Raw genomic sequence first — 57,671 nt, forward strand, 5'->3', positions numbered from 1 at the left:
AGCTTCATGAAGACGCTGAAGCAGGAGCAGGTAAACGGCGCAGACTACCGCGATCTCGCGCATGCCAGGGCCGAGATCGGCGCCTTCATCGAGCAGGTCTACAACCGTCAGCGCCTGCACTCCGCCTTGGCCTATCTGTCACCGGACGAGTATGAAGAAATGTCGCCAGGGGTGCTGCGCAGCAGCCCCTCGCCATGACAGCAACGCGCTGTCCCTAATTATCGTGTCTCAACACTGGGGTGCACTCCACCGCCCCACTGACTTATCAATTGAGTGGACTGTCACCGGAACTCTGCGAATTCGTCACGAACAGCGGAAAAAAATCGCTGAAAATCGACGCGTTTTTCCGCTGTTACGGTGTAACAGGGAAAACGGACATCAAGCCGCTGAATTCACACGCCTATTCCCGCCCGAAACTCCAACATAACAGCGGAAAAATAAAAGTCGGAAAACCGCCCGGGATAGCGGGTGGCGCCGCGGCAAAGCCGCGTCGTCGGACGATCCGGTCGAGGACAAGCTCGACCGGTCGCCGGCCGGCCTGGCGCTGATCCTCGCCCGGCTCGGCGATTGCTGGCGCAATCCCCTCCCCGGTCTCGGGCGCTCAGGCGTCGTCGCCCATCCTCAGCGCCGCGATAAACGCCTCCTGCGGAATGCTCACCGAGCCATATTCCCGCATCCGCTTCTTGCCCTCTTTCTGCTTGTCGAGCAGCTTGCGCTTGCGGCTGGCATCGCCGCCGTAACATTTCGCCGTCACGTCCTTGCGCAGCGCGGCGATCGTCTCGCGCGCGATCACCTTGCCGCCGATCGCGGCCTGGATCGGGATCTTGAACAGATGCCGCGGGATCAGGTCCTTCAGCCGCTCGCACATGCCGCGCCCGCGCGCCTCGGCGGTGCCGCGGTGCACGATCATGCTCAGCGCATCGACCGGCTCGTTGTTCACCAGGATGCTCATCTTGACGAGGTCGCCCTCGCGATAGCCGATCTGGTGATAGTCGAAGCTGGCATAGCCGCGGCTGATGCTCTTCAGCCGGTCGTAGAAATCGAACACCACTTCGTTGAGCGGCAGCTCATAGGTCGCCTGCGCGCGGCCGCCGACATAGGTCAGGTTCTTCTGGATGCCGCGCCGGTCCTGGCACAGCTTCAGGATGCTGCCGAGATATTCGTCGGGCACATAGATCACTGCCTCGATCCACGGCTCCGCGATGCTCGCGATGCGGCTCGGGTCTGGCATGTCCGCCGGGTTGTGCAGCTCGACATGCCCCGCGCCGTGCGCCAGCTCGATCTGATACACCACCGACGGCGCGGTGGTGATCAGGTCCAGGTCATATTCGCGGGTCAGCCGCTCTTGGATGATCTCGAGGTGCAGCAGCCCGAGGAACCCGCAGCGGAAGCCGAAGCCGAGCGCCGCGCTGGTCTCCATCTCGAAGCTGAAGCTCGCATCGTTCAGCCGCAGCTTGGAAATGCTCTCGCGCAGTTTCTCGAAGTCGTTGGCGTCGACCGGGAACAGCCCGCAGAACACCACCGGCTGGACTTCCTTGAAGCCGGGCAGCGGCTCGTCGGCCGGACGCTTGGCGTCGGTGATGGTGTCGCCGACCCGGGTCTGCGCCACTTCCTTGATCTGCGCGGTGATGAAGCCGATCTCGCCCACCGCCAGCTCGCTCAGCTGCTCGATCTTCGGCCGGAAACAGCCGACCCGGTCGACCAGATGCAGGGTGCCGGTCTGCATGAACTTGATCTGCTGGCCCTTTTTCAGGACGCCGGCCATCACGCGGATCAGGATGACGACGCCGAGATAGGGGTCGTACCAGCTGTCGATCAGCATCGCCTTCAGCGGCGCGTCGATATCGCCCCTGGGCGGCGGGATGCGCGTGACCACGGCCTCCAGCACGTCGGCGATGCCGATGCCCGCCTTGGCCGAGGTCAGCACGGCGTTGGACGCGTCCAGCCCGATCACTTCCTCGATCTCGGCCTTCACCTTGTCCGGGTCGGCCGCGGGCAGATCGATCTTGTTGATCACGGGCACGATCTCATGGTCGTGCTCGATCGACTGATAGACATTGGCGAGCGTCTGCGCCTCGACGCCCTGCGCGGCGTCCACCACCAGCAGCGCGCCTTCGCACGCGGCGAGACTCCGGCTCACCTCATAGGCGAAGTCGACATGGCCGGGCGTGTCCATCAGGTTGAGCTCGTAATCGAGCCCGTCCTTCGCCTTGTAGCGCAGGCGCACGGTCTGCGCCTTGATGGTGATGCCGCGCTCGCGCTCGATGTCCATATTGTCGAGCACCTGCTCGGACATCTCACGGTCGCTCAGCCCGCCGGTCGCCTGAATCAGGCGATCGGCCAGCGTCGACTTGCCATGGTCGATATGGGCGATGATCGAAAAGTTGCGGATTCGGGAAAGGTCGGTCGACATGATCGGACGCGCGTTAGCAGGCGCGGCGGCGTCTGCGAAGGGGGTCGCGTGCGCCCGCCCTTCGTCGCCCCCATCGCGCGCCCGTCGACTCTCCGTCGCACCTGCCTTCACCGCGCATCCGCCGGGCGGCTAGAGCCGTATGTGACGACGCCGGGCAGAGGCGCTTCGACGGTGATGGTTAAGGGGACGGCGATCGTCTCCCGCGCCCTGATCGGGTCCGAAGTGCCTAGCGCGGCTATCGGGGCGGTGCTAATATCGGCACCGTCACGGGGTCGCACCATCGTTGAACGCTCGCACCGGCAAGAACAGGGCGCGCGAAGACTTAGGGGATCACCATGCGAACTTTCCTGACAGGCGCGGCACTCTGCGCGCTCGCCGCCGCCAGTGCCTTCACCGCCACGCCCGCCCTCGCCAAGGACAAGGGCTCGTCGGCCTATCAGATGCAGAAGAATGGAGAGCTGAACATTCCGGTCTGCCGCAAGCGGATCGGCACCATCGCGATCGTCGAGCCCGACAGCCAGTGGTGGCGCGAATATAATCTCGGCAGCCCGGAGGCGATCATCAAGGTGTTCGTCCAGAAATCCGGCTGCTTCGGCCTGGTCAATCGCGGCCGCTCGATGGCCAGCCGCAACATGGAACGCGCCATGGCGGATTCGGGCGAGCTGCAGGACGGCTCGAACCTCGGCAAGGGCCAGGTCAAGGCAGCGGATTATTTCCTCCAGCCCGATATCGTCACCGCCAACAACCGCTCGGGCGGCGGCGGCGCGGGCGCGGCGCTGGGTGGCTTTCTCGGCCGTAGCGGCGGCCTGCTCGGCGGCCTCGGCGCGGTCGCCGGCGGCATCAACGTCAACAAGAAGGAAGCGGCGGTGACCCTGTCGGTGGTCAACGCCCGCACCACCGAGGAAGAGGCGCTGACCGAGGGCCATGCCCGCAAGTCCGATGTCAGCTTCGGCGGCGGCGGCGCGGTGTTCGGCGGCGGCGCGTTCGGCGGTGCCGGCGGCGGCGGTTATCAGGATACCGCGATCGGCCAGGTCATCGTGCTCGCCTATCTCGATGCCTATATCAAGCTCGTCGACCAGCTCGGCGGCCTTCCCGAAAACGCCGCGGACGCAGCGCCGCTGGCCAAGTAAAGCCCGAACCCTCGGGCCTGGAGCGGGCCGTCGCGTCCCTAGCGCGGCGGCCCCTTTTCCCGATGGTGCCATATCGTCGGGCGGGCTAGGATGCCGGTGACTCTCCAAGGGAAGACTCACATGAAGCACGCCCCGCTGTTCACCGCTGCCCTGCTCGCTACCCTCGCTCTCGCCGTCCCCGCCACCGCCGCGCTCCCCGTCGGGGCCAAGGCGCCCGATTTCACCACCCAGGCGGCGCTCGGCGGCAAGCAGTTCAACTTCGCGCTCAAGTCCGCGCTGCGCAAAGGCCCGGTCGTCCTCTATTTCTTCCCCGCCGCCTTCACCAAGGGCTGCACGATCGAGGCGCATGAGTTCGCCCTCGCCACCGCCGAGTTCCAGAAGAACGGCGCGACCCTGATCGGCCTCTCCGCCGATCCGATCGACAAGCTCGCCGATTTCTCCAAGGTCGAATGCCGCGACGCCTTCCCGGTCGGCGTGGCCAAGCCCGAAACCGTCAGCGGCTATGACGTGCACATCGCCAAGGGCAAGACGATGACCAACCGCACCTCCTATGTCATCGCGCCCGACGGCAAGATCATCTTCGTCCATTCGGAGATGAGCCCCGCCGGCCACGTCACCGGCACCATGGCCGCGGTCAAGGCCTGGCGCGCCAAGCGCCGCGGCTGACGCCATCCTTCTTCCGCACCGGTCGATTCAACCGAGCCCGTTGCTGATGCAATGGGGCGGCCCGGGTCGAACCGGTTGCGGGACAAGACCTTTTCTCACCCTCCCCGCCCCGGCGCGGCCCGTGGCGGCTTGTTCTGCCGCTCATGTCCGCTAGCATCGGGCAAAAGACAGGAGAGCGGGCTTGCGTCACATCGCGATCATCGGTTCCGGACCGGCCGGCTATTACACCGCGGAAGCCTGCCAGAAGATTTTCGGCGATCAGGTCCGCGTCGACATCATCGATCGCCTGCCCGTCCCCTACGGCCTGATCCGCACCGGCGTCGCGCCCGACCATCAGTCGATCAAGGGCGTCTCGCGCCGCTACGAGGCGGTCGCGCTCACCGATAATGTCCGCTTCGTCGGTAACGTCAGCGTCGGCCGCGACGTCACCATCGCCGAGTTGGGTGACCTCTACGACGCGGTGGTGCTGGCGACCGGCGCCCCCGCCGACAAGCCGCTCGGCGTGCCCGGCGACGATCTCCCCGGCGTGGTCGGCTCGGCCGCATTCGTCGGCTGGTACAATGGCCATCCCGATTTCGCCGGGCTCAACCCCTCGCTCCACGGCCCCGGCGCGGTGGTGGTCGGCGCGGGCAATGTCGCGCTCGACGTCGCGCGGATCCTCGCCAAGGCGGAGAGCGAGTTCGCCGGATCGGACATTGTCGGCCATGCGCTCGACCATCTCGGCACCGCGACTCACGATCGCATCACCATCCTCGCCCGGCGCGGGCCACACCAGATCGCGATGACCCCCAAGGAGCTGGGCGAGCTCGGCCATCTCGCCCGCGCCGTGCCGCATGTCGATCCGGCCGATCTCCCCCCGATCGAGGAGGATGGCGCGCTCGACCCCGGTCAGCGCAAGGCGGTCGCGCACCTGCGCGACTTTGCGACCCGCACTGACCGCGGGCAGATCGAGGTGGATTTCGATTTCTACGCCATGCCCGTCCGCGTCGAAGGCAGCAGTGAGAATGGGGGCAGGGCCGAGCGCGTCATCGTCGAGCGTACCGCGATCGACGCCGAAGGCCGCGCGCTGGGCACCGGCGAGACCTATGCCATCCCCGCCGGCCTGGTGGTGAGCTGCATCGGCTACCGCACCCCGCCGATCCACGGCGTGCCCTATGACGACAAGCTCGGCCGCTTCGCCAATCAGGACGGGCGCATCGGCCCGGGCCTCTACGCGGTCGGCTGGGCACGGCGCGGCCCGACCGGCACGATCGGCACCAACCGCCCCGATGGCTTCCTGATCGCCGAACACATCGCCGCGGACCTTACGGACGGCGCCGATAAGATGGGGGGCAAGGCCGGCCGCGCGGGGCTCGATTCGCTGCTCGCCAGTCGCAAGGTCGACGTCGTCACCTTCCGCGACTGGCAGAAGATCGAAGCCGCCGAAATCGCCCGCGCCCGCGACGGCGCCCCGCGCGAGAAATTCACCAGTATCGAGGACATGCTCGGCGCGAGAGGCTGATCGGGGAATTCATCTTCCCGCGAAAAGACCGCCGGGAAAGAAAGCTGCAATGGTCGGGGCGATAGGATTCGAACCTACGACCCCTGGACCCCGAGACCAGTGCGCTACCAGACTGCGCCACGCCCCGACACATTGCAGGGGGGTGCGCCTAGCGGGCCAGCGACCGGCGATCAAGCCAAAAAGATCGGCGGCCTGCTGCGCGCGCGCAGTCTTCCCGGCCGCTGGTCAACGCCGGCCTTCGGCTGCCAGCGCGATCTCCCGCGAACTGATCACGTGCCGGCCCGCTTTGCCCTGCAGCGCTGCCTCGACCAGCAGCGCCGCGACGGTCGAGGCCGGGCTGGTCCGCGCGCTTGCCGGCAGGATCGGCGCGGCCATATCCAGCAATCGCCCGATGGTCTTCTCCATCGGCCGGTGCTCGCTGCGCGCCCCGCCGAGGAAGCCCGGCCGCAGGATCGTCAGCGACGGGAAGCCGAGACGATCGATCGCTTCCTCGAGCTCGCCCTTGGTGCGCGGATAACGAAACCAGGAGCGCGCATTTGCCCCCATCGACGAGGTCAGCGCAAAGGCGGTCGCGCCGCCTTCACGGACCCGCATCGCGATGGCGAGCGCATAGTCGTAATCGATCGCGCGATAGGCCGCGGCCGATCCGGCATTCGCCCGCGTCGTGCCCAGCGCGGAAATCGCGCCGTCGACCGCCCACCACGCCGCGTCGAGCGGCAGGTTCCCGCTCGTCACGATCGGGTTCAGCAGTTTCGCATGCGGCGCCAGCGCCCGCCGCGTCGGCGCGACCACCTGAGTCACCCGCGCATCGTCCAGCAACAGCGCCAGCGCCGCCGTGCCGACCAACCCGGTAGCGCCCGCCACAAGAAGCCTCGTCATCCCCGCCCATCCTATTTCGGTGACAGTTTACTAATTAACGGCCTTTGGTTTCGGTCCCCGTCGTCGCGGCGCGAGGCTGCGGCCGGTTTGCCGCTCGACCGCCTCGATCCACGCCGCTCCCCCCAGGGGCCGGCCCGTCGTCTCCGACTGCCGCAGGGCGGCATAGGCCGCGGCATCCTCCCCATCCCCCAGAAAGGCCCGGAAGTCCCCCGTACGCTCGAGCAGCGGACGCACCTTGACCACGCCGTCGTCCCTGCCCGCCAGATGTGCGGCGACGCTCGACCAGCGCCAGTCCTCCGGCCTCTCGACCAGGCGCGCCCGGACCGGGTTCATCGCCACATACCGCGCGGCGCTGGCCAGATACGCGTCATCCATCGCCACCGAAGCGAACCGCCCCTGCCACAAATGCCCGGTCCAGCCCTGTCGCGCGTTGATGATGCTGGTGTAACGGCGATGAAGGTCGGCAAAGGTCCGGCGCAGTCCATCCGCGTCCGACGGCGTCAGGATCACATGGACATGGTTCGGCATCAGGCAATAGGCCCACACCTCCGCGCCGGCCTTGCCCGCCGCCTCGCCGAGCAGCGTGCGATAGAGCGCATAGTCGGCGTCCTCGAAGAAGGTCGGACCACGCCGATTGCCCCGCTGCGTGACATGGTGCGGAACTCCGGGGATCACGACTCTGGCCAGGCGCGCCATATCCTTGTCCGTAGCCGGAACTGGCTAATTAGTAAACTGTCACCGAAACTATGATGACGCCCTATTTCGGTGACAGTTTACTAATTAATGTCGAGTCGAGAATTCCAAATCGTCACCCTGGCCATCCCATTTTCGTCGATGCCCGGTCGCACACGACTCGCGTTCGATGCAGATTCGGAACAAAGCGTAGTTCCGCTGCGTTATGAGACGAGATGTGCAGGAAGTGGGATTAACCACTCTGAATCGAGGATTGACTGAGCGAAGGTTACGGAGACTGACATGAACGGTACCATTTACTTCCGCGCCGATCACGAACTTGTCGGCAGAGTCCTCGCAGAGAAGCTGCGCCGCCGGATGGAACGCAGCGGCGTGGGCGACAGCATCCGCATCGCCCGCCCGGCACGGCGCCCGCTGAGCACCGCCGCCGCCTGAGCCTCGCCGCTTGAGCGATGGATCGAGGCCGCGCGTCCGAAGCGGGAACCACCCTGCATTCAAATATCTTATTGAAATATAACGATTTAATCGTGCTACACGCCTGGTAATGCGGCGCAGGAGATATGACACAAGCTGGTGTCCCATATCTCCCGCAAAACCCTTTCCGGCACGCCATCGCCGCTTGATTCAAACTCCATGATCGCGCGGCTAAACCGCGCTGCATGACCGAAACCCGCCCCACGACATACAAGGCTGCCTATGCCCGGCGCGCCCGCGAGCAATATGCTCACGGCTTCACCGATCGCGAGCTCGCTGCCGAATTCGGCGTCTCGCGCAGCACCATCTTCCGCTGGCGCGCTGCCTATCCCGACTTCGCCGAGGCCACCGCGCTCGGCAAGGCGAAGGCGAACGAGCGCGTCGAGCGCGCGCTCTACGAACGCGCCATCGGCTATGAGGAGGAGGCCGTGCGCGTCTTCCTGCCTGCCGGCGACACGGCCCCGGTCATCTTCCGCTATGCCCGCGAAGTCCGGGCCGATATCCGCGCCGGGCTGCAATGGCTGCGTGTCCGCGATCCAAAGGCATGGGGCAGCCTCGGAGCAGGCGATAGCGACGCCGATGGCCTGGTCGAACGCCTGCACAAGGCGATGGCCCGCGTCGCCGACAGACAGGTGCCCTATGTCCCGGATTAAGCCGCCGCGCGCGATCACGCCCGTTTCCGCCCTGGAGAAACGGCACGTCCCGGGGGCGGTCGAAGCTCATGTCGCCGCATTCAGGCACGATCCCCTCGCCCATGCCCGCTTCGCTTATCCCTGGGGCGAAGGCCCGCTCGCCGGCGTCTCGGGCCCGCGCGCGTGGCAGCGCGAGGTGATGGAGACGATCGGCGCGCATTTGTCCGATCCTGCCACGCGGCACATGCCGTGCCGCATCGCCCGCGCCTCCGGCCATGGCATCGGCAAATCGGCGCTGATCGCGATGCTGATCAAATGGGGGCTCGACACCGGCATCGACACGCGCATCGTCGCCACCGCCAATACCGAGGTGCAGCTGCTGACCAAGACCGCGCCGGAGATCGTCAAATGGCACAATCTGTCGATCACGAAGGACTGGTTCAGCGCGACCGCGACCTCGCTCGTCTCCACCGTGGCGGGCCACGACAAGAGCTGGCGGTCCGATCTCGTCACCTGGAGCGTCGCCAATACCGAGGCGTTCGCCGGGCTGCACAATCAGGGCAAGCGCATCATCCTGATCTTCGACGAGGCATCGGGCATCGCGCCCAAGGTGTGGGAGGTGGCGCTGGGCGCGCTGACCGACGAGGGGACCGAGATCCTGTTCCTCGCCTTCGGCAACCCGACGCACAATACCGGCCCGTTTCGCGACTGTTTCGGGCGGCACCGGCATTTGTGGAACGGGCGGCAGATCGACAGCCGCAGCGTGGAGGGGGTGAACCGCGCCTATCTCGACGAGCTGGTCGCGACGTACGGCGAGGACAGCGACGTGGTGCGCGTGCGGGTGCGCGGGCAATTCCCCTCCAATTCCTCGATGCAGTTCATCGGGCATGACCTGGTCGCGGCGGCGCGGGCGCGCGAATTGTTCGGCGGCGTCACCTGGGATCCGGTGATCTTCGGGCTGGATTGCGCGCGCTTCGGCGACGATCATTCGACGCTCGCCATCCGTTGCGGGCGGGATGCGCGGACGCGGCCGTGGAAACGCTGGCAGGGAGTGGACGCGATGACCATGGCGGGCGACGTCGCGCTGCAGGTGCAGGGCTTCCACCCCGATGCGATCTTCGTCGATGCCGGCAATATCGGCGGCGCGGTGGTCGACCGGCTGCGCCAGCTCGGCGTGCCGAACGTGCATGAGGTGTGGTTCGGCGGCAAGGGGCGCGAGGCGATCTGGGCCGGCGAGATGCGGGTGCAATGCGCCAACAAGCGATCCGAGATGTGGACCAACATGCGCGGCTGGCTGTCCGGCGGGGCGATCCCCGACGAGGAGGCGCTGGCGGCGGACCTGACCGGGGTCGAATATGGCTATGCCGCGGACCAGGTGTCGATCCTGCTCGAGAAGAAGGAGCATATGAAGGCGCGCGGGCTGGGCTCCCCCGACGATGCCGACGCGCTGGCGCTGACCTTCGCCGAACCGGTGCTGCACCGCGATCCGAGCTGGCTCGACCCGTCGCGCTACGGCGTGACGGAGCAGCGGCGGAGCCGGGACGAGGAGGAGGATCTCTACCGCGACCTGGACGACGGCTACGATCTCTACCGCGAGCTGCGAGAGGCGGAGTGAGTCTGGCGGGACGTTTGACGATCCTCCCTTCTTTCCCTCTCCCCCTGTGGGAGAGGGTGGCCGAGCGAAGCGAGGTCGGGTGAGGGGGAGTGAGGTTCGGGGCCGCAACAACGAATGCCCCCCTCACCCTTCCCACTGCCTTCGGCAGCGGGCCCAGCGTCGGGTCGGTCATGCCCCCGGCATGACCTGAACAGCGCGGGGCGCTGTTCACCCGACGCTCCTCTCCCACAAGGGGAGAGGGAGAACGCGCCCCTCCCCGTGCCGGGGAGGATTGACACCCCCCCAAACGGTGGGGGCTGAACCCCTCTAGCGCCGCGACCTTCGGTTAGCGAAGCCCGCCGGATGATGCCGTCCTCGACTCATGACGTGCCACGCCGGCCTTGATGTGCATTGTTGCCGGCGCGCCACACTTCCGGGCGAATATGCGCCCTGCCGGCTTACATGGCCGTAACGGTCATATCCTCACTTGACCTTCGAAAACATGGGAATAGCTTTTGTTCATCTAAATGAAAGGTTTCGGACGCGTTCCGAAAACGGGGGATTATCAATGACTAAGACCGCTTCTCTCGCGTTATCCGCACGCTCGCGCGCGGTGCTGCTCGCTACGGCCGCCACGATGTCGATCGTCATTGCAGGCTCCGCCCAGGCGCAGAGCTCGAATGTCGAGCTTCCCACCAACAGCTATCTCAGCGCGCAGGATGGCGGCGCGGGCGCACCGACCAGCGCATTCCTGGAGGCGCAGGACAATCGCATCAGTGCGCCGGTCAGCGATTATCTGGAGCCGCAGATCGTGATCGCGAACCCGGGCACGCCGACCACTGCGCGCGACCCGAACAACGTCACCGGCGTCGGCCAGATGATCGTCGACACGCAGGACGGCTTTATCGGCCTGTGCACCGGCACGCTGATCAACCCGCGCACGGTGATCTTCGCCGCGCACTGCGTGAACGAAATGCCCGCCACCAGCTATGGCCAGAATTCGGGCGGGCGACCGATCGGCTTCGGTTTCGGCAACAACAACAATGTCGCGGGCGCCAGCGCATTCGGCGGCTGGCTGGGCAATTACGCGACCAACGTCTCGCGCTACATGTATGACGTCAACCAGGTCCGCTACAACCCGCTGTCGCTCGAGCCGGAGTCGGCCGGCTTCCTTTATGGCGACGTCGCGCTCGCCTCGCTCGATACGCCGGCCGAGGACATCCCGACCTGGGCGCTGCTCTTCTCCGCCCTGCCCGCCACCACGATCACCGCCGCCGGCACCGGCTATCATGTCGTGATCGACGGCTATGGCAATAACGGCACCGGCACCACCGGCTCGACCGGCGGCATCGATTACCGGCGGCGCATCGCCGAGAACACGCTCGGCGCCCTCGCCTCGCTCGACGAGTTCGAGACCTTCATCTTCGGCGAGCCGAACGGCCTTCACCAGAATCTCTACTGGATCGATTTCGACGATCCCCGTCGCGGCACCGCTCAGGCGAGCCCGTTCGATTTCAACGCGTGGCGCGACAATGCGCTGCCCAGCGAAGGCATCACCGCGAGCGGCGATTCGGGCGGTCCGCTGATCCTCGACAAGACCTTCGCCAAGCAGGTCGTGATCGGCGTGCTGTCCGGCGGCTATACCCGTTTCTTCAACGGCCAGGCGCCGAACGGCTATGGCACGGCCAGCTTCTACCAGCCGCTCTATCTCTATTGGGACTGGATCGCCGCCAACAACCCCTATCATTATGTCTCGGCCAAGGCCGGCGACGGCAAATGGTCGGACGCGGCGCACTGGGTGACTGAACTCGATCCCAATTACCAGATCATCGGCCCCAATGGCCAGCTGGTGAACGGCGTGCCGACCAGCCCCGGTGCCGGCACCGCCGAACAGCCCGGTTTCGGCCAGGCCTGTTTCGAGAGCGGCGGCGTGAGCGACTGTCTCGATATCGCGACAGGCACCGAAAAGGTGGTCGTGCGCCCGATCGGCCAGGACACGCCCGGCGTCGCGAGCGACGATCGCGGCACGGCGTCGGTCGCCGATCTGACCGGCAGCGCCGGGAGCCAGAGCGCCAGCGATTCCCAGACCAGCGCGGCGGTCGCCGTGGCGGCGCTGCCGTCCGCGACGCTCGCCAACGGCCTGCCCGGCGCGACCAATTTCGTGCCMAACAACAGCGACGGCGATCGTCTCAACAACATCCTGTCGCGCTATTTCGACGTGACCTTGTCGGCGGCTGGCACGACCACGCTCGATACCGCGGTGACGGTCGACCGCTTCACCATCCGCGGTGCGGCGGCGCTCAACATCACCTCGGCCGGCTCGCTGACCAGCCTGATGGACATCAACCAGTTTGCCGGCACGATCAATGTCGACGGCCTGTTGCGGACGCCGGGCGACTTCTTCATGATGACCGGCGGCCTCAGCGGCGCGGGCACCATCCGCAGCCCGTTCTTCACCAACGTGGCGGGCACGATCTCGCCGGGCACCTCGACCACCACCGGGACGCTCACCTTCGAAGGCAATATCATCCTGTCGTCGGGCAGCCTGGTGGCGATCAACCTCGGCGCGAACGGCGTATCGGACAAGATCGCGGTCAAGGCGACGACCTTCGGTACCGGCAACGTGCCGACCAACGGCATTGCCAGCCTGGGCGGCTTCGTCACCTTCGCCCCGGCCGCCGGCTATATCATCCGCGCCGGCGACAATTATACCTTCCTCACGGCGGATCGGCCGATCGAAGGGAGGTTCGCCACGCCGGCCGCGCTCAGCGCCATCCTGACGCCGCGCCTCACCTACCAGGCGCAGTCGGTGTCGGTGACGATCGATGCCGGGCTCTATGCCAATGTCGTCGGCAATACGCCGGTGCAGACGGCCTATGCGAAGCTGCTCGACCAGGACCGCGTGGTCTATAACGGGCTGCGCGACCTCTACGGAATCCTCGACCTGCAGAGCGCGGCGACCATCCGCTCCACGCTCGAAGGCCTGGCGCCGCGCGCCGCGACCACCCGCCAGGCACTGGCGACCGCGTCGGTCGACAATACCGGCCGCTTCTACCGCGATCGCCTCGCCGCGCTCGAGGTCGGCAATCTCGGCGGCTCGGTCGCGATGATCGGCAAGCCGTTCCAGATCGCGGCGCTCGCCTCGTCCGGCCTGCCCGGCACGCAGGAAAGCCGCACGGACGCGGGCGGCGGCATGGTCACGCAGGAAGGCAAGCTGCCCGAGACGATGAGCGCGTTCCTCGCGGGCGGCTATATCGACGGCGACAGCGAATCCATGCCGACCGCGGTTCCGGTCGCCCGCCGCGACCAGTTCAACGGCTGGTTCGTCGCCGCTGGTCTCGAGGCCGAGGTCGGCGAGCGCGGGCTGCTCGGCTTCTCCTTCGCCTATACCGATCTCGACTCCACGCCGTCCTTCGCCGGCCAGGAAGCGCGCAGCAAGCTGTTCCAGGGCACGCTGTACGGCAAGCTCAGGACTCCGGGCGGCCTGTTCGTCGACGGCACGTTCAGCGCGGGCGTGTTCGACTCGCACACCGTGCGCAACGTCAGCCTGGCCGGGACCAGCTATCGCCTGGTCGGTGACGATCAGTCGCTCTTCATGTCGGGCGAGGTCGGGGTCGGCGGTTCGGTGCCCGTCGCCAGCATGATCGCGTTGGATCCGCGGGTATCGATCCGCGGCACACGGATCATGTTCGACACCATCAACGAAACGGGCGGCGGCCCGGCGCTGGTCTACAAGCCGGGCACCCTGGACAGCGCCCAGGCCCGCGCCGGGTTCAACGCCCACAGCACCAGCGCGACGGTCAAGCCCTATGTGTCGGCCTATTGGGTGCATGATTTCGGCCGCCAGCCCGGCTTTGTCGGCGCCAACTTCGTCGGCGGGGTCGGCCCCAATGCGCTGTTCGCGGTGGCGACCTCGGACCGTGACTGGGGCGAAATCAGCGGCGGCCTGAGCATCGCGGCCGGCGACAAGCTCCGCCTCTCGGTCGGCGCCAACACCACGATCGGCCGCAAGGATGTCACCAACCAGAGCTATCACGGAACGGTCACCTTCTCCTTCTGATGGCCTGTTCCTGACCGGCAAAGGGGCCGCTTCCACATCCGGAAGCGGCCCCTTTCTTTTGTCCTGGCATCGATTCAACCAGGGCGCTGGATCTGGCACAGCATCCCGCGCCGGTCGTGTCGGCGCGCTCTTTGCCATCGTCGAGAAGTTCTTACCGTTCGGGTGAACGGAGAGGGAATATCTCAGCCAACCGGATTGTGTCTCTGATTAACGCCCACCCCGCGCCCGGCGCAGCACGATGTACAGCGCCCCCGCGCCGCCATGGCGCGGATGCGCGCCGCGCACCGCCGCGATCGCGGCGGCGTGGCGCGATCCGGCCAGCCAGTCGCCCACCGCCGCGCGGATCGCCCCGCGCGCGTGCGGCCGCTCGCTCTCGGCGCGCGGCGGCTTGCCGGTGACGAGCAGGATCAGCCGGTCGCCCGCGCGGATCGACCGGTCGAGCGCTGAATCGAGCAGCGCGTACGCAGAGGCGAGATTATGGCCGTGGAGATCGATCGTGTCGTCAGGCGACACCAGGCCGCGCGACAATTGCCGGTCCCAGCTGCCGTCGAGCGTTCCCCCTTTCTTAAGCCCTTCCCCTTCGGGGGAAGGGGCAGGGATGGGCACGCGCGTCTGCGCGCTCGAAAGACTCTTGCTCTTGGAACCCACCGCCCCGGTAATCAGCAAACCGGGTGTTTCGCTCGCCCCACGCCGAACCGCTTTCTTGACGGGGAGGGGTTTGGAAGACTGTGCCTGCACGGCAGCCCTGGGCGCGGCCTTCGGCGCGGGCCGGATCGGCCGCACCGTCGCCATCACCTTCGCCCAGAGCGCGGCTTCGTCAGGGGTTAACGGGCGCTCCGCCACTGGCCCTCTCCGTTGCGAGCCGCGCCAGGGTGCCGGTCGGCAGTAGCAGAAAGGCCGTGCCCCGCGCCGACATGCCCCCCGCGATCGCGCGCGCGTCGTCGCCGGCGCCCCAGAAAGTATCGAAGCGATTGCTGCCGCGGATCGCGCCGCCGGTATCCTGCGCCACCCACAGCCCGGTCGCGTCGGTGCGGTCCATCGACAGGAAGACGGGCGCGCCGAGCGGCACGAACCGGGGGTCGGCGGCAGCGCTCACCCCGCCGGTCACCGGCAGGCCCAGCGCGCCGAGCGGCGGCGTCTGCTGCTCGCGGAAGAACACATAACTCTTGTTCTCGCGCATGATCGCGGCGCCCTCCACGGGGTGGCTGCGCAGCCAGGCGACGATGCCCTGCATCGATGTCTGGCCGGGTCCGAGCAGCCCGCGCTGCTTCATCAGCGCGCCGATGCCGGTATAGTCGCGGCCATTCTGGCTCTCATAGCCGATCCGCATCACCGATCCGTCGGGCAGCCTCAGCCGCCCCGACCCCTGGACCTGCAGGAAGAACAGCTCGACCGGGTCCGCCGCCCAGGCGATGATCGGCGCGCGCTGCGCCAGCGCGCCCTGCTCGATCGCGGTGCGGTCGAAATAAGGCACGAAATTGCTGCCTTCGACCCGGCCGCGGATCTTCTTGCCCTTCAGGTCGGCGTTGAACTGGCCAAGATCGACATCGACCAGATCGGCTGGCCGGCCATAGATCGGCACGTCGTAACCGGCCCGGCGCTCGCGCGACCCCGCGATCTCGGGTTCGTAATAGCCAGTCGCGAAGGCCTTGCCGTCGCCGACCTGCACCGTCTCGAACCAGTCGGCGAAAAAGCCTCGCGCGCGCCCCGACGCGACGGTTGCAGCGGCGGAACAGGCAGGTTGCCAGTCCCCGCCCCGGGTCAGGCCCGAAGCATCGGTGCGGCGTTGCAGGGTGGCACAGCTGGTGCGGAACGCGGTCAGTGCTCGCACGGCCTGGGCTTCGGTGAGGGGCAGCGAGGTAAGCGGCGGACCGGCCAGCACACCCGCCCCGGCGGCGGTGGCGGTGCCGGGCGCGACCACCGCCGGCGCCGGCGCGATCGGGATTGCCGCGACGGGCTTGCGCGCGGGCGGCTCGGCACTGGTCGATGGTCCGGCGGGGCGCGGCACGACGCCGCTGCTACAGGCGCTCAGCATCAGCGCCAGCGCGACCGTTCCCCCGCGCCGCATGACGATCACGCTTCGTCGGTGTCGGCGAGCTTCCAGTTCGGATCGCTGCTCTTCAGCGTGCGAGCGAAGGTCCAAACGTCGTGAGTCTCGACCGCATCGGTCATCGATCCGGCAACGAGATTGCCATCGGCATCGCGCGTCACCGCAGCGATATCGGCGTCGAAGCGCACCGTGATGCGCGCCTGGCGATTCTCGACCGACGCATCGGAGATCATCGCGCGCTCGATCGACACCAGCCGGTTGTCGAGCACATGGCCCGCGGCGGCGCGTTCGGCGATCGCGTCTACAAAGGCACCGCGGACCTCGTCGTCGACCAGCCAGCCGAGCGTATCCTCTTCGCCCTTCCAATAGGCTTCGAGGATCATGCGATAGGCCGACTGGGCGCCTTCGATGAACTGGCCGACGTCGAAACCGGGCTCGGCCGCGACGATGGCGCGAAGGCCGGCCTCGGCACGCGGATCGATATTGCGAGTCGAAACCTCGCGCGGCTCCTGCGCGATCTCGATCGGGCGGGGCAACGGCGTTACCGGCGCGCGCTCCTCGGCGGGCTTGGGAAGGACCTGTTCATGCCCCGTCCGCTTGCCAAGCACCATATAGAGACGCAACGCCAGAAAGGCGGCGACCATCGCGAGAAGAACTACAAAGAGCACCTTGCCTCCATTATCGGCTAATGGCCTACATAGGCGTAACGCGCCAACGTTTCAAATGGCCCAACGCAAGATAGGGGCAGCAGCCGTTGAACTGCCCGCCGCCCCCTGCTAGGCGCGCGGTCGCCGGCACGCCACAGGGGGCGGCCGATATTTCGATCTTCAAGGAATGGACTTTCGATGAGCGAGCAGGACGACGGTATCATCACGGGCACCGAGCCCCTCCCCAACGGTGCCGACACGACGCCGGCGGCCGGGTTGATCTCGCAATATGTGAAGGACCTGTCGTTCGAGAATCCCAACGCGCCGGCGATCTTCCAGATCACGACCCCGCCGCAGATCGACGTGCAGTTCAACATCGGCACTGCCCAGGTCGGCGAGGAAGTCCATGAAGTGGTGCTCCGCGTCGAGGTCCGCGCCGAGACCGAGGGCCAGGTCGCGTTCATCGTCGAGCTGACCTATGCCGGCATCTTCGGCCTGCGCAACATCCCCGAAGAGCACGTCCAGCCCTTCCTGCTGGCCGAGGCACCGCGCCTGCTCTTCCCGTTCGCGCGCCGGGTGCTCGCCGATGCGGTCCGCGACGGCGGCTTCCAGCCGCTGCTGCTCGAGCCGATCGACTTCGCCGCGATCTACATGCAGCAGGCAGAAGCGCGCGATCAGGCCGCCGGGGAAATCGGCACCGCCTGATTCCGAATTCTATCTCTTCCGTTCGTCCTGAGTAGGGACTGAGCTTGTCGAAGGCCCGTATCGAAGGAGATGGGCCGGGCATATCCTTCGATACGCCGCTTCGACAAGCTCAGCGGCTACTCAGGACGAACGGTGACAGGACAGGCTATTCCATGAACCTCACGCGCGCGCTGGGATCGATCGGGGGTCTCACCCTGGCCAGCCGCGTGCTGGGGCTCGTGCGCGATTCGCTGTTCGTCCGCTTCGTCGGCGCGAGCTTCGCGTCGGACGCCTTCCTGGTCGCCTTCCGCCTGCCCAATCTATTCCGCGCGCTGTTCGCGGAGGGCGCCTTCTCGGCCGCCTTCATCCCGATGTTCAACCGCAAGGTGGCGGACAAGGACGGCCCCGGCCTCCCCGCCGGCGTCGCCTTTGCCGAGGACGCGCTGTCGGTGCTGCTGCCGGTGCTGATCGTAATGACGATCATCGTCGAGATCTTCGCCTGGCCGGTCACGCTGGCGCTGTCCGGCAAGTTCAACGGGATCAGTAACGATCAGTTCGCCTTCGCGGTCGAGCTGTCGCGCTTAACCTTTCCCTATCTGCTGTTCATCAGCCTGGTGTCGCTGCTCGGCGGCATCCTCAATTCGCTGCACAAATTCTGGGTCAATGCCGCGGCGCCGATCCTGCTCAACCTCACGCTGATCGCCGCGCTGCTGTTCTTCCACAATCATGATCCGTATCTGACCGCGCGCAACCAGGCGATCGCGGTCAGCGTGGCGGGCGTGCTGCAATTCCTCTGGCTGGCTCATGCCTGCTGGTCGAACGGGGTCAGGCTCCGCCTCAAGCTTCCCCGGTTCAGCCCCGATGTGAAGAAGCTGATGGCGCTGATCTGGCCCGCCGCCGCCGGCGCCGGCGCGGTGCAGATCAACCTGGTCGTCTCGACCGCGCTCGCCGCCTCGCTGCTGCCGCACGGCTCAGTGACCTATATCTATACCGCCGACCGGGTGAACCAGTTGCCCCTCGGCCTGATCGGCATCGGGCTCGGCACCGTCCTGCTCCCCCTCATCTCCCGCCAGCTCGGCGCGGGCGAGGAGAAAGCCGCGATGGAATCGCAGAATCGCGGCATGGAGCTCGCCCTGCTGCTCACCTTGCCCGCCACCGTGGCGCTGGTGTTGTGCGGCGCGCCGATCGTCGCGGCGCTGTTCGAACATGGCAAGTTCACGGCGCAGGACACCTATTTCACGGCCCAGGCGCTGTCCGCCTTCTCGATCGGCCTGCCCAGCTACATTCTCGTGAAAGTGCTGACGCCGGGCTATTACGCCCGGTCGGATACGAAGACACCGGTGCGCTACGCAACGATCAGCATGGTAGTGAACCTCGTGCTCAACCTCGCCCTCATCGTGCCGCTCCAGCATATGGGCCCGCCGCTGGCGACCGCGCTTGCCTCGACCGTCAATGTGTTCCTGCTCTATCGCACCTTGCGTCTGCGCGGTCATTTCGAGCCCGACCGGCGTCTGCTCCTCCGCGCCTGGCGGCTCGGTGCCGCGGCCCTGGTGATGGGCGCCATCCTCTGGCTGCTCGAAGGGCTGCTGACACCCTATCTCCATGGCAGCTGGGTGATCCGCACCGGCGCCATGCTTGCGCTGGTCGCCACGGGCGGCTTCGTCTATGCGGTCGCCACCTTCGTCCTGGGTGCCTTCACTCGTGACGATCTTGCTTTCCTGCGGCGCAAACGCGCCCCCTGACACGAGAACATCATGCGCGTCGTCTCCGGCATCCAGCCCACCGGCAATCTCCACCTCGGCAATTATCTCGGGGCGATCAAGCAATGGGTCGCGATGCAGGACTCGATGAAGCCGGGCGAGGACTGCCTGTTCTTCCTGGCCGATCTCCACGCCCTGTCGCAGCCAGTGGTGCCCGCCGAGCTGGCCTCGAACTCGATCGAGATGGCGGCGACGCTGCTCGCGTGCGGCATCGATCCGGATCGCGCGATCCTGTTCAACCAGGCGCGCGTGCCAGCGCATAGCGAGCTTGCCTGGATCCTGGGCGGCACCGCGCGTATGGGCTGGCTCAACCGCATGACTCAGTGGAAGGACAAGGCGGGCAAAAGCGGCGAGAGCCAGAGCGTCGCCTTGTTCACCTATCCGGTGCTGCAGGCCGCCGACGTGCTGCTCTACCAGGCGACTCACGTGCCGGTCGGCGAGGACCAGAAACAGCATCTCGAGCTCGCGCGCGATATCGCGACCAAATTCAACAACGACTATGGCGTGGAGCTGTTCACCCTGCCCGAGCCGTTCGTTTCCAAGGCCGCACCGCGCATCATGAGCCTGCGTGACGGCAGTGCGAAGATGTCCAAGTCCGATCCGTCGGACGCGTCGCGCATCAACCTGATCGATAGCGACGACACGATCGTGCAGAAGCTCAAAAAAGCGAAGACCGACCCCGAGCCCCTGCCCGCGACCTTCGCCGAACTGGCCGAACGCCCCGAGGCGAAGAACCTCGTCACCATCTATTCGGCGCTGGCCGACACCACCACCGATGCGGTGATGGCGGAGTATGGCGGCAAGGGCTTCGGCGCGTTCAAGCCGGCGCTGGCCGATCTGGCGGTGGCCAAGCTCGGGCCGATCCGCGACCGGCTGACGGCATTGCTGGGCGACCGCGCGGCGGTCAGCGCGGCGCTGGCCAAGGGCGGTGCGCGGGCAAATGCCATCGCCGCGCCCACGCTTCTGGCGGCGCAACGGGCTGTGGGCTTGCACGTCTGATCGGCTTCCCCATCTTGGGTTGGACCGGTGTTTTCCGGGGGATTTGCATCGCGCCATTCAAGCGCTATTCATAACGGCAGCAGCACAATTGCAACCGACTGACTTTCCGACGCTTTCTCCCGATCTCTCGCCTTCTCCTGCTCAAGGTCGCAAGCCCATGAAGATGTTCTCGATCGCCGCTATCGCCCTGCTCGCGCTGGGCGGCTGCGCCACGCCGTTCAACGCCCGGGTCTCCCGCTTCCAGCAGCTGCCCCAGGCGCAGGGCCAGAGCTTCGTGGTCAAGGCCATCGACCCGCGCAACGACGGCGGCATCGAGTTCGGCCAATATGCCCAGCTCGTGTCGGCCAAGCTGGCGGCGCAGGGCTATCAGGCGGCGGCCGACCCGACGCGCGCCGATCTGGTGGTGAAGATCGGCTATGGCGTCGACAAGGGCCGCGAGAAGGTCGTGACGACGCCGGGCTTTGGCGGCGGCTTCGGCTATGGCGGTTATGGTCCGGGCTTTGGCCGCTATGGCGGTTATGGCGGTCGCTTCGGCTATTATGGCCGCAGCCGCTTCGCCTTCGGTTTCTACGACCCGTTCCTGTTCGACAATGATGTAAGCAGCTTCACCATCTATACCAGCGAGCTGGACCTGCGCATCGACCGCGCCGACAATGGCAAGAGCGTGTTCGAAGGCACCGCCAAGGCCCAGTCGCGCAGTGACGACCTGCCCTATCTCGTCCCGCGGCTGGTCGAGGCGATGTTCACGGGCTTCCCGGGCAATTCGGGCGAGACGGTGAAGATCACGATCGCGCCCGAGAAGAAATAGGCCTCTTCGCCCCTCCCTTTCAGGGAGGGGCGCGCAAGATCACCCCTCAAGCTCGCGCAGCAGGGTTCGCACCGCACCGTCTATCTCGCGATCCTTGTCGCGTAGTTCCTCGATGCGGCGCACCGCATGGATCACGGTCGAATGGTCGCGGCCACCGAACTTGCGGCCGATCTCGGGCAGCGACCGGGTCGTCAGGCGCTTGGCCAGATACATGGCGATCTGGCGCGGACGCGCCACCACCACCGCGCGCCGCGCAGACACCAGATCGATCGGCTTGAGGTCGAAATGCGTTGAAACCGCGCGCTGAATCTCGTCGATCGTCACGCGCCGTTCGGCCCCGCGCAACACCTCGCCAAGCGTGGCCACCGCGAAATCCATGTCGATGGTTTCGCCGGTCAGCTGGGCATAGGCGACCAGCCGGTTGAGCGAGCCTTCCAGGTCGCGGATATTGGCGGTGATACGCGACGCCAGCAGATCCAGCACTTCGACCGGGACCCTGGCGTCGGGCACGTCCGACAGCTTGCGGTCGAGCACCGCGCGCCGCAGCGCCAGGTCGGGCGCCTTGATGTCCGCCACCAGACCGACCGACAGGCGCGAGGTGATCCGCGCCTCGACCCCGTCGAGTCCCTGGGGGCAACGATCGGCGCTGATCACCAGCCTCTTGCCGGCCGCCATCACTTCGCTGACGGTGTGGAAGAATTCCTCCTGGGTCCCGTCCTTGCCGGCAATGAACTGCAGATCGTCGATCATCAGCAGGTCGGCGGCGCGCAGCCGCACCTTGAAGCTGTGGGTGTCGCGCGCGCGCAGCGACTGGACGAACTCGAACATGAATCGTTCGGCCGACATCAGCACCACGTTGGCGCTCGGGCATGCCTCGAGATAGGCGGCGCCGATCGCGTGCATCAGATGAGTCTTGCCCTGCCCGGTGCCGCTGTGAAGGAACAAGGGGCTGAAGCGAGGCTTGCCGGCCTCGGCCAGCGCCTGGGCCGCATTGAACGCTACTCGATTGGACTGATCCACCACGAACCGGTCGAAGGTGAAACGCGGGTCAAGCGAAGGGCGCGCCGCGGCAACAGGAGCCGCTGAGGCCGGAACCGGATCAACGGGCGCGACGATGGTCAGTACCGCAGGTGTAGCCTTGGCCGAGCGAGTCTCGATCGAGACGCTGCGCACATCCGGCAGGATCGCGTGGAATTCCTGGAACAGCCGGTCGGCATAATGATTGCGGACCCAGTTCGTCATGAAGGCGGACGGCAGCGCGAGGCGAATCGTGTCCGACTCGGCGTCGTCGATCAGCTCGATCGGCTTGAGCCACTGATCAAACAGGCGCACCCCGGCAGATTCACGCAGATGGCCTCGTACCGTGTTCCACGCCCTTGCTGCATCGCTCAATCGAGCCGCCTCTCCGGTAACAGTCCCCGCCAACACTCAATCCTTCTCCCGGTACCAGGGCACGTCGCCCCGGGCCGCCTGACTTCAACCAGACAAGCCTCCCCCCAGCCGGAATCACGGTCCGTCTGACTTCGAAGGTCTCAATAAGGCTGCGGGACTGAACGTCCGCGCTGCAAACCTCGATTATGAAGATCGAAGCGAGTCGGGCAAGAGCCGCGTGCGTAACAAAACCGAAATAAACGGGATTGACTCGGGATACGCCAAGGATTCCCGTCAAAAATCTTACAAGATACTGTGAATCATCGATAATTCCCTATCGCAACAAGCGCGACTATTGCGAATCGTGGGGAATCCTGACTTTTCATGATTCGGGTACGGAGCGGACCCAAAATGGTACCAAATCTTGCATGGCACCATAAACGTGTTGCGTGCTCATGACAAAAGACCCGCCGGAAATGTCCCGGCGGGTCTTTGTTCCGACCGATCGGTAGAGATCAGGCGAGCGCGGTGAGTCGCTTGGTCAGGCGCGAGAACTTGCGCGAAGCGGTGTTCTTGTGGAGCACACCCTTCGCGACGCCCTTGGCCAGCTCGGGCTGCATCGCTGCAACCGCGGCGCTCGCGGCATCCTTGTCGCCCGACGCCAGCGCGGCCTCGGCCTTCTTCACGAAGGTCCGGATACGGCCAACCCGGTTGCCGTTAACTTCAGCGCGACGTGCGTTGCGCCGAATTCGCTTTTTCGCCTGTGGCGTGTTCGCCATGAAGCCCTCTGATCTGAAATAAAGAAAGGGCGCGGACGGCAAAGCCCGCAGCCCCGGAAAGCGGGCCTCTTACCCACGAAGACTGAGTCGGTCAACCGGCCGAATGACGGTCGTGTGACGATTCCCCCCGTTCCTCAGGAACAGGACCGGCCCCGATCATGCTCCGCCCTGATCAGCGCGGCGATATCGTGGCCCATGATCGTCAGCCCGTCGACATTGGCGGCATCGATCGTCACGCCCGACAGGTTCACGTCAGTGATGGTCGTGCCGGAAAGGTTGATGTTGTTGAATGTCGAGCCCGACAGGTTGCAATCGTCGAAGCTCGCCCCGGCGAGATTGCAGTTGCCGAACAGGATGCCGCCGAGATTCCGATTCTCGAATCGTGGTCCACTCATCATCCGATCCTCTCGTTCAACGCTGGCATTTCGGGCACCAGAAGGTGGACCGTCCACCCTCGCTGTAACGGGCGACCTTCCCCCCGCAGTCGCAGGGTTCGCCCTCGCGGCCATAGACCCGCCATTGCTTGGAGAAATAGCCGAGCTCGCCGTCGGGTCGGGCATAGTCGCGCAAGGATGATCCGCCCGCCTCGATGGCTGCCTCGAGCACGGTGCGCACCGCTGCGACGAGCCGTTCGAGCCGCGCCAGCGAGATTTGCCCGGCCGGCCGCATCGGCGCGATGCGCGCGAGATGCAGCGCCTCGCACACATAGATATTGCCCAGCCCCGCGACGATTCGCTGGTCGAGCAGCATCAGCTTGATCGATGCGATCCGCCCGTCGAGCGCCTTGAGCAGGTAGCGCGCGGTGAAATCCGGCCCGAGCGGCTCCGGCCCCATCGCCAGGAACGGCGGATAGCGGGTGAGCGACGCGGTCGGCACCAGGTCGAGCGAGCCGAATCGCCGCGGATCGTTGAGCGCCAGCCGATGCGTCGCCGTCTCCAGGATCAGGTGATCGTGCGGGAGGACCTCGCTCGGATCGACTCGCCATCGGCCCGACATGCCGAGATGGAAGATCATCGTGTCACCGCGATCGGTATCGATCAGCCCATATTTGGCCCGGCGCCCCAGTCCGGTCACCATAGCGCCGGTGAGCCGCTGCCCCAGATCGGCGGGGAACGGCCGGCGAAGATCGGGCCGCCGCATCTGGACCAAAGTGATCCGCTGATCCTGCAGCACCGGGCGCAGTCCGTTGACGGTGGTTTCGACTTCAGGAAGCTCAGGCATCCGGCTTCTTCACGGAAACAGCACAGACAAGTCAAACGTGACGGTTTGCGCTGGCCGCGCCCTCCGCTAGAGCGACGCGAATGAGCGACACTGTTTCCTTCGGCTATGAAGACGTGGCCCCCGAGGAGAAGACGCGCCGGGTCGGCGGAGTCTTCTCCAGCGTGGCCTCGCGCTACGACATCATGAACGATGCGATGTCGGGCGGCATGCATCGGGTCTGGAAGGACCGTTTCGTCCGCCGGGTGAAGCCGCGCGAGGGCGAGCAGATCCTCGACATGGCGGGCGGCACCGGCGATATCGCCTTCCGGCTGGCAAAGTCCGGCGCCTCGGTGACGGTCGCCGACATCAACCCGCAGATGCTCGAAGTGGGCATGGAGCGGGCGCAGAAGCGCGGCGTGGATGGCCTGGTCTGGACCGAGGCCAATGCCGAGACGCTGGCTTTCCCGGATCGCTTCTTCGACGCCTATACGATCGCGTTCGGCATCCGGAACGTGACCGACATCCCCAGGGCGCTCCGCGAAGCACACCGGGTGCTGCGGCGTGGCGGGCGCTTCTTCTGCCTCGAATTCTCGACGACGCTGTGGCCGGGCTTCGCCGACATCTACGACGCCTATTCGCACAAGGTGGTGCCCAAGGTCGGCCAGTTGCTCGCACACGACGCCGAAAGCTATCGCTACCTGATCGAATCGATCCGCCGCTTCCCCGACATGCCGACCTTCGAGCGGATGATCGGCGAGGCCGGCTTCGTGCAGACCAGTGTCGAGCCCATGCTGGGCGGGCTGGTCGCGATCCATAGCGGCTGGAAGATTTGAGTCAGTCCTCATGACCGCACCCGCCGTGCATCTCTGGCGGCTCCTGAAATGGGGGCGAATCCTCGCGCGGCACGGCGCGCTCCGCGGGATCGAGCGCGATCCGAACACGCCGACGCGAATCCGCCGCCTCGTCCGCGTCGCCCGGCTGGGCGCACGCGTTCCCGAGACGCCGGCCTATGCCGATGCGCTCCAGGCGATCGGCCCGGCCGCGATCAAGCTCGGCCAGACGCTCGCGACCCGCCCCGACATCGTCGGCGAGGCCGCGGCGAAGGATCTGATGCGGCTGCAGGATTCGCTGCCGCCCCTGCCCTATGACACGATCTACGCGGCGATGACGCGGGCCTTCGGGCGCTCGCCCGAAGGCCTGTTCGCCACGATCGATCCGGTGCCGGTCGGCGCCGCCTCGATTGCCCAGGTGCACAGCGCGATCACCACCGATGGTCGGCATGTCGCGGTCAAGGTGTTGCGCCCCGGCGTCGAGGAAGAGTTCGCCAAGGCGATCGACACCTATCAATGGGCGGCGGCGCAGATCGAGGGACTGGGCGGCGAGCTGTCGCGCCTGCGCCCGCGCCTGGTGATCGAGACGTTCAAGCGCTGGACCGCGCGCGAGCTCGACCTGCGGCGCGAGGCGGCCTCGGCCTCGGAACTGGCCGAGGCGATGGAGGCCCAGCCCGACTTCATCGTGCCCGCGATCGACTGGCAGCGTACGACCAGCAAGGTCCTGACCATCGCCTGGGTCGACGGTATCAAGATCGCCAATCGCGCGGCGCTGGTCGAGGCGGGGTATGACCTGCCCAAGCTCGCCAACACGCTGGTCCATGCGTTCCTGCGCCAGGCGATTGCCGAGGGTTTCTTCCATGCCGACATGCATCAGGGCAATCTGTTCGCGCTGCCCGACGGGCGGATCGCCGCGATCGATTTCGGCATCATGGGGCGGATCGACCGGCGCGCCCGGGTGTGGCTGGCGGAGATCCTCTACGGGCTGATCACCGGCAACTACAAACGCGTCGCCGAGATCCATTTCGAGGCAGGCTATGTGCCGGCGCACCACAATGTCGCCGAGTTCGCGACGGCGCTCCGTGCGGTCGGCGAGCCGATGCGCGGGCTTGCGGTCAAGGACATGTCGATCGGCATGATGCTCGATGGGCTGTTCAACATCACCCGCGATTTCGACATGCAGACTCAGCCGCATCTGCTGCTGCTGCAGAAGACGATGGTGATGGTCGAAGGCGTGGCGACCAGCCTCGATCCGGATATCAATTTGTGGGATGCGGCCGCGCCGTTCGTGCGCGAATGGATCAGGACCGAGCTTGGGCCGGAAGCGGCGGTGGCCGACCGGCTCATCACTGACCTTCGCACCCTGGCGCGCCTGCCCGACCTGATCCGCAACATCGAACTGCGCTATCCCGCCCCCGGCGGCGCGCCCCCTGCCCCGCCGCTCAAGGAAATCGAGGTCGTCCGCATCGGCGGCGGCTGGCGCTATGTCGTCGTGTCGGTGGTGAGTGCCGCGATCGCGGTCGCGACGACATGGCTGGTGCTGCAGTGATCGCCCCGCGCCTTTCTGCAACGCCTCCCCTGCAGGGGAGGAGCAGCGGCGAACCGGGCTCGATGCCCCGATCGTCGCTCCGGCGCTTGGTGAAACGAGTCTATGTAGGCGCGCAGACGCGCGCACCCACCCCCAACCCCTCCCTAAAAAGGGAGGGGCTTGAATAAAATGGCGCGCCCGCAGGCTCCGCTCTGGCTCACCGGCCCCACCCGCTTCGCAGCGCTGAAGCGGCCGACCGCGCAGATCGTTCTGGCACTGCTCGCGATCCTGCTCGTTGCGAGCATGTCCGCGCTGGTCGCCCCAGGGCCACCGCCGGTCAGCCATGATCCTGCCCAGCGCGCCGACGACGAAGCCGATGTCGTGCTGTACGAGACGATCGTCGCCGGCGTGCGCGGCGGCGGCGACTATTATGCGGTGACGGCGCAGGCGCTGCGCAGCGGCAATTATCCCCTTCGCCCCTTCGTTACCTTCCGCCTGCCGACGCTCGCGACCCTGCAGGCAGCGATACCGCCGATCGGCACGGTGATCCTGCTCTATGTGCTCGCGGCGGCAGTGACGCTCGCCTGGTTCGTCCGGCTGCGCCCCGCCTTTGCCCGCGCGCCGCCGCTGGCCATCGCGCTGGTGCTGCTCGCGGGCGGCATGATGGCGTTCGTCCAGCCTGAGCTGGCGAGCTTCCACGAGATATGGGCGGGTCTGCTGATCGCGCTGTCGCTTGCGCTCCGGCGCCGCGACCGCTGGGTCGAGGCCGTGGCGTTCGGCCTGATCGCGATGCTGATCCGCGAGACCGCGGCGCTTTATGTCGGGATCATGCTGGTGCTCGCGCTCGCCGAAGGGCGCCGCCGTGAAGCGATCGGCTGGGGTGTCGCGATCCTGGCACTGGCCGTGGTCATCGGCTTCCACGCGCATGCCGTCAGCCTGGTCGTCCGGCCGATCGACCCCGTCTCGCCCGGTTGGTCGGGCATGCTCGGCTTCGGTTTCTTCGTGAAGACCATGTCGCTGTCGACCGCATTGAACCTCGCCCCGACCTGGCTCGCGGCGCTGCTCGTTGCCTTGACCCTGTTCGGCTGGGCCGGGTGGAACGAGGAGCTCGCGCTCCGGGCGGTGGCGGTCTTCGCTGCCTATGCCGTGCTGCTGAGCCTGTTCGGGCGCACCGACACCTTCTATTGGGGATTGATGATCGCGCCCGTGATCCTGGTCGGCCTGGCCTTCGTGCCCGACGCCCTGCGCGACTTGGTCACCGCCGCATTCCACCGACGGCGGATCATCGTGACGCGAATGGTCAGATAGGATGGCGCGATGAAGATCCTGCTCATCGTCGGCGGCGGCATCGCTGCCTACAAGGCCTGCGAGTTGATCCGGCTGTGCCGCAAGACCGGGATCGAGGTGAAATGCGTGCTCACCGCTGGCGGCCAGCATTTCATTACGCCGATGACGCTTGCCGCCCTGTCGGAGAACCAGGTCTACACCACCCTGTGGGACCTGAAGGACGAGGCCGTGATGGGCCATATCCAGCTCAGCCGCGAGGCCGACCTGGTGGTGATCGCCCCCGCCACAGCCGATCTGATGGCGAAGATGGCCGCCGGCATCGCCGACGATCTGGCGACCACCCTGCTGCTCGCGACCGACAAGCCAGTGCTCGCTGCGCCCGCAATGAACGTGCGCATGTGGGGCCATGCCGCGACCCGCCGCAACGTCGCCACCCTGCGCGGCGACGGCGTCACCGTGCTGGAGCCCGACGAAGGCCCGATGGCGTGCGGCGAATATGGCCCCGGCCGCCTGCCCGAACCCGAGGCGATCCTCGCTGCGATCCAGCAGGCGCTCGCCACCTCATGACCTTGGCCGGCAAGCATATCCTGGTCACCGCCGGGCCGACGCATGAGCCGATCGACCCGGTCCGCTACCTCGCCAACCGATCGTCCGGGCGGCAGGGCTTCGCCATTGCCGCGGCGCTTGCGCAACGCGGCGCGCGCGTGACGCTGGTCGCCGGTCCGGTGACGCTCGACACGCCGCCCGGCGTCGACCGCGTCGATGTCGAGACGGCGATGGAGATGGCCAATGCCGTCGCCCAGGCGCTGCCGGTCGATGCCGCCGTGATGGTCGCCGCCGTCGCCGACTGGCGCGTCGACACCGCCGGCCAGAAGATCAAGAAGGGCGTGATGCCGCCTGTCCTCCATCTCGTCGAGAATCCCGACATCCTCGCCACCCTGGCAAAGAGCCCCCGCCGGCCCAGCTTGCTGATCGGCTTCGCCGCCGAGACCGAGCATGTCATCGAGCACGCGACCGCCAAGCGCGAACGCAAGGGTGCCGACTGGATCGTCGCCAACGACGTGTCGGGCGATGTGATGGGCGGCACCGCCAATGCGGTGCATATCGTCACCGCCGACGGGGTCGAGAGCTGGGAACGGCTGCCCAAGGAAGACGTGGCGGCGCGGCTGGCCGACCGGATCGCGGCGGCGCTGACCCGATAGCATTTGTTCTTGATCCGTTCCGATCGCCACGGTATTTCGCCCGCACTTGAGGGAGAAGAATCATGGCGGGTTACATGACGCTCGGCGCCCTGGATTCGGCAAAATCCAGTGCTTTTTACGATGCGACGCTGGCGATCATCGGCTGGTCCTCGCACATGTCCTTCGGGGAATGGCGCGCCTATTCCGAGCGCGGCACCGGCGAGGGATTCACGGTCTGGATCTGCAAGCCGTTCGATGGCGCGCCGGCCAGCGCGGGCAACGGCACGATGATGGCCTTCAACGCGAAGTCGCCCGCCGAGGTGGATGCGTTCCACGCAGCGGCGATGGTGCATGGCGGCAGCTGCGAAGGCCCGCCCGGACCGCGCCCGGACTATGGCCCCAAATGGTACGCCGCCTATCTGCGCGATCCGACGGGCAACAAGCTGGCGGTGGTGTGCAACCAGTGACGGGGGCAAGTGACGGGGGCAAGTGACGGGGCACCGGCTCAACCCATTCTTTGCCCCGACGAAGCGGAACGGCCTTCAAAAAGGCGGATTGAGCGGTAGGAAGGGGGCATGACCTCTTCTCTGTCGATCCACATCAAGCGCCTGCCGCACGGCGACGGCCTTCCCCTGCCCGCTTATGCGACGGAGGGCGCCGCCGGCATGGACGTCGTCTCCGCCGAGGACCTGACTCTCGCACCGGGCGCGCGGGCCGCGGTCGCGACGGGTTTCGCGGTGGCGATCCCGCCGGGCTATGAGGTGCAGGTGCGCCCGCGCTCGGGGCTGGCGCTCAAGTTCGGCGTCACCTGCCTCAACACGCCGGGTACGATCGACAGCGACTATCGCGGCGAAGTGAAGGTGATCCTCGCGAATCTCGGCCAGGAGGATTTCGTCATCGCGCGCGGCGACCGGATCGCTCAACTCGTTCCGGCCCCGGTCCAACGCGCCGTGCTGGACGAAGTCGAGACGCTGGAGGATACCGTACGCGGAGCCGGAGGATTCGGCTCGACTGGGCGTTGATGCTGTTCTTTCTCCTTCTTCAGATCGCCTCGCCGGCCGTGCCGGCCGACTGGTCCACGCTTCCTTCGCTGCCCGCCGCGATGGCGCCACAGGTGACGCCGCCGCTCACCCGCTTCGTGGCGGACGAAGTCGCGGCTGGGCGCTGCGTCCAGCCGAAGCCGGCCGACGGCCATTATGTCCTGAAGGTCGATGTTGCCGCCCTGATCGGTACCGACGGGTCGATCCGCCGTTCGCTGCCCCGCGCGATCGATTGCCCGACGGTCGAGCAGTACAGCGCCGGCCTCGTCGTCGGCGCCGCCCGGGCCAATCCCCAGCCCCATGCCAGCGCGACCGATCTCTGGTACCGCGCGACCATCGTCTATGACTGGCGCGGATGAGCCTCACTGACGCCGAGCTGGAGCGCTATGCCCGCCACATCGTCCTGAAGGAGGTCGGCGGAGCCGGCCAGCTAAAGCTGCGCCGGGCGACGGTCGCGATCATCGGGGCCGGCGGGATCGGGTCGCCCGCGATCCAGTATCTAGCGGCCGCCGGTGTCGGCCGGCTGGTCGTGATCGACGACGACCATGTCGACCTGTCGAACCTCCAGCGCCAGACCCTGTTCGGCGCCGACGATATCGGTGCGCCCAAGGTCGAGGCCGCCACCGCCGCAGTCGCGCGGCTCAACCTCGGCGTCGCGGTCGAGACACATCGCACCAGAATCGACGCGACCAACGCCCGCGACCTCATCGCCGGCGCCAATGTCGTGCTCGACGGCACCGATTCGTTCGCCACTCGCCTCGCCGTCGCCGATGCCGCGCTCGCGCTGCACATCCCGCTGGTCTCGGCCGCCGTGGGCCAGTTCGAAGGTCAGCTCGGCCTGTTCCGCGGGTGGGAAGCCGACAAGCCCTGTTATCGTTGCTTCGTCGGCGGCGATCCCGACCGGCCCGAGACGAGTTGCGCCGAGGCAGGCGTGCTCGGCGCGATGACCGGCGTGCTGGGCAGCCTCGCCGCGCTCGAAGCGATGCGCGCCATCATTGGCTTTGGCGAGGACAGCGCGGGCAAACTGCTGTTGGTGGACGCACTGGCCTTCCGCTTCCGTACTCTCACCCTTCCCAAGGACCCCGGCTGCGCCGCTTGCGGCCAGCATGACCCTGAGCCCGTTCGCGCCAAGGGGAGTCCGTCTTCGTCGAGTCCGGAAATGAAAACCCGCCTGGCCTGATGGACGGGAGATTGATTTTCATTCACGACGTTGCAGGCTGAGACCGGTAAACGACCTCGAATCAGATCGAGAACCATAGGGAGGAAAAGGCTCGCATGCGCATATTCGGCTTATGGTGCATGGCGTTCAAACATAAGCCCGCAGCCGGGTCCAGGCGCGGTTTCGAAGGCAATGTCTTCGCCCGGTGCAAGGTCTGCTCCGGGGAGTTGTTCCGCGATCCCAAGACCGGCAAATGGCGCAAGTCCAGGCCGGAGGATCACCGGCCCCGCAAGCTCACGCTGTTCGGCGAAGAAGGCACGCCCGAGCGGCGCGTACGCGGATCGCGTCGATAAGCTGCTGCGCGCCGCGGCGTCTACCCGGTCAATCGGCAAGCCCATGCCAGCCTCGGCGGGCACCGCAAACGGCTCGGCGCCGACAGTAGAACTGGACCCCATGCCCCAAATTGGTAAGGCAGGCTGAACTGGTACGATCGCGGTCGCGCCAAGCATGGAGCTGTATCGATGACCAAGACCGCCCTGATCACCGGCGTCACCGGGCAAGACGGTGCGTATCTGGCTGAATTGCTGCTGTCCAAAGGCTATGACGTGCACGGCGTGAAGCGTCGCTCGTCCTCGTTCAACACCGGACGCATCGACCATATTTATCAGGACCCGCACGAAAAGGGCGCGCGGTTGCATCTCCATTATGGCGACATGACGGATTCGACGAACCTCATCCGGATCGTCCAGGAGGTAAAGCCCGACGAGATCTATAATCTCGCCGCGCAGAGCCATGTGCAGGTCAGCTTCGATACCGCGGAATACACTGCCAATGCCGATGCGATCGGTACGCTGCGCCTGCTCGAAGCGCTCCGCCTGCTGGGGCTGCACGAGACAACCCGCTTTTACCAGGCCTCCACATCCGAGCTGTACGGACTCGCCCAGGAGGTGCCGCAGTCGGAGACGACCCCCTTCTATCCGCGCTCTCCTTATGCCGTGGCGAAGCTCTACGCCTATTGGATCACCGTCAATTACCGCGAAGCTTATGGCATGCACGCGTCGAACGGCATCCTGTTCAACCATGAAAGCCCGTTGCGCGGCGAGACCTTCGTGACGCGCAAGATCACCCGTGCCGTCGCGGCGATCCATCTCGGGCTGCAGGATATTCTCTGGCTGGGCAATCTCGATGCCAAGCGCGACTGGGGTCACGCGCGAGACTATGTCGAGGGCATGTGGCGCATCGTTCAGCAGGACAAAGGCGACGATTTCGTGCTGGCGACCGGACACACCCAGACCGTCCGGTCCTTCGTAGAACTGAGCTTCGCCGAAGTCGGCATCGAGATCGAATGGACCGGTACAGGCGTCGAAGAGGCTGGCCGATGCACCAGGACGGGCAAGCCGCTGGTCAAGGTCGATTCACGCTATTTCCGCCCGACGGAAGTCGATCTGCTGATCGGCAACCCTGCCAAGGCCAAGCGGGTTCTGGGCTGGGAAGCGACGACCACTCTTGCCGAGCTCGTCTCGGAAATGGTCCGCGAGGACCTGAAGGTCATCGCGCGCGAGGCCGAGACCCGCCGGCCCGACGAGGAGCGACCGAGCTCGCTGTACGCGATCAAGGGCTGAATATCCGCTCGACCTGCTGACCAACCTGCCCGCATTCAGCGAGATCGAACGCGCGGGCGCGAGGGTGTTCGGAATGCCGCTGCGGGCATCGTCCGCGCCTTCGCCGAATGGCGTGCAGGCGAGATTGCGGGCGCCTGTGCAAGCGCCTATCCGCGTGCGGCGATCATCGGCGATAGGCGAAATTGCTGTAAGGCGCACGGCGCCTTCAACCAGAACAGGGATGTGGCAAGATCAAGATGAGCGACGTGTTTTCCCTGACCGGCAAGCGAGTCTGGGTCGCCGGCGAGCGTGGCATGGTCGGCCGGGCGATCGTCCGGCGCCTTGCGAACGAACAATGCGAGATCGTCTCACCCACGACGCGTATCGACCTGCGCGATCAGGCGGCGACCTTTGCCTGGATGGCGGCCAACCCCGTCGACCTGATCTTTCTCGCCGCGGCGAAGGTCGGCGGAATTGCTGCCAACGACTCCTTGCCGGCAGAATTCCTGTACGACAACATGATGATCGAGGCGAATGTGATCGAGAGCGCGCGCCGCACCGGTGCAGCAAAGCTCGTGTTCCTCGGATCGTCCTGCATCTACCCGAAACACGCCGACCAGCCGATGCGCGAAGACGCGCTGCTGACCGGCCCGCTCGAGCCGACAAATCAATGGTATGCGATTGCCAAGATCGCCGGGATCATGCTCGCTCAATCCTATCGCCGCCAATATGGGTGCGACTATATCTCGGCCCAGCCGACCAACCTGTATGGACCCTTCGACAATTTCGATCTGCGGGGAAGCCATGTCCTGCCCGCGCTGATCCGCAAGGCGCACGAAGCGCGGCTGGCTGGCGCCGCAACCCTGCCGGTCTGGGGCAGCGGTACACCGATGCGTGAGTTCCTGCATGTCGACGACCTGGCGGATGCACTGGTCTTTCTCGCCAAATCCTATTCAGGCGAGGAGATCGTCAATGTCGGATCGGGTGACGAGATCAGCATCGGCGATCTCGCCCGAATGACCGCCGACATCGTCGGCTTTCAGGGCGACATCGTGTTCGATGCGTCCAAACCGGACGGCACGATGCGCAAGCTGGTCGACACCGGCAAGCTGAACGCGCTTGGCTGGAATGCGCACCGTTCGTTGCGTGAGGGGATCGCGGACACCTATCGCTGGTTTTTGGATACGGGTAACGTCGTGCGAATGGGCACAACAGCCGCCTGATTGCTGGCGCGAAATTGCCCCGCGACCGGCCTTTCCCGCCGTGATGCAGCGTGCGGCAGGGTTGACGGACGGAGCCGCGCGGTTAAAGGTTCGGGGGGCCTATAACCACATAAACCGGCGGCGATAAATCGTCGCGATTCGTCACGCGTAGGATATTCAGAATGACAATCATGCATCGTCTGCGCACGATGGTCGTGGCCCTACTCGTCCCGGTTGTCCTGGCTGGTTGTTCGACCGGGCGAGGCGGTTCGGTTCCCTATGAGGTCAAGGATTTCGGGCGGCCGGATGCTCCGGTGGCAGCGGCGGCGGACGTCGAATACCGGATCGGCGCGCTCGATCAGCTCGCGATCACCGTGTACCGTGTTCCTGATCTTTCGGGTGAGTTGCCGGTCGACGCCAGCGGCAAGATCACGATGCCGCTGATCGGCGAGATGACCGCTGTCGGAAAGACTTCCGCGGAGCTCGCCAGCGATATCAAGAAAAAGCTCGGCGAGAAGTACATCAACAACCCCGAGGTTCAGGTCATCGTCAAGTCGGCGTCCAGCGCACGGATCACGGTCGACGGTGCCGTTGGCGCGCCCGGCATCTACCCGATCGCCGGCCCCACCACGCTGCTCCAGGCCGTCGCGATGGCCAAGGGCACGACAGAAGATGCCAACCCGCGCCGCGTGGTCATCTTCCGTCAGATCAACGGTCAGCGCCAGGCCGCGGCGTTCGATCTCAAGTCGATCCGTCGCGGGGAGATGTCCGACACACCCGTCTTTGGGGACGATATCGTCGTGGTCGACGGATCCGAATCCAAGAGCGCGTTCAAGAACGTCGTCCAGACCATTCCATTGCTCGCCCTGTTCCGACCCTTCTAAGTCCGCGATCTTAAAGACGAAATGGATTGCTTCCCGTTATGACCGATACGATCCAAGCTTTCCGCGGCAGTGGTCCTACATCGCTTCCGACCGCCCAGACCGGCGGCGCGGTTTCGACCGCACTGACCCTTCCACCGCCTGAGACGCCAGAGTTCGAAATGAACCTGCGCACGATCCTGCGAATCCTGCTGAAGTGGCGTTGGTTGTTCGTGGCATTCGTGGTCGCTGGCCTCGCCGCTGCCACCGCGATGACATTGCTGGCGACACCGCTCTACCGCGCGACCTCGACGATCGAGATTAAGCGGCAGGAATCGCAGATCATGAAGGAGTCTTCGCTCGAGCCGGTCGCGGTCAACGACCCGGCGGCGATGGCGACCCAGTTCGGGCTGTTGCAGAGCCGTGACCTCGCAGTGCGTGTAGCGCAGCGCCTGAACCTGGCGTCGAATCCGGCCTACGCACCCCAATCGCTTCCACGCGAAGCGCGTGAGAACATCGCGGTAGGACGGTTGCGCAGCGGGTTGAGTGTGGCACCGGTCGGCAACAGCCGCCTGATGAACGTGAATTTCGTCAGCGCTGACCGTAACGAGGCGGCGCGCATCTCCAACGCCTTTGCAGACAGTTTCATATCGAGCGGGCTGGAGCGGCGCTATGACGCGACGGCTTATGCCCGCAACTTCCTGCAGCAGCGCATCGCCGCAGTGAAGGCAGCGCTTGATCAGTCCGATCGTGCGCTTGTCGCCTATGCGCGCCAGCAGGGGATCGTGAACATCGAGAGCGCGCCGGGACCGGACGGCCGTCAGGGTACTGGAACCTCGCTCGACGCCTCCTCTCTGACTGCCCTCAATGGATCTCTGTCCGCAGCACAGGACGCCCGGATGGCTGCCGAGGGTCGGTACAGGGAGGCTCGCGGCAACGGCATGACGACCGAGGCCCTCACCAACCCGACGATCAGCGCGCTGCAGGGAGAGCGTACCCGCCTGTCCGCCGACTATCAGGAGAAGCTGGGTATCTATAAACCCGACTTTCCCCAGATGAAGGACATGCAGGCCCGCATCGGCGTGCTCGACGCGCAGATCGCGCGCGAGCGAGCGGCCGTTTCCAGCGCCCTCCGGTCGGAATATGAGGCAGCTCTGTCTCGTGAAAACGCGCTCAAGAGCCGCGTGAACGAACTCAAGGGATCAGTGCTGGATCTGCGCGACCGCAGTATCCAGTACAATATCCTGCAGCGCGAGGTGGATACCAACCGCTCGCTCTATGACGCGCTGCTCCAGCGCTACAAACAGATCGGCGTCGCCGGCGGCATTGGCGAGAGCCAGGCTTCGGTGGTCGATCACGCGATCCCGCCGGGCGGTCCGTTCAGCCCGCGTCTTGGTACCAATTTGATCATGGGCCTGCTGATCGGCGCGCTGCTCGGCATCGCGGTGATCCTGGCGATCGAATATATCGACGACACCATCAAGGTGCCGGAGGATGTCGAGACGAAGCTGAAGGTCAGCGTGCTCGGCGTGATCCCGAAGCTGGCTCGCGACACGACCCTGATCGAGGAACTGTCGGTCTCGCGATCGAAGATATCCGAAGCCTATTTTACCGCCCGGACCTCGCTCCAGTTTTCGTCGCCCGAGGGCACCCCTCGCGTACTGCTGGTGACGAGCACCAAGCCTTCGGAAGGAAAGTCGAGCTCGGCACTCGGCCTGGCGCAAAGCTTCGCCAAGGTTGGCCTGAAGGTTCTCCTGATCGACGCTGACATGCGCAAACCGTCCTTCACCGCCAAGGAGGGCGACGGCACTGGCCTGTCCGCACTCCTGGCGGGCGGCAATCTCGCGGAGCCGAAAATACTGTCGACCAACGTCACCAACCTGCATCTGCTACCCAGCGGGCCGATCCCGCCCAACCCGGCCGAATTGCTGGCGAGCCAGAATCTGCCGCGGCTGCTCGCGATCATGCGGGAGCGTTTCGACCTGATCGTGGTGGACGGTCCGCCGATCCTTGGCCTGGCCGACGCGCCGCTGCTTGGCGCGGCATGCGACGGGACGGTGGTGATCATTGAATCCGGCGCGATTCGCCGGCCTGCGGCACTCAACTCGATCAAGCACCTGCGCGCTGCCGGTGCCCGGGTGATGGGTGTGGTATTGACCAAGTTCAACCCGAAGTTCGAAGGCTATGGCTATGGATACGGCTATGGATACGGCTACAGCTACGGCTATGGTGCCGATAAGGGCGAGAACGAAAAGGATCGGCAGCGGCGCATCGAGCTGATGTCGTAAACGGGATGACGGCAACAGGGGGAAGCAGGACCAGGTCGGTCGGGTTCGCGCTTCTCGGCGCGTCGGCAGCGGCGGTTGGACTTGCGGCGGCCCTGGCTAATCTGGTCAGTGCATCGGTGAGTGATGCGCGTCCGACGGGGTTGGCGGGCTTGGCGAAGGACAGCGTTGCGGCGCTGCGTCATGAACTTGCCGCCGAGCTCGCGCCAGCTAACGGCCCCAATATCGCGATCAATGCTCCCGACAGAGCCGAGCGGCTGCTGGTCGCCGACCCGCTCGATCCCGTGGCACTGACCTATCTCGGGCTTGCTGCGGACCGAAAGGGCGACACGATCCGCGCCCGGACACTGATGACACTGGCCGTGCGCAGCGACGGGCGCGCCCTTCGCGCTCGGCTCTGGCTCCTGGATCAGGATCTGCGCCACCGCGACTATCGCGCGGCGATCGAGCATTTCGACCGGCTGGTGAGGATCGGTCCTCCCGGGACCGCCGCGCTGATCAATGCGATGGCCGGCGTTGTCCGCGATCCCGCGAGCCGCGCGCCGCTGGCTCGCAAGCTGGCGACCAACCCGCCGTGGCGCGCCACCTTTCTGTACGCACTCAACCAGCAGGGCGTGTCGCCCGACGTCATCTATCAGCTGACACCGCAGGACTCGGCCAAGAGTCAGGTGCTGTTCGAACAAGCAGCGCTGCTTCAGTCGCTGCTGAAGAACAAGGAATATGAGCGCGCCTATCTGGCTTGGATCAATTTCCTGCCTGAATCATCGCTCAAACAGCTCGGTCCGGTCTATGATCCGCAGTTCCAGAAGCTTCCTGGACCTTTGCCATTCAATTGGCAATTGACCGACAGTGCGGAGGGATCGAGCGAATTCAGCAAACCGCACGGGCTGAACGTTTCCTATCTGGGTGGTAGTGCCACGCCCCTTACGGAACAGACATTGCTGCTGTCGCCGGGCCGTTATCGCCTGACAGCGGTCGCATCTGGCTCCGATGAAAACAACCAGCTTTCATGGACGGTAACCTGTCCGGGTGTCGGTGAGCCTTTGCAAACGATGAAGATCACTGGCCTAAACGGTAACCATCAACGCTACACCACCCAATTTGATGTCCCGGCCGCCGATTGCGGTGCGCAACGACTCGCTCTGATGGGGTCGCCTGCCGAGTTTCCACGGACCACGAGCGTGCTGTTCGAGTCGGTCATGGTCGAGCTGGTGAAATGAAGCGATGAAACCAAGATCCACCACTCGCCGTTCGACCCGCACAGTCGCCACGACACCGGCGACGATGATCGGTCAGTTGCTGATCCCCGGCTTCATGGCACTCTGTATCCTGCTGGGTGGATCAAGCAGCGGCGGCCATCTGGCCAATGCGATGCTGCAACTGATCGCTGCTCTCCTATTCGGGTATAGCGTGGCACGTTTCGGGGCGACGCCCTTGTCACGGACGTCGACATTGCTCATCGTGATTGTTGCGAGCTGGCTCCTGTGGACATGCCTGCAGCTGCTGCCTCTGCCCCCGTCGATATGGGTGCTGGCGCCGGGCCGCGATGTTCTGGTGCAGAGGCTCGCGGCGGGCGGAAATACGCAGCCCTGGCTACCGCTATCGCTGCATCCGGCCGGCACGATCTCGCATCTGGCGTCCTTGCTGCCGCCCTTGGCGATCGGCGCCGCGATCCTGTCCCGTCCCGCCGCCGATTCAAACGGGCTCCGATGGCTCATTCCCCTTCTGGCTGTAATATCGCTGTTGCTCGGCGTGGCCCAATTGATCGGCGGGGTTACATCCCCCCTGTATTTCTACAGCACGAGCAACCAGGGCCTTCCTGTCGGCCTGATGGCGAACGCGAACCATCAGGCGACGCTGATGCTATGCGCGATCCCTTTTGTCGCATCGCTGGCCGGCTCGGAAAGGACGGTCGGATCCAAAGGCCAGGGTCGGGAGCTGCTTTTCGCGGCGATGGTGGCGATGTTCCTGATGGGTATCGCCATCTCGCAGTCCTATGCAGCCTATGTGCTTGCCCTGCCGGTCACCGTCGCAAGCTGGGCGATCGCCAGGCCACGTTCGCTTGGGCCTGCACGCTATATCGGTACCGCGATAGCGGTCGTGACAATCGGAGCCCTTGTCGCAGTCATCGTCATCGGCCCCGCTATCGTCATCGATCCGGCCTTGTCGCAAAGCCAATTGTCGCGACCAGCCATGTACAAGATCGCGGCAAACGCCCTCTGGCATTTCTGGCCCCTGGGAAGCGGCCCCGGAAGCTTCGTGCCGGTCTTCAAGCTGTTCGAAGAACCGGGCATGGTGACCAATTTCTTCGTCAACCACGCCCATTCTGACTATATTGAGTTCGTCCTCGAAGGCGGCATCGTCGGGGTGCTGGTAATAGCCTGCCTGGCTCTCTGGTGGGCCCGCCGCGCAGCGACGATATGGTTTGTCCGGGCGCCGACCAGAATTGATCGCGCGGCGGTGGTCGCGAGCGCCGCCATCCTGGCGCACAGCATGGTCGATTATCCGGCGCGCACGAGTGCGATCGCGGCGATCTTGGCGGCCTGTCTGGCGCTGATGGCGCCAAGGCCCGACGTGAAAAGCGAAGAAGCCTCATCAGGTGGTCGACACCTGAAGGCCGAATGAGCACCCCGCAATGACGGCTCTTCACCGCGATGGGCATACCCGGTGATCGCGCAGTTCGACGTGAACACCATCTGGCGTCGGAAATTCGGCCAGGCGCTTCAACGCCGCAAGCCGGACACGCTTTTGTTCGCCCCCCGCGCCTGGAGATCTGTCGGCGCGATGCCCGAGGAGGAAGGACTGACCCCCGTCTCCCTGCCGCCGGGCTGGGCAACCCGCACCGCGATCCTGGCGATGCCGATCCTGCTCCGCCGGGCCAGCGCGCTGGCTGCGGCACGACGCGGGAAGATCGACACAGCGATCTTCACTTCTTTCCACTATCTTCCCCTTGCCAAACGCCTTCGCCACCAGGCCCGCATCTTCTATTATTGCTCCGACGATTATCGCAGCTATGTCGGCTGGGACGGTGACGCGGCAATCACGCAGGAAGCGGAGCTTTGCCGGATCGCCACCTTGTCCATCTTCGTCAGCGCCGCCCTGCGCGACCGCGCGGTGGCTGAATATGGCCTCGATCCGAGCGCCTGCGTCATAGCGCCCAATGCATCGGAGCCGCGCTTTATCGACACGACCCCGCGCCCTGTGGAACTGGCCGGATTGCCAGGCCCCGTCTTCGGCACCGTCGGCGTGTTCAACGACCGGATCGATTTCGGCTTTCTTGATCGCCTGGCCTGTTCCGGCGAGGTCGGTTCGCTCGCCCTGGTCGGGCCGCTACAGGATTGCCCTGATCCCGACGGATTGATCGCGCGGCTACGCGACAACCCCAAGGTCCATTGGTTCGGCGCCCGTCCACACGATCAAATTCATGCATGGATGTCCGGGATCGACATTGCCGTGATCCCCTATGCGCCGACCCGGTTCAACCATTTCTGCTCGCCGATGCGGCTCTGGGATCATCTCGCGATCGGCCAGCCGATCATCGCGACCGATGCCTGCGACCAGATCGTGCGGCAGGATGGCATTTTCGTCGTCGCGCCGGGTGACGCGCTTGATCGATCGATTCGCTCTGCTAAGACGGCCGCGGCGCGGGGGCGACGCCCGCGCCTTGAAAGTTGGGACGACCGCGTGGCGTCGCTGGCGCCTTGGATCAGTTAGGAAACACCGCGTGATCGCCAAACAGATCCGCCAGCTGATGTCGTGGCATGCCGCGACCCGTGCGCCGTTCAGCAACGCCCTTTACGTCTTCTGCCGGCGCTATGTGATGGCGTGGAGCAACGCCGAGACCGACATCGATCTGAATGGCGAGCGCTGGCTGGTCGAGACGATCGCCAAACGCGCTCCGGAAAAGGATGCAGTATTCGTCGATGTCGGCGCAAATGTCGGCGACTGGAGCCGGCTGGTGCTCGACTACGCGCCCGGCGCGAGGCTGATTGCGTTCGAACCCGTGCCACAGGTCCGCGAGCGACTCGCTGCCAATCTGGCGCGTGGAGGGGCCGAAATCCTGCCCTACGCCCTGTCCAACGCGGTGGGCACCGTCGAAATCAACTATACGCCTGGCAATTCGCATTTTTCGTCGATCGAGACGATCGGCGAGGATATGTCGATGGCGAGCGAAGTCGTCGAAGTACAGCGTCGCACCGGAGAGGACGTCTGCGCGGAACTGGGCATCACCCATATCAGGTTCCTCAAGGTCGACACCGAGGGGCACGATCTCAAGGTGATCGAGGGCTTCCGGAGCCTGATCGATGCTGGCAGAGTCGACGTGATCCAGTTCGAATATAATTACATGTCGATCTTCTCGCGAACCTTTCTGCGCGACTTCTTCGCGTCGCTCGCGCCACAGATGCGGATCGGCCGGCTGTTGCGTGACAGAATCGAGTATTTTGAATATGCGCCGGCGCTGGACAATTTCATTCAGGCAAACTTCATTGCCGTTCGAGCCGATCTTGCGGAAGGCCCAYTGTCCTTCCTTGCGCGTCGATAACCCCATGACAATGGTGGAGAAACGCCTGTGAGCCCTTCGCTGATGATCCTGTCGGGGCTGATATTGGCATTAGGCGCCGTGCCCCTTCTCGCGCCACGCAAGATGTTCGAATACCCCTTCGTCGTCGGCATGTTCCTGTCGGTGTGGCTTCTGCCGCAGGCTTGGGCGGTCGAAAAGGACGGCTTGGCCGATCCGTTCGATCCAACGATCGCCTGGACCTATATGACCCTTGCGATCATCTTTCTCTTCGTAGGATATCAGCTCGGGCGCATGCTGGGCAAACAGACTGCCGAGAAGAAGCAGGCCGAAATCGCGACGATGTACAGCGAGAAGCGCATGGCGCAGGCGTCGCTGGTCCTGATCCTGGTCGGCGCTGCCGGCTTCTTCATGATGACGCGGACCGCCGCGTCAACCACCTATGAAGGCGGGTGGACCGGCATCGTCCTCGTCTACGCGATGCTGGCCCAAGGGCTGGTGTTCGGCGCCGCGCTGAATTTCCTTATCTTTCTCAGGACGAGAAGCCGCATCTCGCTGATCCTGTTTTTAATCGCCGCGGGGATATTCTCCCCGGGCCTGCTCGTCGCCGTCAAACGGGAATTCATCTTCGAATTCGCTATCATCGTTTTCGGTAGCCTCTTTCTCGTCCGCAACTTCGTCATGCCGAGGTTCTTCCTCTTTGCAGCCTGCCTGATCGGCGCTTTCATCGTCAACCAGGCGGGCATGTTGCGTGGCTATGTAAAGAACAACGATACGACGCTGGTTGGCGCGCTTACCTCTGGCGAGGTACTTTCGGGCGAATATGGCAAGAATATGCAGGTCGCTGCCGCGCCCGAGATCACCGGCGCGGTGACGGACATCGCGATCGCCACTGACCTGGGCGATTATCGCCCCTTCGTATCGCTATATAACGGCATGATGTCCCGGTACTTTCCCGCGCTCATATTCGGGCGTGAGGCGAAAAATGCAGTGATGATCAAGACCGCAGATAATCCGCTAAGCAACCGCTACTACGCCGCCGGCGCAACCAGAACGGGCTTTTCCGACACCTTTCTCGACTATTGGTATTTCGGTGTCTTCGCTTTCGCTCTCTTGGGTGGGATCTTCGGCTGGCTGTTCAGCATGGCATCCGTAGGCGGCCTCAGGGATCAGTATCTCTATGTGTCCCTGCTGGGTACCGGCCTCCACGGCATTACGCATGCCTTTCAGGAATTCATCTGCTCGTTGCCGTTCCTGCTGCTCGTCGTCTGGCTGCCCTTCCGCTACGCGCGCATCACCATTGCCGAAGGGAAACGCCTGAAGCTTGCGCCCCAATTGCAGGGCGGATCGTGAGCCCGACCGCTATTTCGAGCGGAGGCACCGACATGTCGATGCGCAGCATGTTCACCTGATGCGTTTCGCCCGTTCTCGACGGTCGCTGGCGGCCTGACGTGACGACCATGGCGGGTCGTGCGACGATCAAATACCGACGGGACATCGACGGCCTCAGGGCGCTTGCTGTGCTGCCCGTGCTGCTCTTCCATAGCGGCCTTCCCCTGTTTCAGGGGGGCTTTGTCGGCGTCGACATATTCTTCGTGATCAGCGGATTTCTGATAAGCAAGATTATCTGGACGGAGCTCCAGGAAAACCGATTTTCGGTCTTGCGCTTCTACGAGCGCCGCGCTCGACGCATCCTGCCCGCGCTGTTCGTCGTCATCGCGGCCTGTTTCCTGATCGGTTACCGGCTGATGCTGGCGACGCACTATGACGGCTTCGCCCAATCCGCCATTGCCGCCGTCCTGTCGGTGAGCAACATCTTTTTTTGGCGGCAGTCCGGATATTTCGCGCCCGATCTCAATTTCGCTCCGCTCCTGCACACGTGGTCGCTGGGGGTTGAGGAGCAATTCTATCTGTTATTCCCCCTGATCCTGATTCTGGTTCGTGGCGCGCCCATGAACATCAATCGAGCCCTTTGGCTGCTCCTTGTCGTCGCCTTTGCGGGAAGCGTCTATTTGTCGTTTACCCGTCCCTTTGGAGCCTTCTACCTGTTGCCGGCCAGGATCTGGGAGCTTTTGATTGGAGCCTTGCTTGGCATAGGTGCCGTCCCGCCATTGACGCGTCGGGCGAGCGAATGGGTCGGACTGGCCGGGTTGGCGTCGGTGGTCGGATCGGTATTCCTGATCAATGCCCAGCAGCCCTTTCCGGGCTTTGTTGCTCTTTTGCCATGCCTCGGCGCTGCTGCGCTGCTGCACAGCGGCGTCCAGTCAACCGTCACCGCGCGCCTGTTGTCCTGGCAGCCGTTGGTATTCATCGGACTGATCTCCTATTCCCTTTATCTCTGGCATTGGCCGATCTTTTCGTTCGCGAGGATGCTCACCGCAGCGATCGATCTCGGATGGCAAGCGATCCTCGGCGCCCTCCTCACCTCCTTTGTTCTGGCTACGGTGAGCTGGCACTTCGTCGAGCGCCCGTTTCGAGACGCCCGGCGATGGCCAGCAAAGGCGATCGCGCGCTTTTCGGTGGGCGGTGCCCTGGTTCTGATCTCGGCCGGATTTGTCGTCACTTGCTTTAACGGCCTGCCGGCGCGCCTTAGCCCGCCCGTGCTGGCGGCGCAGGCTGCGGCGCTCGACATCGACCCCCTGCGTACGCCCTGCACCGGCTATGAGACTGGCGGCCGTTCACGGGAATGCCGGTTCGGCCCAGGCCAGGGAGACCCCAGCTATGTGATCATCGGTGATTCGCATGCCGCGGCACTGCGTCCGGCGATCGAATATGCGATGGCGGGCAAAGGTCGGGGCACCCTATGGTGGTACCAGGGATGCCCGCCGCTGCTCGGCGCGGAGATGGTGCCGATGAATGACCCGGCATGCGACGCCTTCCGTCAGCATTTCCTGGCCGACCTCGCCCGTTCGCCTTCGATCCATACCGTCTTCCTCGCCGGACGCTGGGCTCCGTTGGTGAGCGGGACGGTGCCGGAGGTCGGCGGTACGTTGCGGACCTTCCTCAGGGACGAGATGACGAGTGTCCCCACCGCGCAAGAGACGTTGCGGGTCTTCGAACGCTCGCTCGATCGCACGATCCATCAGATGCGGGCGTTGGGTAAGACGGTTGTCGTTATCGGAAGCGTTCCCGAACCAGGCTTCGACGTACCATCCATACTGGCACTCGCGCGCCATAACGGCGTCGGACAGGTCCGGCTGAACACGATGGAACGTGCCCGACTAGCTGACGCCCCCGCCGGCACCGTCCTCGACATGATCTCCAAGCGACAAGGAGCTCTCTACGTGCCATTGCTGGCACCCTTCTGCGCTGTGGTTTGCGCGCTGGAATCGGATGGTCGCCCCCTCTACAGCGACAGTAACCATCTTTCGCTGCATGCGGCCCGCGATGTGCTCGGGCCCTGGTTGAAAGATACTGGATTGCCTCAAAGCGCTCCGCAAGGAGAACCGCGCCGGTGAAGACGATCCTGATCCAGCCTGGCGCGCGGCACGGCTATGCCCTTGCCCGCTTCCTTCAAAGGGCAGGCGCGCTGCAGGCGCTCTATACCGACTTTGCCGTCGCGGAAGGGTCGATCGAGCAATTTCTGGTAAAGGCCGCGATGGCGGGTCATTCAAAAGCACAGCCCTTGTCGCGGCGCGTGGTTTCTGGATTGCCGCGCTCAGCGCTGCGCCGCCTTCCGATGGGCTCTCTGCTCGCCAAGAAGCGCGCACCCGACGAGCCTGAACGATGGGCGTTCCGGGAGCGCGACCTGCGTGAAGCCGATGTCATCTATTCCCAATATTTCGCTGGTGGATTGCAGTTCGACGAATTGACGACGCACGGCGCAAGGTTCGTCTCGGACGTATTCATCATGCCCTCGGCCCATCGGATCGTGAACCGCGAGGCAGAGAAATTCCCCCAGTGGCGCGAGACGCCCTACTCGCCTGAGGCGGCCGCGGCCCTTGATTTGGTCAGCCAGGCGATGATCGACCGTTCGGACGGCCTGTTCTGCCCTTCACGGAGCGTGATCGACGATGTCGCCACCTATAATCCCGCAGCGCGAGCCAAATGCCGACTGGTTCGATACGGGTCCAGCCTCACCTTCGAACAGCCCAACGATCCGATCCCCAAGCGCGTGCTGTTCGCCGGCTCGATCCATCTCCGCAAAGGGCCACAATATCTCGCGCTCGCCGCGGCGAAGATCGCCCACAGCGATCCGTCAATCCAGTTCATTTTCGCCGGCGGGGTGACGGCTGCGGCGGCGGAGCAGCTTCGCGCCCCGAATATCGAGATACTGGGGCATATCTCGCGCGACAGGATGCGCGCCGAGTTCCTGCGCGCCGACATTCTCGCTTTCCCATCGCTGGCCGAAGGGTCGGCGGGCGTCGTGCTCGAGGCGATATCCGCTGGACTGCCGGTCGTCACCACGCGCGAGGCAGGGGTCGATTTCAGCGACGGCGAGAGCGGAATCCTGGTTCCTCCGACCGATGTGGATGCGCTGACCGACGCCATCCTGGCAATTGTTGGCGACCGGCGGCGGCGCAATACGATGGCGCGGTCAGCGCGTGCGGAATTCATGGCGTATGATGAACGCGCCTGGGAAGACGCCTTTGTCGGCGCGTTGCGGGAGTTTTCGCGCGATGGCTGAAAACACCGATCTGCCGACCGCCCTGGATTCGAAGGCGCGGCCAGGAAGTTGAGGCAGGACAGATCGAATTCCAGCTAATATAGACGCGTTGACAGGAGAATCTCACGATGGACCACGCTTGCAAAAACCGGTCCGAAGGTCTCGCTTGAAATGGCTGGCTTCGGTTCGAAACTAGCCCGCAACGCGGCCAGCCTTGCTCGCGATCCCGCCATGGTCGGAGAGTATCTGGCGTGGATTGCCAGTTCCGCCCGATCGGGGGGCAATCCCTCCCGGCATCTGCTTGACGGCATCGAAGTGGGCGGCTTCTCCAGTTTCTCCGAATATCACTCGGTGCCCGAGTTCATCAACGCGGCGGAGCGGCGCTTCTTCGAACAAAGCTCGTTCGGCGACGGGCCGATCATCGACGTCGGCGCGAATATCGGGCTGGTCAGCCTCGTGCTCGCGCGCCGGTTCCCGGATCGGACCATTCACGCATTCGAACCTAATCCGACGACCTTCGAAACGCTCGAAGCCAATATCGCGCGCAATGGCGCGAAGAAGGTGTCCTGCCATCGCTATGCCGTGTCGGATGCGGATGGAACGGTGATGTTCGACAACGACCCGGTCAAACGCGGCACAGCGAGCATCAGCAAGGATGGTGGCGGCCATGCGGCTGAAGTGCCCGCGACGACGCTGGACAGCTTCGCCGCCAGGCACGGGATCACCGACATCGGCTTGCTGAAGATCGATGTCGAAGGATATGAGACGCTCGTCCTACGTGGCTCTCGGCAGGTGCTGAACAAGATTCGCCCGGCGGCGATCTATTTCGAGGTATGCCCGGCCCTGACCGAGCGTGCTGGCTTCGACCCCGCCGACCCGGCGCGGATACTGCTTGACGCTGGCTATGACCTTTATCGGTTGACCGACAGCGGCGCGCTGACGCACGCGGCGATCGACGAAATATCGGGCATCGCGCTGGAGAATTGGCTAGCCACTCCGCGATGAAGCTGCTCGCCTATGTGCATCTGCGCCGGATTCATAACGCCACCGGTGCAGGACGCGTCATACGAAACATCGTGGAACAGCTTGATCTCCTGGGCCAGGACGAGATCAGAATCCTGGCCGACCGTGCTGATCGTCGCGAGGTGATTCCAAAGGTTGGGAAGCCTTGGAGCGACTATCGCTATCTCGACTTTTCACTGGACACGTCCTGGCAGCAAGCCTTGTGGATCGCGACTGATCGACCGCGTGCCGAGCATTGGTGGCCGGACGCCGAGATCGTCTACTGCACCAGCGAATCCTACGTACCGACTCGACGCGCGAAGAGCGCGGTCACGCTTCACGACGCGTCTTATTTCGAGCCCAGCGCCCTGCCCCGCGATTCGGGCTTCGCCCGGCAAAAGGCGAAGTGGCAGATGTTGTACCGCAAGCTCGAACGCAAGGTGGACATGTTCCACACTGTCTCGCAGTTCTCCGCCGAACGCATCGCGCATTTCCATCCGGCAATGCGGGATCGTCTCCGCGTGGTTCACAATGGCGTAACCGAGCGCTTCTTCCAGCCGCCTGACGCAGCGGGTCAGGCGGAGCTGGGACACCTGGGCCTGAGCGGTCGGTCGTTCATCCTGTTGCCGGGTGGCCTGTCCTACCGCAAGAACGCCGATGTCGCGCTGGCGGCATGGCCCATAGTGCGAGCGATGCACCCCGACCTCCTGCTGGTCGTTACGGGCCAATGCACGCCCGGCTATGCCGAGCGGGCAAGGGCGGTCGGCGCATCGATCATCATGCCGGGCTTCGTCAGCGACGATACGCTTTGCTCGCTGTATCACGCAGCCCAGCTCGTCTGGTTTCCTTCGCTTTACGAAGGTTTCGGCATCCCGGTGATCGAAGCGATGGTCTGCGGCACCGCGGTGGTCGCCAGCAACAGTTCCTCGATCCCCGAAGTCGCGGGCAACGCAGCCTTGCTGGTCGATCCATCGTCGCCCGCCCAGCATGTGGCGGCGCTGGACAGCCTCCTGTCCGACGATTCGGCCCGCGCCGAGCTGGTCGCCCGTGGGTTGGAACGCGGCGCCGGATTCACCTGGAAGGCGGCGGCTACCAGGCTGCGGGGCTATCTCGGTGCGTTTGCCTGAGCAAGATCATCGCCCACAAAGTTTCCCTCGCGGTTGCAACAAAACCGCGATACCAGCCTTGAGTACGCAGGGAGCGGTAATATTCGCGTAGCGATCGCCTTCGACAATTTCGGCCCATATCATATCGCCCGTCTCGCCGCGGCGGCGAAGGAGGTCGATGTTCTTGCCGTCGAGCGGGCGTCGACAAGCAGTCTTTATGCGTGGGATTCTCCTGACGCTCCCGAAGGGCTCGCCCGGGTCGTGCTGAGCACGACAAAAAATTCGGATCGCCCCGGCGACATCTTTGCCGCGATCGATGAAAAGGTAGGCCCTTTCAAGCCGGACGTGATCGCGGTTCCCGGATGGTCGTCCCAGATGGCGCTTGCCCTCGCGAGCTGGGCGGTCGCGCGCAATATTCCTGTCATAACGATGTCCGAGACGAACCCATGGGATTTTCGGCGCAAATGGGCCACCGAGTTCCTGAAGCGGCAGGTTTTCGAATATTTTACCGCTGGCCTTTGCAGCAGTGACGGGCAGGCGGCGTATCTCCACACACTCGGCTTGCCGTCCGAGGCGATTTTTCGCGGTTATAACATTGTCGACAACGGCTATTTCCGGCGGATGGCAAATGCCGCCCGCGATGCTGCGATGCCCCTAGGCAATCGGGACGAGCGTCTTCCCGAGGCGGCGCGGGGTCGCTATTTCCTCGCGTCAAACCGCTTCATCCCCAAGAAGAACCTCGCCGTCGTCCTCGATGCTTATGCCCGTTTCCGGCAAGCCCGTACCGATGACCCCGCAGATTGGCCGTTGGTCCTGCTCGGTGACGGAGACCTTCGCGCACAACTGGAGCGGCAGCGCGCGGCGCTGAATCTCGAGGGCCATGTTCATATGCCCGGCTTTCGGCAGTATGACGCTTTGCCGGCCTATTACGGAACTGCGGGGTGTTTCGTCCACGCCAGCACGGTCGAACAATGGGGATTGGTAGTGAACGAGGCGATGGCGTCGGGTCTGCCGGTTCTCGTCTCGGACCGGTGCGGCTGCACCTCGGTGCTCGTTCGCGACAGCGTCAATGGATTCACTTTCTCCCCGTTCGACACAGAGGCACTGGTTACGGGAATGAAGGCGATTGCGGCCACCGAAAGTCTGGCCGCCATGCGAGAAGCAAGCCGGTCGCTGATCGCGGCATGGGAGCCGAGCCGGTTCGGGCAGGGTATGGCCGATGCCGCTCGTTACGCGGTGGCAACGCCGCGCAAGCGCCCATCAGCGATGGCGCGAATTGCGATCGGTTTCGCAATGTGGCGGCGGTCGCTGCAATGACCGGCAGTATTCGCCCGTTGAACCTCGGTATCCTGACCGCATCGCTTAGTGCGGAGGCCGGCGGCTTGTTCGAATCGGTCAGGCTCCCGGCGAATTTGATGCATAATCGCGGACACATCGTGTCGGTGTACGGCGTCGTCGACGAGGGCCTGAACGTCGGCCGCGATGCATGGAAGGTGGATCGCTTTCGCGCGTTTCCCGTGGTCGGGCCGAAACGGTTCGCCTTTGCTCCCGGATTGGGCCGCGAGCTCAGCGCAAACCGCTACGATGCCCTCCACCTGCATGGCCTCTGGAACTATTCTTCCGTCGCCGCGCGTCGCTGGAACCGGCGGAACGAGGGCGCTCTGGTCATTTCGCCACATGGCATGCTCGACCCCTGGGCACAGCGAAACAGCCATGTGAAGAAGCGCGTCGCGAAATGGGCGTTTGAAAATGCCAATCTGCGCGGCGCCGCTGTTCTGCGTGCCTTGTGCTGGGCGGAGGCCGATGCCATCGAAGCGCTGGGTCTCGGGGTGCCGATCGCCGTCATTCCCAATGGCGTCGCGCTGCCCACGGACGAGCCGGAATCTTCATCCGCGAATCCGTCGCGGAAGAAACTGCTTTTTCTTGGGCGGATTCACCCGAAAAAGGGAATCGCCGAGCTGATCGAAGCATGGGCGATCGCGGGGAAAGCGTCGCGCGCAATCCGCGACGACTGGGAGTTGCAGATCGCCGGATGGGACGACGGCAATCATCTCCAGCAACTCACGCGGCTTGCAGAGGAGCGACAGCTCGGCAATGTGACATTCCCGGGCCCCTTGTACGGGCAGGAAAAGCAGGCCGCTTATGCCCAATGCGATGCGTTCATCCTGCCATCCTATAGCGAGGGCATGCCCATGACCGTGCTGGAGGCATGGGCCCACCGCAAGCCGGTCCTGATGACCGATGCATGCAACATACCGGAGGGGTTTGTTGCCGGCGCGGCCTGTCGCATCGACAACGAGCCCGGCGCCCTGGCCACCGCGCTTCAGTATCATCTGGATCAGCCGTCCGCTCTGGTGAGGACTGGCGAGCGCGGCCGTCGGCTGGTGGAGGAACGTTTCACCTGGGAGCGAATCGTGGATCAGCACATCGGGCTGTTCTCGTGGCTGGCAGGCCGGGGGCCGCGCCCGCATCATATCGCGAGCTGATCATGGCGGATACACCTCCATCCGACCGGACCGCACCCCGCATCGACATCGCGGCGAACCGGCGCACCTCGAACTATACGAGACGTGAGCGCCTTGCGCGGATCGCCTGGAGCATGGGAAGGCTGGTTTTCGCGGCGATCCCTCGCCCCTTCTTCGCCGCGCGCGCAAGTTGGCTGCGCCTGTTCGGTGCCAGAATCGGCAGGCATTGCCAGATTTATCCGACGGTGCGAATCTTCATGCCGTCACAGCTCGAGATCGGCGACTGGTCGTCGGTAGGCGACCGGGCGATCCTGTACAATCTGGCCGCGATCAGCATCGGCGAGCGGGTCACGGTTTCGCAAGGCGCACATCTCTGTGCTGGAACGCATGATTTTCGCGATCCCCACATGCCTCTGATTCGCGCGACGATCCGGGTGGAAGATGAGGCGTGGCTCTGCGCCGATAGCTTCGTTGGTCCACACGTCACCATTGGCGCGCGGGCAGTGGTTGGCGCGCGGGCGGTGGCGATGCGTGATGTGCCCGCTGGTGCGGTGATGGCGGGCAACCCCGCGCGCGAGGTCGGAAGGCGATGAGAATCCTGGTCACCGGCGGCGCCGGCTATATCGGCAGTCACACCTGCAAGAAGCTTGCGGCGGCGGGCCATGAACCGATCGTCTTCGACAATCTGTCTACGGGCCACCGGGGCTTCGCCCGTTTCGGTCCGTTGGTCCAAGGCGACATCAATGATGTCGGCGCGCTTCACGCTGCGTTGGCGCGGCATCTGCCTGACGCGATTATTCATTTCGCAGCCTCTGCCTATGTGGGAGAGTCGATCGCCAGGCCGTTGGCATATTACCGCAACAATGTCGGCGGAACGCGCAACGTGTTGGAAGCGGCCGTGGAGGCCGGCGTCACCAAATTTGTCTTCTCCAGTTCCTGCGCAACCTATGGGATCCCCGACGTCGTGCCGATCGACGAGGCCAGCCGGCAGCGCCCGATCAACCCCTATGGCGATACCAAGCTGTTCGGCGAAACGATGATGCGCGGCGTGAGCGCCGTGCACCAGATCGATTGCGTCGCGCTCCGCTATTTCAATGCCGCGGGTGCTGATCTGGAGGGGTATCTGGGGGAAGCGCATGATCCGGAAACCCATGTCATTCCGCTGATCCTTCAGGCGGCCGCGGATCCGGCGAAGCGCTTTTCCATCCTCGGCGTCGATTACGACACGCCCGATGGCAGCTGCGTACGTGACTTCCTCCATGTAGAGGATCTGGCCGACGCCCATTGTCGCGCCCTTGAAAGATTGAGCGGTACCGCCGGATTCGACGCGATCAATCTGGGAACGGGATATGGCCTGTCCGTCCGCGAGCTTATCGCCGCGGCCGAGCGCATCACCGGTCGCCATATCGCCGTTGACATCAAGCCACGCCGGCCCGGCGATCCGCCGGTGCTGGTCGCCGATCCGGCAAAGGCGCTGGCGACGCTCGGATGGCAGGCACGGCATTCGGATATCGACACGATCATGCGTAGCGCCTGGGCGTGGCTGCGCGCCGCCGACAATCCTGCGCGGCATACGGCCTGACGATGAAGGTCTCGGCGGTCATCCTGACCTTCAATGAAGAGGGCAATATCGCGCGGTGCCTGCAATCGCTGGCATGGTGCGACGATATCCTGGTCGTCGATTCCGGCAGCACCGACGCCACGCTCGCGCTGTGCGCGGAATATGGCGCGCGTGTGATGCACAATCCCTGGGTCAATTTCTCGACGCAGCGCAACTGGGCGCTCGCCAACGGCGACCTTCGCTGCCAATGGGTGCTCCACCTCGATGCCGACGAGGAAGTAACGCCCGAATTCAGGGCCGCGGTCGAACGGCTCGTTCCGCCGGCAGGCATCCACGGATATCGTATTCCGTCCAGGACGATCCTGTTCGGCAAATGGCTCCGGCGATCGGGCATGTATCCGGTCTATCAGGTGCGGCTCGGCGACCGCGACCTGTGTACCTTCCACGAACATGGCCATGGCCAGCGCGAAAACCTGACGGCCAGCCAAGTCGCCACGCTCGACACGCCTTATAATCATTATGCTTTTTCCCACGGGCTGAGAAACTGGTTCGTCAAGCATGTCGGCTATGCCCGTGCGGAGGCCGATCAGATTGTCCAATCACGGGCCGAGGCGGTGGCGCCGGACGAAGCAGGCCAGCTCAGCTCGACCAATCGGCGCCGGGCGATGAAACGCATGGCAAACAGGCTCCCTCCCCTTGCCCGGCCGCCTGCGCGCTTCTTCTACATGACGGTGCTGCGCATGGGCTTTCTGGACGGCCGCGTCGGTCTTTATTATTGCGTGATGAACGCGCTCTACGAAGCGATGATCGCCCTCTTCCTGATCGAACGCCGTTTTGCCGCGCGCAACATCAAGCCCTGACGGCATCGCCCATGCGACGCCCATGCGACGGCGCGGCAGATAGCCCGTCCGGCATCCCAGACCAGGCTCTACGCCGGCAGGAAAGAAACCATCAGTCGACGCATTTCCTTCGCCACGGCGTGCGCCGTGTGCCGGGCGAGATGGGCCTGTCGCGCGGCCGGATTCGGGTCGCGCGGTTCGCTTAACGCAGCCGCGAGCGCCCGTGCCGCATCAACGGGATCGCCCGAACGGAACAACCGCCCTTGTGTTCCCGCGGCCTGGGCCAATCCCCCAACATCCGAGACCACGGTGGCGCAACCGCCCGCCAGTCCTTCAAGCGCAACGATACCGAAGGGTTCCGGCCAGAGCGAGGGGACGACGAGAATCCTGTGCGCGTTCAACAATTTTCTGATCGTTGCACCGCGGGCCGGACCGAAAAATTCCACGCGATCGGACAAACCCAGTGACGCTGCAAGATCCCGCAGTTTTCCTTCAGCTGAGCCCTCGCCGACGATCGTGAGCCTGGCGTGATCCAGCGGGCCTCCCGGCAGTGCCATCGCCCGCAGCACCACATCGAAGCCTTTTTCGTCGACGAGCCGGCCAAGCGCGAGGATATCCTGGTCGCGCTCGACGCCTTCTTCCTCGTAGATCACATCCGCGTCATAAGGGTTGAGCAACGTGAGGCGGGGCCGACCCGGCGGCAGAGTGGCGGTGATGTAATCGCTGCACCCGAAATTGGCCGTGACATAACGCTTGATAAGCAAGCCCTTGAGTTGCGTCGGGTAGGATTGCTGCCGATCCGATCGGTCAGACAATCGATATTCATGCTGGTGCCAGACGAAGAGCGGCGTGCCCGAGGCAACGACCGACATGGCCAGCTTCAGCCCAATATTGGGCATGATGACGACATCCGCCTCACGACAGATGCGAAAGACCGTCAGCATGGAGGGATTCCGGATCAGGCGATAGGCACGCTCCGGCATTGGAGGGCCGTCATAAAGAGTCAGCACAGTCACGTCATCGCCGGCAAGCGCCTGCGCCTGCGCCATCATGTCGGCGATGTTCTCGATTCCACCGACGCGCGGCAGGAACGACGTGGCGCACCAGATAATCTTCAAACGCTGCTCTTTCCCAAATTGAAGAGAGGCCCCTGGTCTGGGCAGGCAGGCCTCATGGCCGTTCTCGGAAGGAATGGGGCATGAAGGAGGAAAGCCGGAATCGCCCCATAAGATCATGAATTAGTGTGTCGAATTCAACCGGACGGCGCCGGGCAAAAATGCCGATGGAAATAATCGAAAGGATGATGCCGACAGCCACCGGTGGCTGTTCAGGCAGTGCGAAGAGGCAGACGACCAGGCTCGCCAAAACGACACTCCCTTCCGGCGCGATGGTGGCAAGCAAGGTCTTTCCCGATTTCGTGAAGAATGCCCGGCCACTGAGATACATGATGTTGCGACCAAAATAAGCGACGCACGCGCCGGAGACACCCCAGAGATGCGACAGGCCCAACAGCAAGGCGCAATAGGGTGCGATGATGACGCCGGCGACATAGATGTTGGCGGCCGGCCGTCCCTGCCCGAGGATGCGGTAATAGAGCGAGCCGGAGAACATCTCGAGCCAGAACGCGGCCAGCAATATCTGCATGGGTAAAGTCGCCAGCAGCGCGAACGACGCCCCCATCCACAGGGTGAGAAAGGGCCTGGTTAGAAAGATGCCGATAACGAAGACCGGGCTGAGCACTGCGATCATTCGAAGCATCTTCTGCCCGAGAATTTTCTCTTCCTCGACAGCACGCGCGGCCAGTTGCGGCAGGGCCGCCTGACCCAGGCTGGCGGGAAAAACCATCACGCGGGAAATCGCGCTCGACGGCACCGCATAATAGGCGACCGCGCCGGAGCCCGCCACGGCGCCGAGAATCAACCGGTCGGCTGACGAGATGGCCAGCTCGAGCAGCCCACCGATCGACACCGAAGATCCATATCCAAGCAGCGCCCGCGCCGACGCCAGCGATATGGTGGGCCGCGCATTCTGCAGGAGGATTACCTGAGCGATCGTCATGGAAGCGATGACAAGTATCAATCTGCCGATCAGCGTCGCGATGATCAATGATTCAAGCGATGGCGAGATCAGCACTGCGGCCAGCACCGGCATGGTAATCGACAGCGCCAGGTTGATCGCCCCGAGCACGGCGCTGGTGACGAAATACTCGCGCGCTCGTAGCAGCCCCCCCGCCGTGGAATTCAGCACTGTCGAGAGCCCGATCGCGAGCAAAGCGGGCGTCGAGCGCAACAATTCGTCGCTCACCGCAGGGCTGAGGTTGAACAGGTTGCCGAAACCGCCGCCGACCAGACCGAACAGGATGACACCCGTCACCGCACCAACGGGCACGCTGATTGCCATTGCCGTCCAGAAATAGTCCGACTGACGGCTTCGATCATCCTTGCTCTCGCTCGCGATCCGATAGGTGAGGGCCGAGCCCATCCCCAGGTCGAACGCGGAAAAGAAGGTCAGGAACGCCCAGATGATCGCCAGGATACCGTAACGTTCGTTGCCGATGACATGGAAATACAGCGGCGTCAGCGTCGCGAACAGCACCAGCCCTACAAGGCTGCCTGCCAGATTGACGAAACTGTTGCGGCGAATTGCCATGATTGTGGCGGCTGTGCCTCAGCCCTTCTGAAGCTCGGAGAAATAGTCGATCGTCTTGATCAGGCCCTGCCGCAACGGAATCGATGGCTCCCAGCCCAAAGTCTCGCGGGCACGAGTGATGTCGGGCTTGCGCTGCATCGGGTCGTCCTGCGGCAATGGCCGGAACACCAGCTCCGATTTCGAGCCAGTCATCTCGACGACCAGTTCCGCCAGCTCCCGGATGGTAAACTCGACCGGATTTCCCAGATTGATCGGTCCCGACACTTCCGGGGCTGTATCCATGAACGCCATGAAGCCAGCGACCAGATCGTCAACATAGCAAAAGGAGCGAGTCTGCTGGCCGTCGCCATATAATGTGATCGGCTCACCGTTCAGCGCCTGCATCACGAAATTGGAAACAACACGACCGTCTGCCGGGTGCATGCGCGGGCCATAGGTGTTGAAGATACGGGCAACCTTGATCTCAAGCCCGTGCTGGCGATGATAATCGAAGAAGAGGGTCTCCGCACAGCGCTTGCCTTCGTCATAGCAGGAGCGGATGCCGATCGGATTCACATTGCCCCAATAGGCCTCGGTCTGCGGATGCACGCTGGGATCGCCATAGACCTCACTCGTCGAAGCCTGGAAGATCTTGCAGCGCAGGCGTTTGGCCAGGCCCAGCATGTTGATCGCGCCATGCACCGAGGTCTTGGTCGTCTGGACCGGATCATGCTGATAATGAACTGGCGACGCCGGGCAGGCGAGGTTGTAGATCTCGTCAACCTCGACATAGAGCGGGAAGCATACGTCGTGGCGCATGAACTCGAAGCGCGGATGGCCGGCCAGGTGGTCGACGTTGCGCTTCGTGCCGGTGAAGAGATTGTCCACACACAGCACTTCGTCACCGCGCTCAAGCAGTCGATCGATCAGGTGGGAACCCACGAACCCCGCTCCGCCGGTGACCATGATGCGCCTGCGGCTGTTATACAGTCTTGCCACGTTCGTGATGTCCCCGCCTAGTGAAACAGGCCTTTTGTTCGACGGCACCTGGGCACCGTTTGCCCGATCTGGCCCGAATTATCTCGCTGCTACAGGCTCGAACCCCGTCGCACCAGACGGCATGGGCACAAAATGCTGCGTTTGCACAGTTTGAGCCGCCCAGATCATATATCGCGCTCGTCAATGCTGATCATGCGCCGCTTCGCACCTTCGATCCGCAATGCCGTGAGGATGCCGGTCTGATAGGCGCCGGTATCGATCCCGATCCGGTTCTCCATCTCCTCCGGTGCTGCCGAGATCGTGTGGCCGTGCACCACCATGCAACCATGATCGGTTTCGTCGTTCAGGAACTCTTCCCGGATCCAGCGCAGATCATGCGGATCCTGGTCAGCCAGGGACTTGCCCGGCCTCAGCCCAGCATGGACGAACAGGAAATCGCCGAAAGTGAAGCTGTCGGCAAACCCTTCAATGAAGCTGAAATGGGATGCCGGAACGGCAGTGCGAATCATGGCGGCGGCCTCAGTCGGTGCGAGGGTGGCCAGGCGTCCGACCTCGACGCCATAGCTTTGCGCGAACTCGTAGCCGCCATAGGTAAGCCATTGATGCACTGCCTCAGGTTCATCGCCCAGCACG

General features: G+C 64.6%; 52 protein-coding genes, 1 tRNA gene and 1 pseudogene (1 of these 54 running past the window's edge). 39 read left to right on the forward strand and 15 right to left on the reverse strand.

Translation table 11 applies throughout. The features are described 5' to 3' along the window. On the forward strand, positions 1-198 hold a 198-nt coding region (locus AC1DX5_RS13895; protein ID WP_478016075.1), incomplete at its 5' end, for an IS3 family transposase. Positions 199-601: 403 nt separating this feature from the next. Here AC1DX5_RS13895 and lepA read toward each other — a convergent pair. After that, positions 602-2,413: a translation elongation factor 4 gene (lepA, locus tag AC1DX5_RS13900; RefSeq protein WP_478016077.1), complete on the reverse strand. Its 1,812-nt coding sequence runs from the start codon at positions 2,411-2,413 to the stop codon at positions 602-604. A 335-nt stretch (positions 2,414-2,748) separates the two neighbouring features. On the opposite strand from lepA, the gene AC1DX5_RS13905 reads away from it, so the two are divergent. The 3 genes from AC1DX5_RS13905 (at position 2,749) to AC1DX5_RS13915 (ending at position 5,710) form a co-directional block, all read left to right on the forward strand. After that, positions 2,749-3,543 carry a CsgG/HfaB family protein gene (locus AC1DX5_RS13905; protein WP_465169741.1) on the forward strand — a complete coding sequence of 265 codons (795 nt, stop codon included), beginning with the start codon at positions 2,749-2,751 and terminating at the stop codon, positions 3,541-3,543. A gap of 120 nt (positions 3,544-3,663) precedes the next feature. Beyond that, positions 3,664-4,209 carry a peroxiredoxin gene (locus AC1DX5_RS13910; protein ID WP_478016079.1) on the forward strand — a complete coding sequence of 182 codons (546 nt, stop codon included), beginning with the start codon at positions 3,664-3,666 and terminating at the stop codon, positions 4,207-4,209. A 181-nt stretch (positions 4,210-4,390) separates the two neighbouring features. Then, complete coding sequence (locus AC1DX5_RS13915) at positions 4,391-5,710, forward strand: FAD-dependent oxidoreductase (protein WP_478016080.1); 1,320 nt, start codon at positions 4,391-4,393, stop codon at positions 5,708-5,710. Positions 5,711-5,760: 50 nt separating this feature from the next. Here AC1DX5_RS13915 and AC1DX5_RS13920 read toward each other — a convergent pair. The 3 genes from AC1DX5_RS13920 to AC1DX5_RS13930 form a co-directional block, all read right to left on the reverse strand. Then, positions 5,761-5,837, reverse strand: a tRNA-Pro gene (locus AC1DX5_RS13920). A gap of 98 nt (positions 5,838-5,935) precedes the next feature. Beyond that, complete coding sequence (locus AC1DX5_RS13925; protein ID WP_465174154.1) at positions 5,936-6,589, reverse strand: Rossmann-fold NAD(P)-binding domain-containing protein; 654 nt, start codon at positions 6,587-6,589, stop codon at positions 5,936-5,938. Between the two features lie 30 nt (positions 6,590-6,619). Beyond that, complete coding sequence (locus tag AC1DX5_RS13930) at positions 6,620-7,285, reverse strand: transposase (protein WP_478016082.1); 666 nt, start codon at positions 7,283-7,285, stop codon at positions 6,620-6,622. A 279-nt stretch (positions 7,286-7,564) separates the two neighbouring features. Here AC1DX5_RS13930 and AC1DX5_RS13935 point away from each other — a divergent pair, with 279 nt between their 5' ends. The 4 genes from AC1DX5_RS13935 to AC1DX5_RS13950 all read left to right on the forward strand — a co-directional run bounded on the left by AC1DX5_RS13935 (position 7,565) and on the right by AC1DX5_RS13950 (position 14,042). Beyond that, a complete protein-coding gene (locus tag AC1DX5_RS13935; protein WP_465169746.1) occupies positions 7,565-7,717 on the forward strand; it encodes a hypothetical protein in 153 nt (50 codons plus the stop codon). 224 nt (positions 7,718-7,941) lie between these two features. Further along, entirely contained in the window at positions 7,942-8,409 is a 468-nt protein-coding gene (locus tag AC1DX5_RS13940; RefSeq protein WP_478016084.1) for a helix-turn-helix domain-containing protein, read from the forward strand. Continuing rightward, a complete protein-coding gene (locus tag AC1DX5_RS13945; protein WP_478016086.1) occupies positions 8,396-10,003 on the forward strand; it encodes a terminase in 1,608 nt (535 codons plus the stop codon). Before AC1DX5_RS13940 ends, AC1DX5_RS13945 begins: the two co-directional genes overlap by 14 nt. A 547-nt stretch (positions 10,004-10,550) precedes the next feature. Then, positions 10,551-14,042, forward strand: a complete 3,492-nt coding sequence (locus AC1DX5_RS13950) for an autotransporter domain-containing protein (protein WP_478016087.1) — start codon at positions 10,551-10,553, stop codon at positions 14,040-14,042. 207 nt (positions 14,043-14,249) lie between these two features. Here the strand turns inward: AC1DX5_RS13950 and AC1DX5_RS13955 are convergent, their stop codons facing one another. Genes AC1DX5_RS13955 through AC1DX5_RS13965 form a run of 3 tightly spaced genes read right to left on the reverse strand, consistent with a single transcriptional unit; the run spans position 14,250 to position 16,760 of the window. Then, positions 14,250-14,834 (reverse strand): Smr/MutS family protein, encoded by a 585-nt coding sequence (locus AC1DX5_RS13955; protein ID WP_465177153.1) that lies wholly within the window; start codon positions 14,832-14,834, stop codon positions 14,250-14,252. Positions 14,835-14,859: 25 nt separating this feature from the next. Beyond that, positions 14,860-16,110: a murein transglycosylase A gene (gene mltA / locus AC1DX5_RS13960; RefSeq protein WP_478016088.1), complete on the reverse strand. Its 1,251-nt coding sequence runs from the start codon at positions 16,108-16,110 to the stop codon at positions 14,860-14,862. Between the two features lie 5 nt (positions 16,111-16,115). After that, the gene (locus tag AC1DX5_RS13965; RefSeq protein WP_478016089.1) at positions 16,116-16,760 is read right to left on the reverse strand and encodes a Tim44/TimA family putative adaptor protein; all 645 of its coding nucleotides are present in this window, start codon (positions 16,758-16,760) and stop codon (positions 16,116-16,118) included. A 177-nt stretch (positions 16,761-16,937) separates the two neighbouring features. Here AC1DX5_RS13965 and secB point away from each other — a divergent pair, with 177 nt between their 5' ends. The 4 genes from secB to AC1DX5_RS13985 all read left to right on the forward strand — a co-directional run bounded on the left by secB (position 16,938) and on the right by AC1DX5_RS13985 (position 20,990). Then, entirely contained in the window at positions 16,938-17,444 is a 507-nt protein-coding gene (gene secB, locus AC1DX5_RS13970) for a protein-export chaperone SecB (protein ID WP_478016090.1), read from the forward strand. A 152-nt stretch (positions 17,445-17,596) separates the two neighbouring features. After that, positions 17,597-19,165 (forward strand): murein biosynthesis integral membrane protein MurJ, encoded by a 1,569-nt coding sequence (murJ, locus tag AC1DX5_RS13975; protein ID WP_478016091.1) that lies wholly within the window; start codon positions 17,597-17,599, stop codon positions 19,163-19,165. A gap of 12 nt (positions 19,166-19,177) precedes the next feature. After that, a complete protein-coding gene (gene trpS, locus AC1DX5_RS13980; RefSeq protein ID WP_478016092.1) occupies positions 19,178-20,182 on the forward strand; it encodes a tryptophan--tRNA ligase in 1,005 nt (334 codons plus the stop codon). A gap of 157 nt (positions 20,183-20,339) precedes the next feature. Continuing rightward, positions 20,340-20,990, forward strand: a complete 651-nt coding sequence (locus tag AC1DX5_RS13985) for a DUF4136 domain-containing protein (RefSeq protein WP_465169754.1) — start codon at positions 20,340-20,342, stop codon at positions 20,988-20,990. Positions 20,991-21,029: 39 nt separating this feature from the next. Here AC1DX5_RS13985 and dnaA read toward each other — a convergent pair whose 3' ends face one another. From dnaA to mutM, 4 genes are all read right to left on the reverse strand, one after another. Further along, positions 21,030-22,382 carry a chromosomal replication initiator protein DnaA gene (gene dnaA / locus AC1DX5_RS13990; RefSeq protein WP_465169755.1) on the reverse strand — a complete coding sequence of 451 codons (1,353 nt, stop codon included), beginning with the start codon at positions 22,380-22,382 and terminating at the stop codon, positions 21,030-21,032. 494 nt (positions 22,383-22,876) lie between these two features. After that, entirely contained in the window at positions 22,877-23,140 is a 264-nt protein-coding gene (rpsT, locus tag AC1DX5_RS13995) for a 30S ribosomal protein S20 (RefSeq protein WP_272627889.1), read from the reverse strand. Between the two features lie 134 nt (positions 23,141-23,274). Continuing rightward, complete coding sequence (locus AC1DX5_RS14000; RefSeq protein ID WP_478016093.1) at positions 23,275-23,538, reverse strand: pentapeptide repeat-containing protein; 264 nt, start codon at positions 23,536-23,538, stop codon at positions 23,275-23,277. Positions 23,539-23,551: 13 nt separating this feature from the next. Then, a complete protein-coding gene (mutM, locus tag AC1DX5_RS14005) occupies positions 23,552-24,361 on the reverse strand; it encodes a bifunctional DNA-formamidopyrimidine glycosylase/DNA-(apurinic or apyrimidinic site) lyase (RefSeq protein WP_465169757.1) in 810 nt (269 codons plus the stop codon). Positions 24,362-24,441: 80 nt separating this feature from the next. Here mutM and AC1DX5_RS14010 point away from each other — a divergent pair, with 80 nt between their 5' ends. From AC1DX5_RS14010 to AC1DX5_RS14140, 27 genes and pseudogenes are all read left to right on the forward strand, one after another. After that, positions 24,442-25,173, forward strand: a complete 732-nt coding sequence (locus AC1DX5_RS14010) for a class I SAM-dependent methyltransferase (protein ID WP_465169758.1) — start codon at positions 24,442-24,444, stop codon at positions 25,171-25,173. A 10-nt stretch (positions 25,174-25,183) separates the two neighbouring features. Continuing rightward, entirely contained in the window at positions 25,184-26,719 is a 1,536-nt protein-coding gene (gene ubiB, locus AC1DX5_RS14015; protein WP_478016094.1) for a 2-polyprenylphenol 6-hydroxylase, read from the forward strand. Positions 26,720-26,887: 168 nt separating this feature from the next. Continuing rightward, complete coding sequence (locus AC1DX5_RS14020; RefSeq protein WP_478016095.1) at positions 26,888-28,006, forward strand: hypothetical protein; 1,119 nt, start codon at positions 26,888-26,890, stop codon at positions 28,004-28,006. Positions 28,007-28,015: 9 nt separating this feature from the next. Further along, positions 28,016-29,187 (forward strand): annotated as a pseudogene (gene coaBC / locus AC1DX5_RS14025) (bifunctional phosphopantothenoylcysteine decarboxylase/phosphopantothenate--cysteine ligase CoaBC). 62 nt (positions 29,188-29,249) lie between these two features. Continuing rightward, the gene (locus tag AC1DX5_RS14030; protein WP_478016096.1) at positions 29,250-29,633 is read left to right on the forward strand and encodes a VOC family protein; all 384 of its coding nucleotides are present in this window, start codon (positions 29,250-29,252) and stop codon (positions 29,631-29,633) included. Positions 29,634-29,741: 108 nt separating this feature from the next. After that, complete coding sequence (dut, locus tag AC1DX5_RS14035) at positions 29,742-30,188, forward strand: dUTP diphosphatase (RefSeq protein ID WP_465169762.1); 447 nt, start codon at positions 29,742-29,744, stop codon at positions 30,186-30,188. After that, entirely contained in the window at positions 30,188-30,565 is a 378-nt protein-coding gene (locus AC1DX5_RS14040; protein ID WP_465169763.1) for a hypothetical protein, read from the forward strand. The genes dut and AC1DX5_RS14040 overlap by 1 nt, the downstream gene beginning before the upstream one ends. Then, positions 30,562-31,386, forward strand: coding sequence for a HesA/MoeB/ThiF family protein (locus AC1DX5_RS14045; RefSeq protein WP_465174168.1), 825 nt, complete (start codon positions 30,562-30,564; stop codon positions 31,384-31,386). The genes AC1DX5_RS14040 and AC1DX5_RS14045 overlap by 4 nt, the downstream gene beginning before the upstream one ends. Positions 31,387-31,505: 119 nt before the next feature. After that, the gene (locus AC1DX5_RS14050) at positions 31,506-31,718 is read left to right on the forward strand and encodes a hypothetical protein (RefSeq protein WP_465174169.1); all 213 of its coding nucleotides are present in this window, start codon (positions 31,506-31,508) and stop codon (positions 31,716-31,718) included. 168 nt (positions 31,719-31,886) lie between these two features. Further along, on the forward strand, positions 31,887-32,987 hold the full coding sequence (gene gmd, locus AC1DX5_RS14055; protein WP_478016097.1) for a GDP-mannose 4,6-dehydratase: 1,101 nt from the start codon (positions 31,887-31,889) through the stop codon (positions 32,985-32,987). Positions 32,988-33,223: 236 nt separating this feature from the next. Then, complete coding sequence (locus AC1DX5_RS14060; protein ID WP_478016098.1) at positions 33,224-34,189, forward strand: GDP-L-fucose synthase family protein; 966 nt, start codon at positions 33,224-33,226, stop codon at positions 34,187-34,189. Between the two features lie 161 nt (positions 34,190-34,350). After that, a complete protein-coding gene (locus AC1DX5_RS14065; RefSeq protein ID WP_478016099.1) occupies positions 34,351-35,052 on the forward strand; it encodes a polysaccharide biosynthesis/export family protein in 702 nt (233 codons plus the stop codon). Between the two features lie 158 nt (positions 35,053-35,210). Beyond that, positions 35,211-37,316, forward strand: a complete 2,106-nt coding sequence (locus tag AC1DX5_RS14070; RefSeq protein ID WP_478016100.1) for a GumC family protein — start codon at positions 35,211-35,213, stop codon at positions 37,314-37,316. Positions 37,317-37,465: 149 nt separating this feature from the next. Continuing rightward, positions 37,466-38,533, forward strand: a complete 1,068-nt coding sequence (locus tag AC1DX5_RS14075; RefSeq protein WP_465174170.1) for a tetratricopeptide repeat protein — start codon at positions 37,466-37,468, stop codon at positions 38,531-38,533. A gap of 64 nt (positions 38,534-38,597) precedes the next feature. After that, positions 38,598-39,938, forward strand: a complete 1,341-nt coding sequence (locus AC1DX5_RS14080; protein WP_478016101.1) for an O-antigen ligase family protein — start codon at positions 38,598-38,600, stop codon at positions 39,936-39,938. Positions 39,939-39,980: 42 nt separating this feature from the next. Next, on the forward strand, positions 39,981-41,027 hold the full coding sequence (locus AC1DX5_RS14085; RefSeq protein ID WP_465174172.1) for a glycosyltransferase: 1,047 nt from the start codon (positions 39,981-39,983) through the stop codon (positions 41,025-41,027). A 10-nt stretch (positions 41,028-41,037) separates the two neighbouring features. Next, positions 41,038-41,856 (forward strand): FkbM family methyltransferase, encoded by an 819-nt coding sequence (locus AC1DX5_RS14090; protein WP_465174173.1) that lies wholly within the window; start codon positions 41,038-41,040, stop codon positions 41,854-41,856. Between the two features lie 27 nt (positions 41,857-41,883). Continuing rightward, positions 41,884-43,185: a hypothetical protein gene (locus AC1DX5_RS14095; RefSeq protein WP_465174174.1), complete on the forward strand. Its 1,302-nt coding sequence runs from the start codon at positions 41,884-41,886 to the stop codon at positions 43,183-43,185. A gap of 107 nt (positions 43,186-43,292) precedes the next feature. Beyond that, complete coding sequence (locus tag AC1DX5_RS14100; protein ID WP_465177155.1) at positions 43,293-45,290, forward strand: acyltransferase family protein; 1,998 nt, start codon at positions 43,293-43,295, stop codon at positions 45,288-45,290. Continuing rightward, entirely contained in the window at positions 45,287-46,459 is a 1,173-nt protein-coding gene (locus AC1DX5_RS14105; RefSeq protein ID WP_465174175.1) for a glycosyltransferase family 4 protein, read from the forward strand. Before AC1DX5_RS14100 ends, AC1DX5_RS14105 begins: the two co-directional genes overlap by 4 nt. Before the next feature lie 210 nt (positions 46,460-46,669). After that, complete coding sequence (locus tag AC1DX5_RS14110; protein WP_478016102.1) at positions 46,670-47,443, forward strand: FkbM family methyltransferase; 774 nt, start codon at positions 46,670-46,672, stop codon at positions 47,441-47,443. After that, positions 47,422-48,567: a glycosyltransferase family 4 protein gene (locus tag AC1DX5_RS14115; RefSeq protein ID WP_478016103.1), complete on the forward strand. Its 1,146-nt coding sequence runs from the start codon at positions 47,422-47,424 to the stop codon at positions 48,565-48,567. Before AC1DX5_RS14110 ends, AC1DX5_RS14115 begins: the two co-directional genes overlap by 22 nt. Positions 48,568-48,600: 33 nt before the next feature. Further along, positions 48,601-49,863, forward strand: a complete 1,263-nt coding sequence (locus tag AC1DX5_RS14120; protein ID WP_465174178.1) for a glycosyltransferase family 4 protein — start codon at positions 48,601-48,603, stop codon at positions 49,861-49,863. Continuing rightward, positions 49,860-51,032, forward strand: coding sequence for a glycosyltransferase (locus tag AC1DX5_RS14125; RefSeq protein ID WP_478016104.1), 1,173 nt, complete (start codon positions 49,860-49,862; stop codon positions 51,030-51,032). The genes AC1DX5_RS14120 and AC1DX5_RS14125 overlap by 4 nt, the downstream gene beginning before the upstream one ends. A 2-nt stretch (positions 51,033-51,034) precedes the next feature. After that, entirely contained in the window at positions 51,035-51,604 is a 570-nt protein-coding gene (locus tag AC1DX5_RS14130) for an LbetaH domain-containing protein (RefSeq protein ID WP_478016105.1), read from the forward strand. Further along, the gene (gene galE / locus AC1DX5_RS14135) at positions 51,601-52,593 is read left to right on the forward strand and encodes a UDP-glucose 4-epimerase GalE (protein ID WP_478016106.1); all 993 of its coding nucleotides are present in this window, start codon (positions 51,601-51,603) and stop codon (positions 52,591-52,593) included. Before AC1DX5_RS14130 ends, galE begins: the two co-directional genes overlap by 4 nt. A 2-nt stretch (positions 52,594-52,595) precedes the next feature. Then, complete coding sequence (locus tag AC1DX5_RS14140; protein WP_465181633.1) at positions 52,596-53,432, forward strand: glycosyltransferase family 2 protein; 837 nt, start codon at positions 52,596-52,598, stop codon at positions 53,430-53,432. 68 nt (positions 53,433-53,500) lie between these two features. Here AC1DX5_RS14140 and AC1DX5_RS14145 read toward each other — a convergent pair whose 3' ends face one another. The 4 genes from AC1DX5_RS14145 to AC1DX5_RS14160 all read right to left on the reverse strand — a co-directional run. Continuing rightward, the gene (locus AC1DX5_RS14145; RefSeq protein WP_465174183.1) at positions 53,501-54,529 is read right to left on the reverse strand and encodes a glycosyltransferase family 4 protein; all 1,029 of its coding nucleotides are present in this window, start codon (positions 54,527-54,529) and stop codon (positions 53,501-53,503) included. A 52-nt stretch (positions 54,530-54,581) separates the two neighbouring features. Then, positions 54,582-56,060 (reverse strand): oligosaccharide flippase family protein, encoded by a 1,479-nt coding sequence (locus tag AC1DX5_RS14150; RefSeq protein ID WP_465174184.1) that lies wholly within the window; start codon positions 56,058-56,060, stop codon positions 54,582-54,584. An 18-nt stretch (positions 56,061-56,078) separates the two neighbouring features. Next, positions 56,079-57,005, reverse strand: coding sequence for a UDP-glucuronic acid decarboxylase family protein (locus tag AC1DX5_RS14155; RefSeq protein WP_465169786.1), 927 nt, complete (start codon positions 57,003-57,005; stop codon positions 56,079-56,081). Positions 57,006-57,202: 197 nt separating this feature from the next. Then, positions 57,203-57,671 carry the 3' portion of a metallophosphoesterase family protein gene (locus AC1DX5_RS14160; protein ID WP_465169787.1) on the reverse strand. 311 nt of this gene lie beyond the right edge of the window, so only the last 469 of its 780 coding nucleotides appear in the window; its start codon lies beyond the right edge, outside the window — the gene reads right to left on this strand; it ends in the stop codon at positions 57,203-57,205.

This window comes from Sphingomonas sp. P2_B6 (assembly GCF_056404755.1).

Excerpts from the sequence above, each read along its gene's own strand:
- lepA (WP_478016077.1), bottom strand. The coding sequence starts at position 2,413 with ATGTCGACCGACCTTTCCCGAATCCGCAACTTTTCGATCATCGCCCAT.
- AC1DX5_RS13905 (WP_465169741.1), top strand. The coding sequence starts at position 2,749 with ATGCGAACTTTCCTGACAGGCGCGGCACTCTGCGCGCTCGCCGCCGCC.
- AC1DX5_RS13910 (WP_478016079.1), top strand. The coding sequence starts at position 3,664 with ATGAAGCACGCCCCGCTGTTCACCGCTGCCCTGCTCGCTACCCTCGCT.
- AC1DX5_RS13925 (WP_465174154.1), bottom strand. The coding sequence starts at position 6,589 with ATGACGAGGCTTCTTGTGGCGGGCGCTACCGGGTTGGTCGGCACGGCG.
- AC1DX5_RS13930 (WP_478016082.1), bottom strand. The coding sequence starts at position 7,285 with ATGGCGCGCCTGGCCAGAGTCGTGATCCCCGGAGTTCCGCACCATGTC.
- AC1DX5_RS13935 (WP_465169746.1), top strand. The coding sequence starts at position 7,565 with ATGAACGGTACCATTTACTTCCGCGCCGATCACGAACTTGTCGGCAGA.
- AC1DX5_RS13940 (WP_478016084.1), top strand. The coding sequence starts at position 7,942 with ATGACCGAAACCCGCCCCACGACATACAAGGCTGCCTATGCCCGGCGC.
- AC1DX5_RS13945 (WP_478016086.1), top strand. The coding sequence starts at position 8,396 with ATGTCCCGGATTAAGCCGCCGCGCGCGATCACGCCCGTTTCCGCCCTG.
- AC1DX5_RS13955 (WP_465177153.1), bottom strand. The coding sequence starts at position 14,834 with ATGGCGACGGTGCGGCCGATCCGGCCCGCGCCGAAGGCCGCGCCCAGG.
- mltA (WP_478016088.1), bottom strand. The coding sequence starts at position 16,110 with ATGCGGCGCGGGGGAACGGTCGCGCTGGCGCTGATGCTGAGCGCCTGT.
- secB (WP_478016090.1), top strand. The coding sequence starts at position 16,938 with ATGAGCGAGCAGGACGACGGTATCATCACGGGCACCGAGCCCCTCCCC.
- murJ (WP_478016091.1), top strand. The coding sequence starts at position 17,597 with ATGAACCTCACGCGCGCGCTGGGATCGATCGGGGGTCTCACCCTGGCC.
- trpS (WP_478016092.1), top strand. The coding sequence starts at position 19,178 with ATGCGCGTCGTCTCCGGCATCCAGCCCACCGGCAATCTCCACCTCGGC.
- AC1DX5_RS13985 (WP_465169754.1), top strand. The coding sequence starts at position 20,340 with ATGAAGATGTTCTCGATCGCCGCTATCGCCCTGCTCGCGCTGGGCGGC.
- rpsT (WP_272627889.1), bottom strand. The coding sequence starts at position 23,140 with ATGGCGAACACGCCACAGGCGAAAAAGCGAATTCGGCGCAACGCACGT.
- AC1DX5_RS14000 (WP_478016093.1), bottom strand. The coding sequence starts at position 23,538 with ATGATGAGTGGACCACGATTCGAGAATCGGAATCTCGGCGGCATCCTG.
- mutM (WP_465169757.1), bottom strand. The coding sequence starts at position 24,361 with ATGCCTGAGCTTCCTGAAGTCGAAACCACCGTCAACGGACTGCGCCCG.
- AC1DX5_RS14010 (WP_465169758.1), top strand. The coding sequence starts at position 24,442 with ATGAGCGACACTGTTTCCTTCGGCTATGAAGACGTGGCCCCCGAGGAG.
- ubiB (WP_478016094.1), top strand. The coding sequence starts at position 25,184 with ATGACCGCACCCGCCGTGCATCTCTGGCGGCTCCTGAAATGGGGGCGA.
- AC1DX5_RS14020 (WP_478016095.1), top strand. The coding sequence starts at position 26,888 with ATGGCGCGCCCGCAGGCTCCGCTCTGGCTCACCGGCCCCACCCGCTTC.
- AC1DX5_RS14030 (WP_478016096.1), top strand. The coding sequence starts at position 29,250 with ATGGCGGGTTACATGACGCTCGGCGCCCTGGATTCGGCAAAATCCAGT.
- dut (WP_465169762.1), top strand. The coding sequence starts at position 29,742 with ATGACCTCTTCTCTGTCGATCCACATCAAGCGCCTGCCGCACGGCGAC.
- AC1DX5_RS14040 (WP_465169763.1), top strand. The coding sequence starts at position 30,188 with ATGCTGTTCTTTCTCCTTCTTCAGATCGCCTCGCCGGCCGTGCCGGCC.
- AC1DX5_RS14045 (WP_465174168.1), top strand. The coding sequence starts at position 30,562 with ATGAGCCTCACTGACGCCGAGCTGGAGCGCTATGCCCGCCACATCGTC.
- AC1DX5_RS14050 (WP_465174169.1), top strand. The coding sequence starts at position 31,506 with ATGGCGTTCAAACATAAGCCCGCAGCCGGGTCCAGGCGCGGTTTCGAA.
- gmd (WP_478016097.1), top strand. The coding sequence starts at position 31,887 with ATGACCAAGACCGCCCTGATCACCGGCGTCACCGGGCAAGACGGTGCG.
- AC1DX5_RS14060 (WP_478016098.1), top strand. The coding sequence starts at position 33,224 with ATGAGCGACGTGTTTTCCCTGACCGGCAAGCGAGTCTGGGTCGCCGGC.
- AC1DX5_RS14065 (WP_478016099.1), top strand. The coding sequence starts at position 34,351 with ATGACAATCATGCATCGTCTGCGCACGATGGTCGTGGCCCTACTCGTC.
- AC1DX5_RS14070 (WP_478016100.1), top strand. The coding sequence starts at position 35,211 with ATGAACCTGCGCACGATCCTGCGAATCCTGCTGAAGTGGCGTTGGTTG.
- AC1DX5_RS14080 (WP_478016101.1), top strand. The coding sequence starts at position 38,598 with ATGATCGGTCAGTTGCTGATCCCCGGCTTCATGGCACTCTGTATCCTG.
- AC1DX5_RS14100 (WP_465177155.1), top strand. The coding sequence starts at position 43,293 with ATGGCGGGTCGTGCGACGATCAAATACCGACGGGACATCGACGGCCTC.
- AC1DX5_RS14110 (WP_478016102.1), top strand. The coding sequence starts at position 46,670 with ATGGTCGGAGAGTATCTGGCGTGGATTGCCAGTTCCGCCCGATCGGGG.
- AC1DX5_RS14125 (WP_478016104.1), top strand. The coding sequence starts at position 49,860 with ATGACCGGCAGTATTCGCCCGTTGAACCTCGGTATCCTGACCGCATCG.
- AC1DX5_RS14130 (WP_478016105.1), top strand. The coding sequence starts at position 51,035 with ATGGCGGATACACCTCCATCCGACCGGACCGCACCCCGCATCGACATC.
- galE (WP_478016106.1), top strand. The coding sequence starts at position 51,601 with ATGAGAATCCTGGTCACCGGCGGCGCCGGCTATATCGGCAGTCACACC.
- AC1DX5_RS14140 (WP_465181633.1), top strand. The coding sequence starts at position 52,596 with ATGAAGGTCTCGGCGGTCATCCTGACCTTCAATGAAGAGGGCAATATC.
- AC1DX5_RS14150 (WP_465174184.1), bottom strand. The coding sequence starts at position 56,060 with ATGGCAATTCGCCGCAACAGTTTCGTCAATCTGGCAGGCAGCCTTGTA.
- AC1DX5_RS14155 (WP_465169786.1), bottom strand. The coding sequence starts at position 57,005 with ATGGTCACCGGCGGAGCGGGGTTCGTGGGTTCCCACCTGATCGATCGA.